We start from the raw sequence: 57671 nt of genomic DNA, 5'->3' as shown, positions 1-57671 counted from the left end.
TTGAGTTCTTTTAATTTATTTAAAATATATGGGATCTTGGTAGCTCCCTGGCTACTGCCTTTTATACCTATACGATTAAGCGGGATAGTTGATTTTTCTGAAAACCGCGTAATAGCATTAATATCATCTGAAGCAAGTTCTTCTATACTGGCCTTTGGCCAGTTACCTTCAGAGATTCCTGTTCCCCGTTTGTCATAAATAAAAGTGGTGAAACCTCGTTTGGCAAAAAGTTGAGCCTCTGCTCGCGAAGCACTTCTGTCTGAATTGCCTGAAGAAGTGACTATAATTAGACCCATATTATTGTCTTTCCGGGGTGCAGGATAATAGATAGTGCCATTCAACTTCAGACCATTAGAATCATAATTAATGTCCTCAGTTGACAATACTTTTTCATTGGCCATAGTTTTAAAAAGTGCGTATTGAATTTCAACTGTATCCACGGCCAGTGTTCCTCGTAATTCAGTATTATTGTTTTCAAATTTATTTTTAAACGAATACGTGTAAAAATCACTCTGGAGTTTAAAATTTATTGAATCTCCATTTACCTCAACCTCCCTAAAAGGGATGCGATTTGCGTTTTGTTGAAGGCTCGAAAAAAATACTTTCCAGTTTGTAGAATCCCGCTCTATATCAATTGCAATTGAATCTTCAAAATTTCCTTTTTTGAAGAGACCACTATATTTCCCGGTAGGTTCAGGTAATTCAGTTTTGGATTTATTTGTACATGATACAATGGCCAGAACCAAGAGTACATAAAAGTATTTAGTCATGAGTTAACTATGTTAAATTTATTTTTCCGATTACCTTTTTTTGCCTTCTAAAGAATATACCATGGGTAGTGTGTTTCCAAGATGCTTAATCCTGTACTTACCCGGTTCCGATTCAATAGTGAATTTAAAGCAGTCATATGGTGAATAATCATATTCCTCCAGGGAGGTCACTTCAATACCATTGTTAACCAGACTGGTTAAAACTTCTCCCAGGCCATGATTCCACATTACGTATTCCAGATTAATATTAGCGTCCCTGTTAGCGTATGTCCCCGTCTCGGATTCTACTATGGGTCCCGAATTGAAATAGCGATAGGCAATCTTACTAAATTCATCATCGAACATCCATACAACTGGATGAAACTCAACGAAAATTAGTCTGCCGCCCGGTTTTAAAAACCTGGAAACAACCGCCCCCCATTTGTCCAGATCAGGAAGCCACCCTATAGTGCCATAAGTAGTGTAAACTATATCAAATTCATCATTTAAATGATTGGGTAGGTCATAAAGATCGCAGTTGATGAATTTGGCATCAAGATTTGTTTTCTGTGCTAATTCTCTGGCCCTTTGTATAGCCTGGTCAGAGAGATCTACTCCTGTGACATCTGCACCCATCCTTGCCAGCGAAAGGGTATCCAGTCCGAAATGACATTGCAAATGCAATATACTTTTACCTTTTAGATCACCAAGGAGATCTATTTCTATATTTTTAAGAGAGGTTTTTTCCTTGAGAAATCCTTTGACATCATAAAAATCAGATTCCATATGCGTATCCGTCTTGCGGTTCCAGGAGGCCTTGTTTATGTTAAGGTAATCGGAGTCCGAATCCATAAGTTATAAGCTGGTTTTTAAATTCTTAAGATACTGTTCTTTAGATATTTTATAATACAAGGAGTTCTCTATACCCTTGCAGCTATCGTTTTTCCAATATTCCATAGCGAGTTTTACCAGAACTTTTATAGAAGCCGTATTTTTCATTGCAACTCTCCCAATGATCTCTTTTATATTAAGGTCCATAAACCCATATTCAAGACAAGCTTTGGCAGCTTCTGTGGCATAGCCTTTGTTCCATTCTCCCCTAAAGAAACGAAATCCTATATCGATTAAATTCTGCTCATTTAATTTTAGTCCGCACCATCCTATAAAGGCGTTGGAATCTTTCTTGATTACTGCCCATCTCCCAAAGCCGTTGTTTTCATAATCCTTGTAGTTATTAAGAAAATCTCTCGCCTGTTCAACAGTTTCAAAAGGTGGGTCGCCTGTATATCTGATAACCTCAGGGTCCGCGTTTAGTTTGTAGATGTCAAATGCATTGTCAAGTTCGAACTCCCTTAGTATTAATCTGGGAGTTTCTATTAAGGGTTTTGCCGGATGACTCATTCCTTTAACAATTTTATCACCAGTCCAATTTGTCCTAAATGGTAGATGTCATGGTGTAACATGCCTTCAAGTACAAAGGAATACGGATAATTGCCTTTGAACTCAGGGTCATAGTATAATTCATTCAGGAATGTATCATCCTTATCCTGCAAAAGCTGAAATAACTCACGGAGTGTATTATTATCCTCTTCCCGAAGCTTCTCCCAGCCACTGGACTTCAAATCGTCATTTGATCTCCAGTTGTTTGGATTGGAGTCTGTAAGTTCACCTCGGCCTGTTTTTATTTTTAAGATGGTATCCTTCCGCCAGGAAATGATATGTGCAATAATTTCCGCAATACTATGTACAGAAGGCAGCGGACGTACAAATAGCTCATTTTCATTTAGTTCAGATAATCTTTTATTATAGGATGTTCCGGCCCAAATTAAACCATCATGGACTTCACGCATTTGCCTTATTATAGAATTTATTTGTTTATTCATAAACAAAAAAAATTACCTTCCCATTCTTGAGACGAATGATATCAAAAGTTGTTTGGAAAACCCTAAAATTAAGCTATGATATCCAAGGGTTTCGTTTCTTTCCAATTGCCCCGGGTAAAATCGGGGAATGCCTGCGGGGCACCGTCATCGGCTACTGAACGTTCACTTAAAGGAGAAACCGCACTCCAGAAACATCCTTCGTAAACGTTTTGATCCAATGGGAGTCCATTTCTGAGACACTCAATTATGCGGTAAACCATCATCCCATCCATACCACCATGACCACTTTCACTGGTGGTTGAGGAGAGTCGCTTGTATAAAGGATGATCATATTTTTCATAAAGAATCGCTAATTCTTCTCCCTGTGCCCATTGATGATGACTCTCTGTAATTCCTTCAACACCACCTTCCAAAGCCACCCTCGTAGGAAAACCGGCCAAAATACCTTTAGTGCCCTGTATTAAGTTAAGCCTGGAATAAGGCCTCGGACTTGTTTCATCCCATTGAACCAAAATAGTTCTGCCCAGAGCGGTCTTGATTATGGAGGTATTCATATCGCCACCCTTATAATCCATTTGATTCCACTTATGATCGGGTGGATAATTTTCCTTCGCATATAAAGCCCTGCCCATAGCCGGGGTTGAATAAGACACAAGACTTTTAAAAGTATCCTCAGTACGACCCAGGTTCATATATTGCGCTACCGGGCCCAGCCCATGAGTGGGGTAGATGTTTCCGTTTCTTCTGGCATAATGATAAGTACGCCAGGATCCGGTGCCACGTTCAACCTCATTCATCTGTGTTCTCAGGTCATGAATATAGGCAGCCTCCCCGTGTAATAGTTCGCCAACGACCCCTAGCCTGCACATATTCAGGAATAGTAACTCGTCGCGACCATAATTTACATTTTCCATCATCATGCAATGTTTTTGGGTCTTCTCCGAGGTGTCTACAATCTTCCAGAGCTCGTCAATGCTAATGGCTAAAGGTACTTCCACAAAAGCATGGGCGCCTTTGTTCATTACTTCGATGGCCATTGGTGCGTGGTTAACCCAGTTCGTTGCAATAAAAACCATATCAGGTTTTACTTCTTCAAGCATCAATTTCCATTTATCTTCGCCACCATAATAGGTAGCAATATTTTGATGTCTTTCGCCTTTGCCCATTTCTTTAACCACACCTGCCCATTTTGTGGCAAGATCTTCATATAAATCGCAAACAGCCACAATTTCAGTTCCAGGTAAAGAAGCAGAAAATTTTAAATGTTGAGGTCCCCGCGCACCTACACCAATTACGGCAATCCTTATTGTCTCTAGTTTGGCAGCTGCAAAACCACCCATATACATCGCATTTGTCTCACGGGCATTTTGGACTTGACCAGATACTGGTATGATAGATGCAGCTGCAATACCGGCGGCAGATAGGGATGTCTTTTTTATAAAGTTTCGTCTGTTAATGTTTTTCATCTGAAAGCTTTTGGAAACACAGAGGTAATTTACAGTTTTTTGATGAAAAAGGCGGGATGGTTTATAGCATTATTTTGCAGGTCTTATATTGCCATGCCTAATGCAGAGCGCATAAAACGAATAGCCTTTTTTATAGCGGATCAAACAAAAAAACCAGGGCGCCGTAAAATTAGATGTGTAATACGTTAAAAGTACACTTCACAATCCTGAAGCCTATCAATTGGACCGGTTGAATGGGAGACCTACACTGAAAGTCAATCTGATCTTATTAATGTCATTTACCCAGGACACATCAAAATTAACCGGGCCCAGAAGTGAATTATAGGAGAAAGTTGCCCCTGCCGAGAGCAATAAGCTAGTCTCGAAATTTTCCTGCCAGTTCCCATCGGGTGAAAATGCATCTTTGATGTATTCATTGAAATCATTAAAACCAACGGAGGCGATATTCAAGTGCGGTGTAATAAAACATTTTTTTATGGGATTTATCTGAAGTCCAAGATCTAGTTTGATGAATTGATTAACATTTAATTCATCCTGACGCAATCCCGGAAACAAAGAGTTTTCTTTATTTGGGGTGACTGTATTTCCGCCTAAAAAGTATTTTGCGGCATATCCGTAATCTGTGAAGGAGAGATCATTAGATTGCAATTCATCTTCAAGAATAAAACCAAAAGACCCACCAACAATTCCGGTAATTTTTGTTTGAAAAGGAATTCGTTTCTCCAGCCCCACTTTTAGTTTTGTATAGCCGTTTGTCTTTCCATTAACATCCATAATAGTATTATCACTATAAGAAAGATTAAAATCATTTAGTAAAGACCTTCCAAGTTTCACTTTAAAATATGAACCTCTACTGGAGAAGAAAACATTATTGAGTGTATTTCGTGTATAATGGGCATAAATTTCAGTATTGTTATAAAAATAATCCTTGAGAAAAAGTATACCATCGTTAATGTCCGGGTTAATTACGGGTTTTATTTCAGAATAATTATAGTTGATCCCAATGCCGATAAAACTGTGTAGTGAATTAATATTTTTATTGATCTCATTATCAAATAGGAAGTAATTATATTTTATATTATCCGCAACTTCACCATTCAAATAAATTTTTTGTTTTAATTGCTCCCCAAAAAATTCGGATCGCCACCACCATTCTTTATATGTTCCAAAATTTTTCTGATACTGTATTCTAAAGCCGGGTTGTTCTGCAACATCGAGGGTGATGAGGAATCTGGAGGCATCACCAATAATATTTCTGCCTGTGTAATTTAAAATTAAGCCAACCCCTCTGTAACCATCATAATGCAAGGATCCTTTTAGCTGATGCCTGGACTTCTCCAAGCCAGTAATTTCTATTCCTCGTTTTTTATCCAGAATAACCGGAGCATAGGTAATCTGACTAAAAAGATTGGTTCCCATTGCCCGGTCTATGCCTGCTACAAATTCTTTGGGCGTGTATTTTATGCCCGTTTCAACATTGGTTCTTGCCTTCACAAGATCCATATTGGCCTTGCTGATATCTTTAAAGATTATCGTATCTAAAATAAATTCAGGTTCTATATAGGGAAGTTCATGATTTCTTTGGGGATATTTTTTCAACTTTTCAGCTAAGGCGACTAAGGCATCCGTGTTCTGAAGTGTTGCAATTTTGCCCTCTTCGTAGATCTCATTGCTTTTTGAAAAATCTCCTGTAGAATAACTTAAATTTGGGATATGATCTATGAGTACATCACATAGTTTTCGGTTCTCCGGATTCTTAAGATTACTGGTCAACATTCCTGTTTGAAACAAAATAGTGGCAATATTATCCAATTTTTCAATAGGTGCCATGCCGCCACCAACATCACTTCCTATAATAATATCGGCACCCATTTCTTTGGCAATATCCGTTGGAAAATTATCGAGTATGCCTCCATCAACTAAAAGCGTATTGTTATAAGGTACAGGTTTAAAAATACTGGGAATAGACATGCTTGCCCTCATGGCGAGCATAATAGATCCCCCGCTTATGACTACTTCCCTGCCATTCACAATATCTGTGGCTATAGCTCTGAAGGGGATAGATAAACTGTCAAAGTCATTAATGTAATAAACAGGATAGGCAAGCGTAGATAAAAATTCTCTTAGCTTATGATCATTTATTAGTGAACTATTTATTTTTGGTTTTCCTTTTTGTAAATCTAAATTTACCAGGTACCTGTTAAATTCGCTTTTTTCTTCTACGCTAACATCAGACAGACTAATATCGCCACCTAACAGATCATCCCAGTTGGCATTCCTGGCAATATTGGCAATACTGTCACCACTATAACCCATGGCGTACAAACCACCAACGATACTGCCCATGCTGGTTCCCAATACGAGGTCAGGGACAATTCCTAAAGAATCAAGGGTTTGAATCAATGGAATATGAGCTATTCCTTTAGCCCCGCCACCACTCAATACCACAACAACTTTTGGTTTTTTTTCCTGTGCTGAAAGTGTTGGAATGATCCCCAATAAAAGCGCAAGGAAGATAATTCTAAAGTGTTTTCTTATCATGGAATACCTTTTATTTTTAAATTTATAGTAGTAGGGTTTTAAAATTGTGATATTCCGGGGGTCCATATTCTCATAAAACTATTCTTTTATAGTTCCCAAAAGGTAAAGAATAATTCCGGGACCTGATTTGATCCTGTTTATTTCCCAATCAAAACTTTCTTTATTATCCAGGTCTTCAACCAATTTCTGCATTTCCCTTACAGAATAGGTGCGCAGGGAAGAAACAATTCCGTCCCACCAAACAAATAGCGGAACAATGGGGATAAGATAAGTAAAAAGTATTCTTCCAAATTTAAAAGGGCGAATGAAAGGTGTTGTTAAAAGGACTGTTATTGGCGATAAAAACATAGCCAGCAAACTGGGAAAGCTCCGTTCCGAGGCTTCAAATATTCCTATAGAAGAATTAGTGTCCACAGCATTTTGTAAAATTTGTTGGGCGTCTTTTGGTTTGAAGTGATGCAAAGACAAAAACATGGTTCGGAATCCCTTTAATTCTTTTGGTACATTTCTGGCATCTATGGATTTTGTTATAAATTCAAAATTATCAGCTTGCCTCTGTGTATATTCAAATGCAGAAATATTGGGATAATAATCTGTCAGTATGATTTTTAAATTGGGGGTTGTCTTTTTAAGTTCTGAGTTTAACCATAGCAGGCCACCACCACCCCCTGATCCAAGATCGAGTATGCGGTTTTGACCAGACTTTTTAAGGCCTTTTTCAAGTATTGGAATAACAGGCTTGTACATTTTGGTTTTATTTGACAGGAATTGCAGGAAATCTGTCCCATAATTTCTTAGGAAAGCCGGGAGCCAGCTTTGATCTTCAAGTTCAAATAAATGTACTCTACCCATTTTCCTGTCTTATCAGCTCATCTATTTTTTCGCTACAGCAATTACCCCGGCAGACCAATTAAACTTTGCCAGATTAATTTCATCCCTGTTCTCAAGATTTTCCATACCATCTATCATCCACGATAAGGAGAAGCCTATTTTCGTGCCCAGTTCAAGCAGTTTTGCATTGGGTTTTGATGCAATAATTGTTTTTAACAAGCTGCCAATATAAAGATCTGATGGCATTGAGAATTCGATTTCCCTGCACCTCGCAACTATCCGGGGATGTAGCTCAGGGATATTATTTACGTTCCATTTATTTGTCACCGAAAGTTTTTTATTTTCTGCAAGCCATTAGAAAACGGCTTTTTTCAACTAATATCGAATCTCAGAATTCAATAGAATACACCCTAAGCAGGAAAGTTGTATTAATTTTCAGTTTCCCGAATATCATTAAATCCCTTTGGTAAATGAACCACGCGTTGTGGGAATGGGATTTCAATATTTAGTTCTTTAAATTTGTTATAAATACCTAAAGTTACATCACTTTTAGTTTGCAGGCCCTTTTCAAAATGAACCCAGAAAAGAAGCCTGAAGTCTAATGAACTCTCACCAAATTGGCTAAATAGAGCTTTAGGTTGCGGCGTTTCCAGAACATCCTCATGCCCAATGGCGATCTCAACCAGTAGTTTAAGAATCCGGTTGGGGTCTGAATCGTAACTGGTTCCAACTACAATCTCAATTCTTTTGATATTGTCAGATAGGGTCCAATTGATCAGATCATTCGAAATTAAATTATTATTGGGAACCACAACCTCTGCACCTTCATACGTACTAATCTTGGATGACCGCACACCGATTTTTTTAACTGTACCCAGTAATTTGTTTACTTCTACGCTGTCTCCGGGCAAAATGGGTCTTTCAAATACTAATATGATGCCCGAAATAAAGTTTGAAACAATATTTTGCAGGCCAAAACCGATTCCTAAGCCAAGGGCACCGGCCATTAAATTAAATTTACTTAAATCTATTCCAAGAACGGAAAGGGCTAAAATAAAGCCAAAAGCCAGTATAAAATAACGGATTACCAATGAAATAGCTGCCGGAATCCCTTTTGGTAATTTTACTATTTTTAAATTAATCTCTTTGCCATCTAACAGAAAAGAAATAAAACTTGTAATAATAAAAGAAGCGGCAAGAATACCAATAAATAACAACAATGTGTCCAGGGTAAAAGTAATGCCTCCCACTTTGTAAGGTTCAGTAAGGATACCATTTAATAATTCTGTCAGCGGCCTTAGCAGATCTATCATCTTAAGAAAATAGATAGCCCAAAATATGCCTATCAGGATTCTTAAAGACTGCAATACTTTTAACTCAATTGTACTTTTTTTTATCGGATCATAATCATTTTTTCTACAATAACTATTGTGTATAATCCCGATTGAAAGGGCATCTGCGGTTTTTAGAATTGCATAGAAGACGATAAATAATACACTACTTTGGATGCAAATTTTTATGGCTAAATCGGTCAGGTTAGTGTATCCTAAAACATTGGAGATAACGGAGATAATTATGAAAAAATATACTACAGGCGTTAGTCTAATCAGGAAAGCACCCTTTCCCTTTTTATATAACTCCTTTGTTCTTAAAAACGGATAGGTGAAATAGAACAAAATAGAGGCAATCAGCAGTGCCTGAAACAAGATGTATAGCCTGTAATGTGGTGATGAAAACCAAAAATAAGTTTTACTAACATCAAGAACGAAAATCAGAATTATAAAGTAAATGATATTTTTAAATCGCCTATCCAAATATGGTTGCAACAATGGTAAGGTAGAAATAAGAAGTAATAAGGCCAGAATATCATCAAAAAGCTGAGGGGTATTTATAAAGAAAAATATGGCGCATAAAATCGTAATAAAGACGATACACCATGCTGTTCGTTTTGTTATAAGATCTTTGGCATTTTGCAAATCTTCGCGCGGTTCTTTAAAATCGTATTTAAGAAAAATCCTTTTCAAGTAAACAATCACTGTTGAGAAAAGAGCAATGATTAATATAAATAAGTAAATATCATTTTCACTTGACTTTATAAAACTGAAAATATTTGAAATATTTCCCGTAATTGATTCTACTCCCGCTTTTTCTGCAGTATCTTTTTTAACTATTTTAAAAGAGGTTTTCCATAAGGGTGGATGTCTTAAATAAAATAATTGGTACACCTTGGAATTTTTTAGAGCAATCAATTCTTCAATGACTTCTTCAATAATAAAAACCTGATCACTTATTCTGGATTCCAGTCTCAGGTAATAATTATTTTCATCTTTAATTTTCTTGTAAATGGCTTTTACTTCCTGCTGGACATTTTTTATATCAGACAGCAGGGGAGAAGGAACATTTTCCAACTCAGCATTTTGATAGGTTAACTCCCAGGTTTTGTCACTAAAATATATTTCTTCGGCTAATATTGAATTTCGCTCTTCGTAGTCATTTATTGTAGATTCCCAATCTCTTAAATAGTCTAGAAACCCATTCCATTTTTTGATTTGATTATCTACTTTTTGTCTGTTTGGATTCGCTATCATGAATCTTTGCACATCTTTCCGGCTTCCACTAATAAAATCAACATAAAGTGGCAGCATGGAATCAATTTTCATGACACTTTTCCTAGGCTCAATTTTCTTCTCAATCTGATTTAGCTGCTTTATTGTACGTTCTATCTCCTCCATTATGTTAAACACAGGTACAGGCTTGGGTTGATTGCCCAAAGTTGTATCAGCCTCTTTTGTGTTGGGAGTTGCCTGCGATTGTATAACTACAGGAATAGTAAAGAAAACCGCAATGAGAAATGATCCCAGGTGTGAATTAAATTTTCGTAACATAGGAAATGCTTTTAGACCTCATACGAAGATAGCATTTTTCTTTAGGCATGAATAAGCTGGCAAAGAAGTTTGCTTTCAGCTACAAACCCGATGTGTGTTTATGCGTAGCACTTATATTTTTTTATAGGAATATTCACTATAAAAGCATGATCAGTTAGATTTCAAACTGTTCAACTTGCAAATTCCTTAAGTTTCAGTACAACAGATCACACAAATAAAAATGGGGAGGAACATAATACGCGCTATTATATGTTTTTTGAATCGTTCGGGTACTTTCGGTCTGGTGCATCCAAACATGATTCTTATCATTTCCGGAATTGTAATACCGGCTTATCTTCGATAAAATAAATGAATCTAAAAATAATCGAGCATGATAAAAAAAAGAATCCTTATCATGGGAGCTGCCGGCCGTGATTTTCACAACTTCAATACAGTTTACAGAGATAATGAAAGCTACGAGGTAGTAGCTTTTACCGCAGCACAGATACCAAATATCTTAAATCGTAAATACCCGGCTTCACTTGCAGGAGAATTATATCCTGCTGGCATTCCGATTTATGATGAAAAAGACCTGCAAAACTTAATTGTTGAACATAAAATTGACGATGTTATTTTTTCTTACTCGGATATCTCGTATGAAGAACTTATGCATAAAAGTGCTTTGGTAAATACTGTAGGGGCAAATTTTGTGTTGTTGGGCAGGGAAGACACCTCCATTAAAAGTACAAAACCCATAATAAGTATAGGAGCTACCCGAACAGGTTGTGGAAAAAGCCAGACTGCCAGACGAATAATTGAGATTCTTATTGACAAAGGATTTAAAGTTGTTGCCATACGGCACCCGATGCCCTATGGAGACCTTGAGGCGCAACGAGTTCAACGATATGCCCGCCTGGAAGACCTTGAGAAATATGATTGCACCATTGAGGAAATGGAAGAATACGAACCTCATATTGTACGGGGAAATGTTATTTATGCGGGCGTGGATTATGAAGATATCATAAGGGCGGCTGAGAATGATCCGGATGGTTGCGACATTATTGTCTGGGACGGAGGTAACAATGATTTTCCATTTTATGAATCTGATTTACATATTACCGTTACGGATCCGCACAGGGCAGGCCATGGTATAAAATATTATCCTGGAGAGGTGACTTTAAAGATGTCTGATGTTGTGATTATAAACAAAATAGACAGTGCTCGTCCAAAAGATGTTCATAAACTTAGAAAACTAATTTCACAGGTGGTACCGGGAGCAATTGTGATTGATGCTGCTTCACCAATACGAGTAGCGGATTCTTCAGTTATAAAAAATAAAAGGGTTCTGGTGGTAGAAGACGGGCCTACATTAACACATGGGGGCATGAAGCTCGGAGCCGGTACATTGGCTGCACAAAAATTTGGAGCATCGGAGGTAGTAGACCCAAGGCCTTATTTGGTTGGGCAATTGGAGGATACCTTTGAGACGTATCCGGGAATTGGCAAATTATTGCCTGCCATGGGGTATGGGGCTAATCAACTCAGGGATTTAGAAGTTACTATAAATAGCTGTGATTGTGAAGCAGTAGTCATTGGCACACCCATTGATTTAAACAGGGTGATAACTATAAGAAAACCAAGCACAAGAGTTTTTTATGACCTTCAATCTATCGGGAAACCGAGTCTCGAAGAGGTTCTTGAAGAATTTTTAACAAAGAAAAATATAAATAAAGCAATTGAAGAGCTGATAGAATAGTTGCATAAGGTTAGAATTGTAAGCCGGCAATGGCAAAAATAGGTTTAACATTTAAATTCCAAATTAAAGTAAGGGGCGCATTGGCGCTCTTTACTTTTTTTGGGAGTTAGGTTCAAATGATAAAGTCAGTTGCTGTAATTTCGCTTCTTTTTCCGGAGTAAGGGTAAAAAAGACATTGATGAATCCTTTCTCCGTGCTAATTTTAAATCTGCCCCGCAGCTGATTATAGGGCACAATTTCTTCGATTTCCAGAACTGTACCCGCCTTATCAAAAATTCCCTTAGCTTCTGCCATACGGTGCTCACGCGATTTATCCATGTAAAAATTCTCAGCCAGGAGTTCCTGTTCCAATTCAGGATTCCATCCTTTAATTAATTGTTTAACCTGTTGTTTTCGCTCCCTTAGAATATCTGATATAGGAAGTTTACGGGGTTCTAATTCCAAGGTCTCGAATAGTAATTTTTCAATTTTTTTAAGTGGCCATGGCGCTGTATAAGTAAGGTTGCCAAAGGCCATTATCCCAATTCCATAGTCGGGATAGAAGACATAATTACTTCCAAAACCCGGTAAGGCGCCTCCATGCCTTACCAATTTCAGGCCTTTGCAATTGGTATGGATCCCTAATCCGTAGCCATATCCGGATACAGTTGCACATGGTTTATTGTTAAAATCTGTTGCTCCAGTATTTAAAGTGGGAAATTGAGGTGTATGCATTTCTCTAAGCGTACTACGTTTAACGGGACCGCTTTCCGGATCACTTCTGGGTGGCCAGGCAGATAGGTGAAAACTCACATATTTACTAAAATCTTCTATGGATGTAATTAAGCCCCCCATTGCTCCATAAGATCCATCATGAAGCATTGGTTCCAGTTTCCATTGGTCGTCTTCCCATCGGTATCCTATAGCTAATTGTTCTTTTGGGATATTGGCATATTCCCAATAGGTATGTTTCATGCCAAGTGGCATTAAAATATTCTCTTTGATATATCGCTGGTAGGGCATTCCGGAAACACGACTGATTATATTGCCCAACAGGGCATATCCGGTATTGCTGTATTCAAATGTATAGGAGGGCGGGTTGGAAAAGGCAATACCATCCGCAAGAAGGTCCAGGAGCATTTGATCTGTTTCATCCAATTGGCGGTCTCCCCACGGGTTATCCTCAGGAAAACCAGCGGTCATTGTCATAAGGTTTTCTATTGTTATGTCAGGGGAGTCTGCAGTGAGGTATTCTAATCCTCCCATTTCGGGGATATAATTCACCGCAGGATCAGTAAGTGATAGCTTGCCTTCATCGCGTAATTTCATAATTGCCATCGCAGTAAAACTTTTACTCATAGATGCAATTCTGAATGCAGAACTGGTCTTTGCAGGCAGTTCCTTGCTTATATCCAACATCCCTGTCGCCGAGGCAACTACCAGATTGGTGTCAACAACAATCCCATAGGTCACTCCGGGGATGTGACGCTCTTTGGCATGCTCTTCGATCAATGCATGCATTTGTGGAGCAATGTCCTTTATCTTCTCTAAACGAATGTCTGTTGTAAAAACAGGTTTTTTATAGGATTTTGAGATGGACCTGGAATCCGATTCAACTTTTATCCCTGCTATTTGAGGTGAGTTACATGAAATTAGCAGTGAAAGTAAAAAGAAGGGGATTAAATGCTTTTTTGTGATTATAATAGCCATTCTAGGTTATGTCTTTTTCGTTAATATTTACTGTTGGAATTCGGACAATTTCTACGGTTGAAGAAGCCAGAACTACTTTACCTTTTGTTTCTTCAAACCCTTTGCTTATCAATTCGCTTAAAATATGTTTTGTAACCCGCCTTTTTTTATAATCCACTATGTATCTTAGATTAAACTGAATCCAATTATCTGTCATGGTTATGGCCAGAGTAGGTTCTACCTTGGCATCTTCAATATAATATCGCTCAACAACATCCTTCCATTTGGCAATCGAATCTACCACATATTCAGATAAAGTATCGGTTGCTACTTTAATAATTATATCCTTCGCCAATTCAATATCTGATCCATATCTAATTGGCAAATTAAACTCGTCCCATATAAAAGGAAAATCCATTGAATAATTATAGATGGGACCTTTAAAAACAAATGCATTACTTAATTTAATTATTCTTCCGCTATAATTGTCACTACTAACCCATTCCCCAATTTCCATCATCGTGGTATAGATACTGTCTACATCTATAACATCGCCTTTAATTCCATTTATTTCTATTCTATCACCGGGTTTGTAAACTTTTATAAAGAAAATATAAAGAGACCCGGCAATACTTAAGATCAGCTCCTGCAGGGTAATTGCCACACCTGCCGATAATAAACCGATAGCTAGTGTAAAGTCCTTAATGTTTCCCGTAAAATAGGAGAGCGTTAAAATAATCAGGATTAAATAACCAATTACTTCTATTCCTTTTTGTGACCTGTATTTAACCTTGGAGTTTGGTAAATTTTTACGGATGAACCTTCTCAGTAATTGAATAAACCCAATTACCATCACCACAAGGACAATATATTTTATAAAAACTGCCCATGAAGGATGAGCTTCCAGCCATTGTTTTATAAGCTCCAAAGATTCCATAATTTTAAAATTGATTTATTAATACCCGAATAATATTACCTTTCTTATAGAATTAATACATTCTTAAAAATCGCTTTCGTACAAACGCAACCTGTCATGCAGCTTATTCACTTCATTCTGCAAAATATCTATTTTTTGAAGCAGGTTGAAAACTGCATCAATACCTTCTGTATTTATATTTAATTCCTGGTGGATCCGTATCATTTTCTCCACATCACGAATTTTATCCTGATGGAGATAGGAAGTCTGTTCAAAGGTGGTAATACTAATTAAACCCTCTTCATGGAGTTTATCAAAAAATGAGGTTTTAACACTGTAATGCTCACACAGGTGCATAATTGGAATAAGATCTTTTAGTTCCATATTTATCTTAGTTTTGCCAATTCCTTGAATAATTCCTTTTCCTGATTGCTCAGATTTGTTGGTAGTTTTATCCGATAAGTAATATACAGATCACCAAACTGCCCCTCTTTTTTATAAACGGGGAAACCTTTTCCCTTTAATTTTACTTTAGTCAGGTTTTTGGTTTCCGGCTTTACATTTAATTTTACTTTGCCGTCAAAGGTGTCAATGATTACTTCTCCTCCTAAAAGTGCTTTATACAAATCCAAATCAACCGTTGTATACAAATTGTCTTTATCACGCTTAAACCTCGAATGATTCAGGATTGAAAATTTTATATGCAAATCGCCTTTTGGTCCATCGTTAATTCCTTCACCTCCATAGCCCTTTATTTTTATTACCTGGCCATTCTTTACCCCGGCAGGAATAGTTAACCTTATATTTTTGCCATTAACTGTAAGTGTACGTTTGTGAGTTTTATAGACATCTTCCAATTCGAGCTGTAATTCTGCATTGTAATCCTGCCCCCTGAATTTTACCTCACTTCTTCTTGTTCTTTGATAACCTCCACCAAACATTGAACTGAAAAAGTCTGAAAAGTCCTCTTCTGAAAACTGGCCGGTGGTCCTTTGGCCGCCACCCCTTTGATATTGCCGCTGTTGCTGTGCTTTTTCAAATTCTTCAGCATGTTTCCAGTCTTTTCCGTATTTGTCATACTTTTTCCGATTTTCCGGGTTACTTAACACCTCATTAGCTTCATTCACTTCCTTAAACTTGCGTTCGGCTTCCTTATCATTAGGATTCAGATCGGGATGATATTTACGGGCCATTTTCCGATAGGCTTTTTTTATTTCATTTTCGGTGGCCTTTTTATTTATACCCAGAACTTTATAATAATCAATATAGGTCATTTATTTACAGACTTTTATTTTCCTCAAAAATCAATAGGTTGGTTATTAAATCCTATGACTATTATCAGGATTAAGGTAGTTGTTATTTGTATGGTTATGCGTGTAATGCATAGTATTAGTTTTTACCGGAACGTTTCAATTTTAAACTCCTTATTCCAATAAGGATGATAACAACTATCAATGTTATAAAAAACAGTGTGGTTGACAGGCTCTTTATAAGACTAAAAAAATTCGTTGTACTGATCTGTTCATGTGATAAATCCGGATAATCATTTAACATGGTGATTATTCCAATATTTTCCAGATAATCGGCTATTCCACCGATTATTGGCAGAAGGCATAAATAGAAAAAAGAAGTACTTAATTTATCCAATTTTTTAAGAAAATAGGCAATTAAAAGCGAATAGGTTATCGCAAAAAGTAAGGGATAGACCATATCAACAGGAATCTGATTAAATAAATAAACATCCCGGCCTTCCGTGCCAAGCTTTTTGAAAAGTTCATTTACATATTCCGAATTATACCCCTGTGGCATCATATCCAGCAATTTCATTCCACCGGAATAGGCAACCGTTTTTGGAATGGTTACGAGAAGCATAAAGGCGTAAATTAGATTTGTAAGGATGAATAGTAAAGCTACTTTTTTGCCGGAGCTATTTACAGCTATGATTTCTCTTAGTTTATTCATTAGATATTGCAAATGATTTATTTTTTTTTTGATTAGTACATCGAATTGTTATTTGCAGAAGTAGCAGGAATTTGTTGAATGGCATCCCAGTGTTCCACAATTTTCCCGTTGTCGTCAAACCTAAAGAAATCCATAGTAACATATTGATCGTTTCCCGGCCAAATCTGGTGTGTATGAAGGGCAACCAAATTATCTTCGGCCACAGCCCTTACAAATTCAATGGATTTGCCGGGATATTCCCTTGCCATTTTATTGAAATAATCAATAAATGGTTGTGTTCCATCGCCAACCAATGGATTGTGCTGTATATACATTTCGCCGACATACAATTCCACGGCTTTTTGTGGGTTGCCGTTATAGGCCATTTCGTAAAATGCAATAGCATTTTCCTTGTTTTGTATTAAAGTTTCTCTCATTGCACCGGGCTTAAATAATTATTATTTAAACTTTGAATTTGAATAAAATAATCCGTAGTTCTTTAACAATCCTGATTAGACTTTAATCTAAAATTACTCTATTTCCGGCTGGAACGGGCCGTCTATGCGCAATAAAATTATGGATTTAAGAATTTGCTAACTGGGAAAGGTTATGCTGATATCAGAGCAAATAGTTCCTTAGCAGAAAGATCGTAAGCATGCCCCAAAATGTTCCGGTGGCCATGCTCAGAATTGCCAGTATAATTGCATGAGGCATCCATTTTGGTTCATAAGCAGCAGTAACTGCCGGTGCAGTGGCAATGCCCCCAACATTGGCCATGCTGGCTATGGGAACCCAGGCTGTATTGACGTTTAGAAGCTTTGCGACCAAAAGTAAGATGACAAAATGACTAAGTAACCACACAATCATAAATCCTAAAAAACCCAACTCAAATTCAACCAGACTAAATTTCAGTTTCAGCCCAAGAACTGCCATTACCACAAGGATAAGGATACCCCCAAATTTTAACACAAAAGCGAAATTCCATGTTTTAACCATACTACTTAGGAGTAAACCTATAACAGACAAAACAATAATTTTTATTACAAAACTGTCGACTAAGGCATTTGTGATAATTACAAAAGCGGTTAAAATTAAAAAACTGAACAGGGGGTTTAAGTTTTTTCCTTCCGACTTCTTTATGGTTTCGGGCATGGACAAATTTGTAATTTTTAGTTTCCTGTTTAATAAATCACTCTCTTTGATTCCCTGAAACATTAATATAGTCCAGATGTTAACAAGAATATTGTCCATTACCAAAACCGTTAGGAAAATATTTTCCGGACATTCCACTAACTCCTTCAGTACCAACTGGCTTGTACTCCCGCCAATCCATCCCCCTACGATGGGGGGAACCCCTTTCCAATACTCCTGTTTAATAAACAATTCCGAAATTAACTCACCATCAACTAAAAAAAGTGCAAGAATTACCGGGAATACGGCTATCCAAAATGAGCCTGCGACAAAAACCGCAATGGGCTTCCATCCAATAGACTTCAGTTGAAGAAAAGACAAACTGCTCATTACGGCAATTATGGCTAGTGGTATGAAATAGAGTTTGCTATATTCGTGAATGTCGTCCTGCGAAAAATCCATTCCCAGCAGTGCACTTATACCGGCGGGAATCAGGTAAGCAAATAAGATGGCCGGAAACCAATCGAACAGCGATTTTATATGCCTGTTCTCCCAACGATCTAAAAAGTATACTGCTATTACGGCAAAACCGCTGATTAACCATGGAATCATTTGTCCTCGTTTTGAAGGATCCCCAGATGTATAATTCTTCCGCCACTCATATTAACAGGATTACTGCTTCTTCCTATTACAATCCCGTCTTCAGGGCAGAAATATTCCCTGACAAGATCTCCGAACGGATTTCGTAAAATGGCGATTCGTTCATTTTTTTTCACTTTTTGATTTAGATCTGCAATAACCTCAAGGTATCCTCCCTGATCGATGTATAACCAATAAGATTTTTTACAAATAACAGCAGGTTGTGTTGTAACAATGGGATCTTGATTCATACCTAACCAGCTCATAATATTCTGAATTCCTGTTTTACCTCTTGAAATCAGTTCTGGTTGAAAGACCTGAGGGTTGCCATATTCTATAGTAATGGTTGGAATTCCTTTTAGCACAGCCTCTGCTCTCATGGTTCTTGTTGCTGAAATTTGTTCATTGGCACTTGGCACCCCTTTATTATTTAAAACAATGTCGGCATTCTGAAGTAATGCCATTTTTGCCATTGTGGTATCACTTAGATCGGAACGCACATAAAATGTGTTCTCTCTGCCAAAACTTGCAGTATGCATATCAACTAAATAATCTACCTTCGAAAGGATCTTTTGTCCAATTTGCCATACATATTGTTGTGATCTGTTTCCTTTTTCTTTCCCCGGAAAGTTTCTGTTCAGATCTTCTTTATCAAAATATCTTCGTTGATGGAGGGGGATGCTGATAGCATTCAGACCGGGAATGGCAATTATTGTGCCATGCAGAGATTTAAGGTCCAACTCAGCCATAACCTGATGAATTACTGAAATACCGTTTAATTCATTTCCATGGAGGGCCGCGGTCATCCCCAAAACAGGTCCGGGATCTGCACCCCTGGCAACAATGACCGGAATTGTGACTGGTTGGGACATACCGTTATCAATTATCCTGAGCCAGTAATATTGCAGACTTTCCGGTTTTAATTTTTCAAGTTGTATTTCATCAACAAACTGAGGCGTTGGTTGCCCGTAAATTGCTATTTGAAATACAAAGAGTAAAAAAAAGCACAATGATCTCATGGCATCGGTTTTATTTGTGGTATGGTCAGGTTTGAATTTCTCAGTAATTTATCCAAAACTTATTTGAAAGAATGGAATCATTACTGTTAAAGATAAATCGGGTTTTTTAATTAAATCTAAATGTAGTAAAAAGCACCAATGACAGGTGCTTATCCTGAAAGAAAAATTATTCGTCTTACAGCTCCGGAAAATCGATGCTGTTTTTAATAACAAAGAGTCGGGAAGCTTCCCCATCCTCTAATTTGTATTCAATTTGCCTGATACCGCCAGTGGGATTTGCATTGTTGTCTCCATCCTTATAAATCGGGAATCGTCTTACTAAACTTGTTTCAATAATAGAAAACTCATCGTGGCCCATATAACCCTTACTCAATTTTTGATCCTGGGTGATAGGGGGCATGTAAACAGGACTGATGGATTTTCCATTATTCACAGAGTAACCAATTACTTCGCCATAACTACCACTGCCATCTGAGGACATGTATACCAGGAGCTCCGGAAAACCATCAGAATTCAAATCTTCCACTTCCACTTCCACAATGGAACCTTCAATAGCAAGTTTTATGGCACTATTGTCTATTTCAAGTCCATAGGGAAGAATTTCAAGTACTTTTTCATTGTTCCCGGCCTTAGATGAAACCAAAAAACCAATTCCCTGTAATTCCAGTGTTTTTGTAAAAAGGGTAGGATCTATTTGGGAGCGGTCTAGATCTCCCTCAATTCTTTCATAATCACCTGTGAAATTACCACCTCCTGAACAATAAAACTGCAGGGCAGCTTCCTGCTCCGGTCTTTCAGTACTAATATTGAGTATGCCTTTGTGAAAAGTAAACATTACGGCTACCCCATTCACAACAGAACTAAAGAGGGAATCATTAACCTTATAGGCTTTTGTATCCAGGGTGCAGGTAGGTCTTTTTTTATCAGCGCGCGATCTTACGGAGATACCAATTGTATTAGGACCCTTCTCTCTTACAGCTATGGCTATCCAATCATATCCTTCATTTCTTTGGTGGTACTCTTTTGTTACGTAATTACCAGGGAAATCTTTTTGAGTTTTGGAAATAGTTGTTTCAGAGATTTTATTTTGAGGCACCTTATCAGTCTCTTTGCATGTAACAAGACTACCAAGTATAAGAACCGCAAGGCTAACTTTCTTAAAGGTTGACATATTTATCGTGGTCTCATATTGATTAATAAATAATAAGTCTTATCCTGACCTTATTCATGTTTATGGAAATCATCCGACAAAGGAATAAAAACTGCCTTCAGATCAGGATCTGGCATATCCTTATCGAGCGGATACATTGGCCTTAAAATATTCTTGTAGCCAAGGCGTTCCAAATCCTGGTCTACACCCCCCGGCGTTAATGCCATGATCCAATCTCCTCGCATATCATATAATTCGGGGACCAAATACCCAATCTTGACTACAACTATATCTGTATTGCGGGGATTGAGGCCTAAATTTGTAAAATCGGCTTCTTTATGATAGGGTTTGCGTTTTTTGGTAACGATTACATGTACACTCCCTACTTTTACCACAACCTCGGTTTCGGCATGAGTATCTCCATGTACAATTGCTTCAATAGTTCCTGATAATAGCAAAGGTGGTGCAAATCTATCGTCAATTTCTGCACCTACAAAGGCTTCAACTTCAGCTCCTATACCTGCTTTAACTGCTTCTTCAACCAACTTTGGGCCCGGAATGGAGGCATAAATAAGTGAGGGTCCTTTTTCGGATTTAAATTCACTCCGTTCTAATATTTCTTTTAAAGTCCAGCTTACATCACCAGCCCCTCCGGCAGTAGGATTATCACCCATATCACTTATTATAAAAGGCACTTTTTTACTCGCGATGGCCATATCCAGGCTTTCCTCCAGGGTGGCTGTAGGAGCTACAAATTCAAACTCAGAACGAACTTCCCAAAAATGGCTTGCCAGGTCTTCCGCAGTCTGGCCAACTTTATGCTTGTCGTCTCCTGTAACCATTACCACAGCGTGATTTCTTGGTTCATCTGCCCAGGCATATCCAATCCAAATGGCTGCATCCACTATACCTTTATCCAAGGTAGCCGGTGCTACTTTGGCATATAAACTTTTTCCTGGTTCTATCCTTGTGCTGGTTTTTTCACCGGGTAACAAAATTGGAACAGGAATCCATGCCTTATAGGCTGGTTTTCCCTTGCCATTTTCTAACCTATCCAAGAGGTTGTTTACAGCTCGTTTCTTAGATTCAAGAGCATCTTCATGTGGCGCCATGCGATAGCACGTAATAAGATCGGAATTTTGTGCCAGGCGCCGGGAGACATTGCCGTGTAAATCCATTGAAGTGGAAATCAGGGTTTCCTTACCCACAATTTCGCGAACACGAAGTATGAAATCTCCTTCGGGATCTTGAAGCCCCTCCACACTCATTGCCCCATGGATATCGAAAAATAAACCGTCATATGGTTTATTCTTTGCTAACCTATCCAGGGTCTTGGAGACTAAAGACTCATAAGCCTCCCTGGTAACCATTCCACCCGGCAGGGCATGTGCCCTTAAAGTAGGAATCCATAAAGCCCGCTTTCTATTCAAAGAGTCTTTATCAAGGAAGGGATAGAATGAGAAGACGTCTTCTGCAACCCTGGCATGGAACGCCTCTTCATGCGTCCGTGCAGGTGAAAATGTACTCGATTCAATAGCTAATCCTGCAATTGCGATACGGGGTAACTTTATTTCCGCCACCTCTTTTCCTTCATTTTCCCTGCAACTACCTGCAAGTATTAAAAGCAGAACGCATGATATTAGATTTTTTAGAACACTCATTTTTATATTGCGGTTACTTCATTTTCTTTTGTTGTTCCAGCTGATCTTTTCTTAAGGTTGGATAAGAAATACCTAATTGTTCCATATAAGAATCATATTTGGATTCATCGTAATAAAATGGAACAAGTAGCGGGGTGTATTGTTTCATGATTTCCTTATTTAGATAGATTGCAGGTTCATCTGTTTCCGATACCATTGGAACGTATTTTTGCTTACTTAACTGTTCTTCATTATAATATTTCCATGCCCGCTCTACCAATTCTGGTTTTAAAAGTAAATCCAGTAGTGTCATGGCTTCTACTTTAGCTCCGGCCACCACTCCTTTGTGTGCAATTGGGGTTGCCATAGCGATGGCATTAGACCAATGATGCCCTTGCAGGCCGGGAATATTTGAAGGATACCTAAGTGTTACTGTGGGAACTTTCCAGGAAATATCACCTATATCATCAGATCCACCGCTAACCGGTTCTATTGCCGGAAGTCCTATAGTATCTAATTTTATTGCCAATCCGGTTGTGTCCTTCGGGGAGTTTACTTCTCGTTGCACGGCCTTAGCAAGCATTTGATCTGCTTCACTCCAATCTGGTAATCCCACCTCCAGAATATTGGCGTACATTTCTTCTGCAATTGGTTTATTAAAATGTCTTGGCCAGGCTGTCCCCAATATCTTACTAGACATAGTTGTCCTTGTCATCATGGCGGCACCTTTGGCGATATCATTTGCTCTTTCATAGACTTCCATGATTTTCGGGTAGGTAATTTCTCGAAAATAATACCATATAGAAGCTTTTGAGGGCACCACATTGGGTTGATCACCACCATTATTTATAACGGAGTGCGATCTGCCCAGCGGGTGCAGATGCTCTCGATTATATTGCCAGCCTATATTCATTAATTCAACAGCATCCGCAGCACTTCTGGCCCTCCACGGCGACCCGGCTGAATGAGCAGATTCCCCTTCAAATGTATACTCAACAGAGATCATACCCGTACCACGGGCAGGTCCGTAGGAGACGTTCATATTATTAGAAACATGTGTAAAAATGCATAGATCTACTTTATCAAAATAACCGTCTCTCGTATAGAAAGCTTTAGTTCCCAACTGTTCTTCAGCCACTCCGGGCCAAATAGTGAGGGTTCCCGGTATTTTTTCTTTTTCCATTATTTCTTTTACAGACAGTACGGCCACTACATTAAGCGGGGTTCCCGAATTGTGTCCTTCGCCATGACCCGGAGCACCCTCCACAATAGGATCATGATAGGCTACTCCTGGTTTTTGAGATGCTTTAGGGATACAATCCAGATCACTTCCAATGGCAATAACGGGTTTTCCTGACCCCCATGTTGCCCACCAGGCAGTCGGAACCCCTGATATCCCATATTCTATTTTGAAGCCGTTCTTCTTTAAAATATCAGTAATGTATTTTGAAGTTTGCTCTTCCTGAAATCCCAATTCAGAAAAACTAAATACTTTATCTACCATTACCTGGGCCATTTTCGCCCTACCCTCTACTTTTTCCTGAACCTCATCTTTTAATAAGGATAAGCGGTCTTCCTGAATTTGGGCATTAGAGATATAAAAACAGAAGGAAAAAGTCAGAAATGCAAAGTTTTTTATGTTCATGGCTGGATATAAATAGGGTTTGCCTAAATGTACAAAAGGATTTTAAAAACAGAGGATATTTTTAATATTCAATACAATGTTATATCGAATTTTAAAGAAAATAATTCCTTCTTAAAATCAGCTTGATAGAACCAGCTTTATTTAACGTCATTTTGAATATTTTTCTGCACGGAAATCATGGATTGTTGCCCAACCTTAAACAAACCTTTTTGAGGGCGGTTAAGATCTACAATAAGTGTCGTAAGGGCGGCAAATGCTAATATCATGGGAATTACTGCTATTAAACCCCTTGGTTTGGTGAAACCTGCTTTAATGCCAATTGTAATCATGGTCATAAATGAAATGGCCAATAGTGTTATCCAGATGCTAATGGGAATACGATTTCGCAAACCCGCAGTGACTCGTTTTTCATGCAGATCAATTATATTGTTAATGGATTGAATCATTAAGGAAGAATTCTCATCGGGTTTGGCCAAAGCCGCTGCCGAAACTTCACGCCATAAAAGGCGATGTAATTCAACAGATTTAATAAGTTCATTATTGATATTTGTACTACTCACAGCCTTTAAACGAGTGTCAACATATTCTCGTAACAATTGCTTCACTTCATTTTTGTGTAAGGAGTCAATGAGGTCTGTCCTGAGGTAAGCGGTTCCAATTTCGTTGGCTTCTTCCAGGACATATTGTTTTCGCTGGCTGAATTGTTCGGTGGCTATGGAAAATGTAAAAGCCAGAAGAAACCCCAGTACGCCAATTAAACCACCAATCATCGGCGAGAGCGTAGCGGGTTCTATCTTATCCTTCAGTCCAATATAACGCCGGTTAATCTGATATCCAATTTCAAAAGCAATAAGCATCATAAGACAAAGACCAATATAGATAATGGATATGGATAAGGTATCAAAAATTGAAGGAGTCATATTTTCTTTCCAGGTTATATATTAATAAAAGTCCTGATATAGTTAGATTGCTGTTGGGCATTTTCACTAAAATCATAGGAGGTTAAAAGTAAAAATATTAAATAATTGTAATGGTAAAATAGGTGTTGGATGAAATTTAACTTGCTGCAGTATGGTATTACCTGTCAGATAAATACAACTAGAAAGATGATTTGTCGATTTTTCCATTGACAATATTCTTTGCGTCCATGCCGAATTTTTTATAAATTTTCATAGCACTCAGTTCTGGCAGATCCAATTTTTTAAGTCGATCATTTTTAACAAAAAAAACATCCCCTGACATAGGGTTTGGGGCACCAGGAATATATACGGCACTTAATTTATCATCGATTTTATCCATTAAAAAACCAATTTGCCATACTTCCTCTATATCTACAAGAACAACATCTTTTAAATCCTTAGAATCCAGTCCTATGGCAGACTCAGTCATACCTTTTAACAAAGAATATCCGGGAATATGGGATAGAATATTATTTTCAATCCAGTTTTTTATGGCATTGGCTTTTTTTGTTTTAGCGAATAGTCCGGCAACAAAACAGATCAGCAATAACAAAAACAAGGCTATAATTCTTGCCATCGCTATTCCTCCAATGGTTTCCAGAGGAATATTAGCAGCAATTGGGGCTACTAGTTTTCGTAATATCTCCAAGGCCTTTCCAATTAGGACGATAACTAAAACAACAGGGATAACAAAAAAAAGACCTCCAATAAAGGTTGTTTTAATAAAGGATGTTATGCTTTTCATAGAACTGATATTTTTAATTGTACTAAATATGAAAATAATAATTTAAACTCACTCAAAATTTCACCTAAAGGTAACTAAGCCACCATTTATCCCGGTTACTGCTTTTATAATTATTAAACCAGTTACATGCAGGATAGAGCCCAATGATTAGTAATACCCAAATAAGATAAACGACCCAAAGACTAAAACCATAGCCCTGCAATTCCGGTTCATCATTTACCCAGAAGTCTATAACCATGTCAGAAGCATTAAATCCTGTAAGTACCGCGGCTATTAATGCCAGCAGATGTATGATGTAAATATGAATGATATAAAAGAACATTGGTACCCTACCAATAGTTATCAGTTTATCAAAAAAGGAACCCTTCCAGTTCTCTGCCAAAGCCAGAAAGATTATTGAAGGTCCGAGGGTGATCAATAAATATAAAAGGGAGGGAGGGTATTTGGTTAAGTTGAAAAATGACATCACTGAAAATTCAAATGAATTTTGAGTAGACCAGGGGTATGGATCGCCATAAATATTTACAAAACGGATTATAAAAAATGCCAGGGTAATACTTATTCCCAATTGCCATAATTTCTTTACTCTGAATTCAGGGCTTACCGAAGGCTTATAAAGTTCGCCAAAGTAGTAACCCAGGGGCATTACAAACACCCATGGAAGAATGGGGTAGGCAATAAAAAGCTGTATATTTCCCAAAGGAACTTCATTATACACATGCAGAAAACTCCAGAGTCCGGACATAAAAGAACCTCCGGGCATCATTCCATCCAGGGCGTTGTGACCTAAAATGACCAAAACGGAAAGTGCTATCATAAGTTTTTTGGGAAGATGGATAAAACCTGCAAGGAATATCATGCTAACTCCAAGAATCCAGATTACCATAAAAAGAAGGACAGAAAAATCCAGTTTAAAAAACCAGGCCAGTTTTATAATGGTAAATTCTACAACTACCAGCCATAAACCTCTTTTTAATAGCCAAACCGAAAGGGATTTTTTATCTCTTCGCTGCGCCACAAAAAAAGCAGAGGTCCCTGCCAAAAAAACAAATACAGTGGCACAAAAGTGTGTCAAAAACCTGGTCAGGAAAAGAGCGCCATTGGTTTTGGTTAAATCTGTTGGTGCAAAGAAAAATGCATCATAATGAAAATAATCACGGATGTGGTCCAGTGCCATTAGTATCATGACAAGACCCCTCAGCATATCAATGGATGTTATTCTTTTGCGGCTAGCGGTGTTCATTGGGTAGTGGTTGGTTTTTTTGAATAAGGTCAGAAAGATACCAAATGCGATTGAATTAAAAAGGATATGCAAAACAACTTAACCTTAGTTTGGGTAGGGGATTATAATTGTTTTTGGTGTGGAGGGTTTTGAAACCAGGTGCATTAACTTCATTTGGATTCCTGATCCCCTCCTATAGTAATGGAAACATTACCTGTTTTTTGTCCTTTTTCCACATAGCGGAAGGCATCAGCAACTTTTTCAAGTGGATAAGATCTGTCAATTACGGATTTAAACTTACCCTCTTCGATCAAGTTTTTAACCAGGAGCACACTTCGTCTTATATTTGGCGGATAGGGAAATTTAACTTTTTTTCCTTCCATGCCTGGTATTCTTCCAAAAATAGCCGAAATAAGAGAGTAAAAAATATTCTGAGACCAGGGCCCCAGTTCAGAAGAGATATAAACTCCCGCGGGTTTTAATAAAGGGCGGCATTTACCAAAGGTACTTTTTCCAACACAGTCAAATACATAGTCGTATTTTTCCAAATCTTTGGTAAAATCTACCTTGGTATAATCAATAATTTTATTTGCGCCCAATGATTTTACCAGACCTATATTCTTTGTATTGCAGACTGCAGTAATGTCTGCACCAAAATGCTTTAACAATTGAACGGCAGCAGTGCCTATGCTTCCAGAGGCGCCATTGACCAATACTTTTTGACCTTTTCTGAGTTCAACTTTATTTATAAAATTATATGCATAATGCGCACCTTCTATACAAGCCCCGGCTTGTTGATAGTTAAAACCTCGGGGCATAGTTGCAATACCTTTGTTAGCCGGAAATACCAGATATTCAGCATAAGAGCTCAAAACACTGTCGTCAAATCCAAATACCTTATCTCCTACCTTAAATGTGTCTACAGCCTGCCCTACTTTAACAACATCACCAGCAAATTCTGTTCCCGGAATCTTTTTTTTAGGCTTAAAAAGACCCATAGTAAAACGCATGATAAATGGCTTCGCCCTCAGGTTGGCACAGTCTGTTCTGTTTACAGAGGCTGCCCGTACCCTAACCAGGATTTCATTCTCTTTGGGTTCTGGTTTTTCAACCTCTTTTAGCCGCAAAACATCCGGGGAGCCGTAACTGGTGTATACAATTGCCTTCATTTATCAATTCTATTGTTGCCCGGCCGGGAGCATATTCCGTATTGCGCTTATTTTCCACTCATCTTCAATAGCTACCACTATAAAAGTGCTCCACATCTTTCTGGAAACTCCTTCGGGGTTTGTGATTTCATAACGGGCATCCACTATACCGCACAGCGGATTTAACAACCGTATAGATTCAATTTTCAAGGTTCGGGTACCAGGATTGTTTTTGGAGCTTCGCAACATTCCTTTCATAGATTCCTGTTTACCCTTTCTCCATGTACCGGAAGAAACTAATTGATCTATATCTGTGGTTAAAATTTTTTTTAGAAGCAAGGTGTCTTTTTTGGCCCTTGCCATGGAATAATTATCAATTAGGGAATGAATGTCTCTTGATTGTTTTTTACTCGGAATATTCTCTTGCGCATTCAGATTGGCAAGAATTAAATTGGATATTAGAATGAGCAGCCAGATGTTTTTCATAAAATATTTTTTTCGATGGCTTCAAACTTATTTTGCAAATCTACAAGTCTGTCTGATGCATCTTTCCCAATCTCCTGATCGGCCTTGTTCATCATATTGTACAAATAATTGATTTGGCTTGTTAACATAGGTTGCTCATAAATTCCTTCACGGGTTCTTAGTTCATTAAGGATTGTTTCTATCTGTGACAATCTGGATTTATCTGCCCTGGTAATTTTCTCTTTGTTTTCCAAAGTTTCCTGTTCTGATTCTAATTTGTTTACTAGCATCAGGGCCTTATTTAACAAGTCGCGCACCTTTATTTGAAAATCAAACTGCTCGCTGATTATTTTTTCTGAGATTCCTGTAGCTTTTACCTTCGGATCTATTTCTATCTGAAAAGATTTAACCAATACCAATTCATCAATTGTCAGTTTGGCCATGTATATCCCTGGTTTTACAAGCGGACCATTTTTATATGCGTCCTCGGCCTTTTTATTCCATGGTCCGGTCGCGGTCATATCCCAATGGAACCTATTAAATCCTTCCTTTGTCCCTAATTGGTCAGACAGCGTATAGTTAAGGAATTCTGTACTCATATCACGTACGATGCTATCTTTTGAAATCCCTGTGCTATCACTAACATAGGTCTTAATTACTGTCATTCCTTCGTCCATAATTTCCAGCTTTAAAGGAGAGTTTATCTTCTCCATAAGAAAATAATCAATAGTCACGCCCGGTTTGGGATATTCAGGTGTCTTGCTTAATCTGGCCCCGGATGGAACTCTGTACCGAATCGCAGAATTGGGTTTAAACAACATATGATTTTTAATATTCTCGATATTTTCTTGCCTTAAAAGGTTGATATCGTCCAAAATCCAGAATCCCCGGCCCATAGTTGCTAAAACCAAATCGCTTCGGTGAATTTTTAAATCGGTAATTGGAGTTACAGGCAAATTTTGTTGAAATTTCTTCCAGTTTGCCCCATCATCAAATGAAATAAAAAGACCATACTCAGTTCCGGCATATAAAAGACCTTCTTTTTCAGGATCTTCACGAAGTACTCTAACAGGATAATCCCCGGGTATCCCATTAGAGCCTGAACTTAATAACTCCCAGGATTCTCCATAATTACTGGTCTTGTATATATAAGGTTTTCGATCCCCCAATTGATATCTTAAAACGCAAATATAGGCCTTGGCCGGATTATGTGATGAGGGTTCAACGGCATCTACCCTGCCACCCGGAGGCAAGTTTTTTGGGGTAACGTCTTTCCATGTTTTACCGCCATTTTGTGTTACATGAACCGGACCGTCATTAGCGCCTACCCAAAGCAAACCTTCTTCCAAAGGCGATTCCTGGATGGCGTAGATCGTGCTATAGAATTCTTCCCCTGTGATGTCTCTTGTAATAGGACTTCCGGAAATTACCTGTTTGTCTGCTTCAAAAGCGGTAAGGTCCGGGGAAATTATTTTCCATGTTTTACCTTCATCGGTAGTTTTATGAACGTATTGTGAGGTATGATAAATTACTTTTGGATTATGCGGTGAAACCAGAATAGGGGAGACCCTCTGGAATCTGTATTGCAGGTCTTTTGGGTTATGCCCATACATATTGGAAGCCCCTACATAGTAGGATTGTTCCGTACCGGTTTTTTTATTGAAAACTGTAAAACGGCCTTTGCAATTTGAGTAAACAATATCAGGATTTGTGGGATGAGGCACTGCAGGCCCTGTTTCACAACCACCTGTATTTATAATATAACCAATTCCGGGAGTCTGAATGCCATAAGGAGGCATGCTCGGTACGGCTACGGTAGAATAGTTGTCTTGCTGACCACCATATAGCCAGTAAGGGTATTGGTTGTCTACCTCTACCTGGTATATTTCTGTGGTAGGTTGGTTGAATTGGGTAGACCAGCTTTTACCTCCATTATGTGTTACGTTGGCTCCACCATCATTACTTTGGATGAAAAGATCAGGTTTTTCAGGATTGATCCACATATCGTGATTATCACCGTGTGGCGAGGTAATTTCTGTCCAGGTTTTACCTCGGTCTGCAGATTTCATGTAGTCCGTGGCCATACTATAAATGATATCGGGGTTTTGCGGGTCTGCTTTTATGTTGGTGTAATAAAAAGGTCTTGTGCGGATTTTTTTTTCATCAGAGATATGTTCAAAAGTTTCACCCTGATCATCTGAAATATAAAGCCCGCCTTCATCTTCAGGGGCTTCTACCAATGCATAGAGCAGCTTAGTATCTGCCGGACATACTTCGAGGTCTATTTTACCTATTAGTTTAGACGGAAGGCCACTCTCTAATTTGGTCCAGTTTTTCCCGGCGTCAATAGATTTATAAATCCCTCCTTCTTTAGGTGTACCACCACTTAAAATAGTCCAGGGTTTCCGTTCTGCTTTCCATGCGGCCGCATAGAGTATAGCAGGATTGGAGGGCATCATTTCTATATCGGAAATTCCTGTTTTGTCTGAAACAAACAAAATTTGGTTCCAGGTGTTACCACCATCTGTGGTTTTGTACAGACCCCTATCATTATTTGAATTAAAGGCACGGCCGATTGCAGCAACATATACAATATTAGGATCTGCAGGATGTATACGGATAGCTCCTATCTGCCCAACATTGGCTAGCCCCGTTTCTGACCAGGTTTTGCCTCCGTCTATAGACTTATACATCCCTTTACCTTCTATCAGGTTACTTCGCAATCCATCAGACCCGGTTCCCACATAGACAATGTCAGGATTGTTTTGGGCAACGGCAATTGCCCCAATGGATGGAGTCTTAAAAAAGCCATCAGAAATATTGGACCAGGAGGTGCCGTAATCTTCTGTTTTCCAGAGACCACCACCGGTGGCACCCATATAGAAGGTGGAAGGCTGCGATGTAATACCTGCGACAGCAGTAACGCGTCCGCCGCGATATGGCCCTGCGTTCCGATATTCCAGCGAAGAAAAGTCCTGGGAATGAAGGAAGGAAAAATTAGCGCTCAGCAGAGAAAAAACAAGGGCAATGTAACAAGTACGAAGAATAATCATTTAAGATAATAGTGTTAAAATGAAGAAATTAAGAATTTAGGCTTGAAAGATAAATGCCTTTACGCAGTTTTCCTATTTCTCGGGATTGATAATAAAAAGAAAATTCATTTTTCTTTTTACCCTTACGAACTTATCAAAACCTTGCCTATTTAATTATGACTACAGCAATCTTGACTAATCTATATTTTTTTATGAAGGGAGTCTTTTTTTTATGAATTTAATTTGTCCGTTATGATTGGATTCGTGTTCGCAAACATGAAACCATTTGCAATAATTATTGGTGGGTTGTTCCTCAAAAAAGGGTTCTGTTTTATTAAGCCAATCATCCCCTCTTTTTGCAAATTCTTTTTTTGTAATTTCTCTTACCTCCTCCAATTTGGAAAGGTAATAACCTATCTCATGACCTTTTATCTGTTCCCTTCCTTTTTTACCCAAATTCATTGGTAAATCCCATTCCTTTTTTATTTCCTCATTCCAGGTACCCCATTTAAGTTCATCAAAGGTGTTTAACTGATAATATCTTTCTGTTGCAGCCAGGTGCAACAACATGCCACCAATAGAATTAGATTGTTCATCTATTTGGAAATCCAACTCTTCTGCCGTCAAATCTTTTACATTGCGAATCACCCATTCCCGCATCATAGTCATCGTGGATAATAGGGTGCCTATTTCTGGTGTATAACCCTCTTTGGGACCTATGATATATAAACCATCTGCGCCAGACTTTGATCTGGTATTGGCCAGGCTTTCCAACGGCACAGTGAACAGTCCCGCACCTAATAAAGTTGATTCTTTAATAAACTTTCTTCTGTTGGTTTTACTTGAATTAGTTGATTTCATAATGCTATATTTAGTTTATCTGAGTTGAATTAATGGTTATTTGGAATTGGGATTCTTTTTATTTTTTTCTTATTTATTCCTGCAACAGAGGTAATGACTGCCCCTGCATAATTTGTCGTTACATAGGCCAAGAGCCTGGATTTAATGTAACAAATAGTCGGCTAAAAAGATAGTAATTTATTTACGATCATGGCTTTATAAAAGTCATAAATCCTGAAGTCTAAGAAATTTTCTCATTTAGTTTTCCCCTGTACTTTTTTAAAGCCAATAGTGAGAAATAGCGCTTATAATTCCTGTAAGAGATCATCGTTGTTTTATAAAACAATCCACTCATTGGTTGCACAGGCCAATCCCCATCTTCAAGCTGCTGGTCAATAAGCCAGTTTACGGCTTTGATTAAGCGGGGATCCTCAGCATAACCCCCATTTAACAGTGCTATTATTGACCATGCAGTTTGATCTACCACACTATTTTCGGCCTGAATATATTCTCTGGCCAGGGCTGATTCCTGTGCTTCTCCCCAACCGCCATCGTCTTTTTGTTTGGACCATAGGTAAGTACATGCACGCTGTATTGCCTCATGGTCTTTATTCATACCATACATGCTTAGACCTTCCAGGACAAAGCAAGTCCCGTAAGTGAAACACAGGCCCCATAGAGCCTCCCAGCTCCCATCTTCATATTGTGATTTTAAGAGGTACTTAACTGCCCGTTCCATGGCACTTTCCATTTCAGAAGTAAACAAATGGGGTCTGCTTCGTTTTATTTGCGCAAAACATTGAATTATGCTTGCGGTACATTCCACATAGGAGTGGTCAACCATAATATCAACAAATACATTTGCGGCATTAAACCATTCCAGTTTTGGGCTCCCTATAGCTTTGTCCACGCTGGTCCATCCACCATCCTTGCCCTGAAGGAGCATTATAAAAGAAATGGCTTTGTTAATTCTTTCGTCAGATAATGGTTCATCGCCCAATCCTTCCGTTTCAAGAAGTGCTTTGATGGCTTCAGCTGTGCAGTCCGAAACCACCCATCCATTATCCTGAAAACTAAACGTCCAACCACCAGCCCTTGGTAGCCGATGGTATTTAAATGGATTTTTGAGTTCCTTAGTTACCTGATTTTCCAAAAGAAATTTTCTCGTTTTTATGGCCAAAGGTTTTAAAGCAGGTTCTGTGGCGTCCTTGCCGATAGCTTGTAAATAAAACCCACAATCCCAGGTATAGGTATTGGTAAACCCCTGCATTAATATTTGGTCATCATTTTCCCATAAGTATAAGGGTAATTTTGCCCATGACTTTTCCAGTTTTTCCTTCTCACCCTTAAAATGATATACAAGGGTATTATAAACTGCATTGACTGGGGCTTGCCTTATAAAATTAGAATTTTCATCCTCGTATTCTATGTGTTCGTAAACTAATGCTAAAGCTTTCTTTTTGATAAACCGTGGGATTAAAGGATCAATTCTTTTAAGCCACCACATTGAAATTTTAAAGATTGTTGTTTCAGGAAAGATATTATCCGTATCAGCAAAAGTACCTCTGTGCTTTGCAAAATTAATTTGGTCATAGGGCTGCCGGTACAATTCCTTTCGCAATTCTAAAATTAGTTCATCTGTCTCGATAGACAATCGTTTCCGATAGAAGTAACACATCGGTAAATAAATAATCCTTACATAACCGGAAATTTTTCGGGGATGAAATGGAAACCAGCCGGGGAGCATATAAAGTTCCGGTGGTACCGGGGCAACTCCTTTATAAGAATATAAATTCAGAAAGGACAAAATAAATTTGCACCAACTTGCTGAGTATAAGGGTCCTCCTTTGGTATGTATCCAATTCAAAGCTTTTTTCAATTCTGGTTCTGAAGCAGAATGATCCAAAAAGCGTAAAGCCACATAATTAATTACACTGGTAAAAACAGTACCACTTTTAGATTCCTGATGAATACCAAAACTACCATTATCCAATTGATGTCTCAGAATATAACGGCTCATCTTTGTTTTGGTTTCCACGGACATATGCCTTCCGCATATTCTCATGGCAAAAATGTACAATGGTAAAAGAAAAAAAGGACCATCATAAGGCACGGGCCAGGTTCCTTCTTCGGTTTGGTTTGCGGACATCCAGGCGTAAATATTTTGGATGGCCTGTTCAATATTTTGCATGGGATTGACCATTATCGGATAACAAACTTTACTTTAAGGCAAATGAATCCAGGGTATCTGTAATAGGATACTTAATTAACGGTTAAAAGACTCAAATTCATTTGTAAATATAAATTAATTTAGTTTTGAATAATTTAATTTCCAAAGAGATCTGCTACATTGATGTGATTGAAAACAAATGAAATTTTAAGATTCATATTGAATGCAATACATTTGTAATGAAAGGGCAAATATCCTCCTGTCAGATTTCTTTAATTAACTTAATGATCAAAGTAAAAGGTTTAACCAGTTTTTAAGATATTTAGTAAATACAAATGTCAAATAACGGTGTAAATAATAAAATTGATGTCCTGATCGTAGGTGCCGGTATTGCCGGTGCTACTCTGGCGGCCAACCTGGCCAAAACGGGAAAAAATATTGTCGTTATTGAAAGGGACCTTAGTGAAAGAGATGTTATTATAGGCGAGTTGTTGCAACCCGGAGGTGTTCAAAAGCTTGGGGAAATGGGTTTCACTTCTTTTATTGACCATATAGATGCGCAGCCTGTTTATGGTTATGATATCCTATTTGAAGATCGCGATTATCTTATTCCATATCCAAATAAAAATGGTGAACCTTGTGGTTTTGGTTTCAGAAACGGAGCTTTTTTACAAAATATCAGAAAACATATTTTAACGCAGCGCAATATAAGGGTTATTGAAGGAACCGTTACCCGTTTAATTGAAGATGGAGATACTATAACCGGCGTAAGTTATAAGCGAAAGTTGGCAGCAGATGAGGAATCTTTAAATGCGCATCTTACTGTTGTTACAGACGGACCATTGTCTAAATTCAGGGAGAAACTATCCAAACCGGCAAATAAAATAAATGGTTATTTCCTGGGTTTGTTATTGAAAAATTGCAAAATGCCTTTTCCCAATCATGGGCATCTTGTAATGGGAGATCATCCTCCCATGGTCATATATCCTGTAACTTCCACGTCCTGGCGAGTATTGATAGATTTTAAAGGAGAGAAGCCGCCAAGGCTGGGCAGGGATTTTAGGAAATTTCTGATGGACGAGTTTGAACAGGCAATACCTGAATCTGCAAGGCCGGCTTTTATAGCTGCCGTTGAAGAAGGGAAGTTTAAGACTTTCCCCAATCACAGATTACCCGCAAGCCCCATTAAGAAGGAGCGAGCTGTTCTTTTGGGAGATGCGTTGAATATGAGACATCCTTTAACGGGAGGAGGAATGACTGCCGCCTTTAATGATGTACTCAGGTTGAGCAATAACCTTAAAAGCGTAAGCGATTTCAGCAATATCAGACAGCTTGGAAAAGCGATACAAAAATTCTATGAAACGCGTCACCTTGGAACTCAGACTACTAATATTTTGGCAGATGGCCTTTATGGGGTTGTCTACAATCCGGATTTAAGAAAAGCGTTTTTTGAATATGTCAGCAGGGGCGATAAGTATGCCGAAGAAACCTGCTCCCTTCTAGCCGGACTTAACAAAGACAAGAAATTGTTATTGAATCATTTTATTGCAATGGCACGATATGGTGCTCAATTAAAGATAAATGCGGAAAAACCGGGAGTTGTTGTTGCCGAATCTATTACCATGGTTAAAGATGCTGTGGGCATTATAACTCCTTTGCTTCTCTCCGAAAAGCCGGATCCGGGAAATAAATTAATGCTGGAAGCATTGAATCGGATAGTATAAACAAGGTTTTATTTAATTTTATAAAAGGATTATAAATATATTTGGGTATCTATTATTGTCAATCTCAGATACCCGTACAATTACTAAAACTAATAATTGATAGATCCTATCAAAACCCTAAAAATGACCTATGAAATCAGTTTATAATTTTATAATTATAGTTATCCGGACTTTTCTAAAATGGTCAAAATATAAACCTCTAAGCAAATATCCTTTGGGACATTTTTATTCCCCGATTGTATCCAAAACCGAACTCATTGAATTTGAAAACAAGATTTGGGAAGAAGTTGACAAGGATACTATCCCTGGAATAAATCTGAATCTTGACAAACAACTTTTATTATTAAAGGAATTTTCGAAATATTATCAGGAAATGCCTTTTAAGGATGAGAAGACGGGTAGTCAAAGATATTGTTTCAACAATGGGGCCTATGCATATACGGATGGAATAGTACTTTATTCATTTATCAGACATTTTAAGCCTAAAAGAATTGTTGAAATTGGTTCCGGGCATTCTTCGGCGGTAATGCTAGATACCAGAGAGGTATTTGTAAATGACATCAATCTTACATTTATTGAACCTTATCCAAAATACCTTAATAAAATTATTAAAGACAATGACAGAGCTATTTGCGAAGTTTTAGAAAGAAAAGTTCAAAATGTTCCATTGAGTAAGTTTCAGAAATTAGAGCGTGATGACATTCTTTTTATTGATAGCAGCCATGTATCAAAAACAGGAAGTGATGTTAATTTCGAGATATTTAAAATATTGCCGACTTTAAATCCGGGGGTAATTATTCATTTTCATGACGTATTCTACCCTTTTGAATACCCTAAAAGCTGGGTTTCTGAAGGGCGAAACTGGAATGAGGACTATTTACTCAGAGCATTTTTGAGTTATAATGATCAATTTGAGATAATACTCTTTTCTCATTATATTCATCAACATCACAAGGAGGCCTTCAAAGAAATGCCGCTTACCTATAAGAATACCGGAGGTAATCTATGGATTAGGAAGAAGTAATTCATAATTCCTAAAACATGAGGCTCAATTATTTAGTGTTGAATGCCATTATTAAATTAGTTCCAAGCTAATTGTCAGGACTCTGATTCAGGAAGATTAACTCCTTTTAATAAAATGAAAATACCCATTAAAGCAAGCCAGATAACTTTCACATGAAAAACAGGTTTGTAGATTTCATAATTATCAGGAATCCCCATTATAATGCCCATTGCTGCGAATCCTAATAGCAATGTAAACCACCCCATTACTTGATGGACAATTTTCCATTTTATAAACCCAAATCCCAGTAATACCAGACCAACACCCGAGAATACACGTCCGAATCGGACAAAACAAGTAACATACTGGTTGGTAAAAAGTACATTATTCATAAATTCTTCAATTTCAGCAGCTGATAGCCCCATTGTCTTGCCAACTCCCCAGGCTCCGAAATTATAATAAAAGGCAGATGCAATAGCCAGGGTCATTGTTCCAATCACCACCATTCCTGCACCCGGAACGAGAACAACCCTGTAGGGCTTTTTCGCTGTAATTGAGGCAAGGGCAAATATGGATATCGCCATGGTAACCCAGCCAAAGATATGAAACCGAAACATCCATATCCAGAACCATAGATCTTCGCTAACTGCCTTAAAATCTGAGGCAACAATATACTCGCCTATATGGTGCGGTGAAAGGACCCAGCCACCCCATAATAAAACTGCTGCAAAAATAAATGCCCATCCCGTGAACTTGGTTTCAAAATCTTTTTTCATGATTAAATATTTTAATAAGTATTTCAGCTTTGCAATTTACGAAAATTCATAATTTTAGTTTAATTATAATTCAAATAAATTCTTAAATCGTGCAATATTATACCCTTTTGAAATTACCAGTTTGGATTGTTCACTTTCAGGATTTAGCATTGGATTTGTGTGGTTCATATGTATAAACCATACTTTAGTTTTCTCTTTTAAAGGCAATTCAGCAAAAAGTTCCATGCTCTCCTGTACCGTCGGGTGTGGTATCTCCGAGATATCCCTGTTGTCTATTTCTTCCTCACTAAAAAATCCGGCATCTAAAAAAGCATAGTCCACCTGTTTTATTTCATCAGCAATATTGGTTTCCCATTTGTGCCACTTGTCAATATCCGGGATAAACAGTGCCGTTTTATTGGGGCCAACTATCTTATACCCCACGGTTTCGGAATATTCATCCCGATGTGGCACCAAAAACGGGATTACGCTTAAATTTGAGGTTAGGGAAATTTCCAGTTTATTTTTTAAGGCCTGCAAAGAAATATTCTGATTACCAATAAGCTGACTCCAGGGGCCATTATTCCTTAAATAGGAATCCATTACCGGCATTGCAAACACATTGACATTGGAAGCTCCCATTGCTTCTGTTCCAAGATACATAAGACCTGTATAGTGCCCTATATGCGCATGGGTAAGGAAGATTCCATCAACCGTCTCATTTACATTTTTTGGCAGGTAATTCTTTAATATTTTAAGCTGTTCCGGCATATCCGGAGTAGCATCAAACAGATACTTCCTGTTATTCTCAGGATCAACAACACCCAGTGAAACTACTTTTCTAGTGTCATCAGGATTTTGGAATAATTCAAGGCAACATTCTTTTTTACAGGCAATATGTGGTGAACCTGCATCCTGTACATTACCCAAAACTATCACCGAAGTATGGGAAGGAACATTTTGAACTTTTACAGGTGTAGTTATGGCCTTATCTACATCTTTACACCCAAGCAGGCAGGCAAAAATTACAGGAATTAGTTTTTTCATTCAAATGAATTAATTGTAGGAGGGAATAAACTCTTCAAGCACGGCTTTTTTTATTAATCGCGGAGGCAAAAGTCCCTGTCCCAATACAAAATCATGAAATGCGTGCTGATCAAATTTTTCTCCCAGAATCAGTTCGGTTTCTGCCCTTAGTTCCATTAATCTTAAATAGCCGTTGAAATAGGAGGTAGCCTGGCCCGGAGCCCTGAACTGGTAACGTTCCAGTTCTGACCTTACCAGTGCTTCGGAAAGTCCTATCTCCTGACTTAGGATATATCTTGCGTCCTCTTGGGTAATTGTTCCCAAATTCAAACCAGGATCCAGAAAAGCTCGGCCGGAACGGACCAACCTGCTCCATAGGGTCATAAACTGCCCTTCAATGGGAAGAAACGGTTGTATTATCTCTTCGGCATATAAGGCCCAGCCCTCAATATTGACACTATTAGCGGCAAAGATGACCCGTGCCTGCGAAACTCCCCGTTCTACCATCGCTGTAAACTGTAACTCGTGCCCGGGACGACCTTCATGCGCAGTGAGCGGCCAGGAAGCTGCAAGGTGTGTAAAGTCATCAATTTTTAAACTTGTTCCGTCTGAACCTCCGGTTGCTTTTAAAGGCAATACAAACTCCCCGTATTCGCCCGTATTCCCAATTAGTCGGGGCGGACTCATAAATGGGGCAGGGGCGGCAGCGCTTTCAGCCGGGGAAGCCAAACGAATTGTCATTTCCCTGTCGGGCAAAGTTAATAACTGCCGGTCTTTTATAATACCTTCAATTTCCTTGATCTGTTTCCTGTATACCGTTAAAATGTTCGCGCTATCGAGTTGTTCTTTTTTCATTGCGCGCAGAACATCGCGGTAATCATCAGACGGATAACCGTTTTTAGTTGCGATTAGTTTACCCAGGACCTGCAATTGGGTCTGTAATTCTTTAAAGGCTACCATAGCTCTTCGCTGCAATTCCTCTATAGGCATATCCACCCCATATTCCTTTAAATTAAATGAGTAAATAACCAGGGGGAGTTTGAAATCTGTTCTGGTATTTGGCAAAATCTCCTCTTTGATATAACTGTGATAATTTTCCAATTGCGCTACCAACTTTTTATAATCTTTTTCAAATCCCTTGATCTCATATTTTTTAAACAGGCCTTCAATTTCTTTGATATACTCGATGCTTGTTTTTAGGTCACGCTCTACTTCATCCCTATACGGTGCTATCCTATCACTGTTTTTATTCCACTCCCGTTCCATTTCTTCCCGAGCCAGTATGGTAAGAGGGGTATAGCCCTTTTCATTTCCTGCATATCTTTTTAAACGCACAAGCGCATCCAGTCTTCGCTCCTGAGGAATACGATCTTCCAGTAAGCCTCTGATCCCATTATAGATCATGCTTGTGGCATTGTAATAAGGTAATAGATTAGTGTCCTCTAAATTTATTTCTTCAATATTGTTTTCTGTGCTTTCGATTAGAATCAGGAGATCTTGCCTGACCAATTCGTTTTCAGTTTCCGCCAACGAGGTTTTTAAATACTCTTTTACACGGTTCAAATCCAAAACTGCCCTTTCATTAAATCCTTCCGACAAATCCGTAATTTCATGGTCTAAACCTTCAACCCCCAATCGGGCAGCAGATTCCGGGCTATGTTTAGCAATAACATCTAGCAGCTTCTCCGTATATCCATTACTTTCGGCAATCCATTCAGGCGTATCCTGGGCATAAATGCCGGAAGAAAAAATTGAGCAAAATAAAAGTAGTATCGCAAGAATTGATCCTTGCTGATTTTTTAGGGAATTAATCATGGGGTTTATTTAAAAATTTTAATTGAGGTTTTTAATCACTTTTATAAGCTTTTCTTTTACTTCAGTTGCGAGACCCCCCAGGGCTTCATTTTCAACAGAGCTCATAGATGCAATGGGGTCAACGGCAGAAACTTCAACTTCGCCATTTTCATGTTCTTCAACAATTACATTGCAAGGAAGGAAAACACCTATTTTATCTTCGCTTTGCAGTGCCTTGTGAGCGAAATGGGGGTTACAGGCACCCAGAATCTTGTATTTCTTGAAATCAACATCGATTTTATTTTTCAATGTTTCTTTTACATCAATTTCGGTGAGTACTCCAAAACCTTCTTTTTTAAGTTCTGCAGTAACCAGTTCAATCGCTTCTTCAAAGCTTTTTCCTTTTAAAGTGGTGTTAAAATAATAGCTCATACTTCATAAAATTTTAGTTTCGGATAATTCCTGAGATGACCTCAATTGCAGGAAATACTTCCTGTAATTTATAGAGGAGAAATATACTTAATTAATACGAACTAACATATGAGGGTGGTCATTTGAAGTAATATTCTTCTGATTTAAGCTGCAATTCAAAAAGGAAAATACAAGCCTAAAATGCTTCCATTACCCCAAAATATAACCCTTGATTTCCATCAACCCCCAGGGCGTAATCAAGGCGAATATTAATTTTCTTGGCTTTAGAGACCATATAACGTAAACCCATACCTGCACTGGGCAACCAATCGCGTTCAAACTCTTCTTCGCCATTGTTTTCATTGCCCCAGATACTGCCGGTTCCCGCAAAAAATACGCCCCCCCATTTTCTGTAGAAACTCCATCTGTATTCGGCCTGCAGTGCAATCATATGCCGACCTTTATATTTTCCTGTTTGATATCCTCTTAAGCTATTGCGCACACCGTAGTTTTGATACCCATCAAAAGTTACATCGCCAAATGCAAAACCACCGGAAAGATCTATAGCCAGTATTTTATTTTCTTTAATGGAATAGAAATAGTTAAAGGAAAAGTCAGTATCAACATAATCATTGTCGCTTCCAAGCCAGCCGGCATTGAGTTTTGGACGAACACTGAAACTTAATCCTCTGGTAGGATAGTACGGGTAGTCTCTGTTATCAAAAGAAATATTAAGCCCTATACTGGAAACAAAATTGTCCGTAATGCCATTTTGTTCAAAAAAATCTTTGGTGAACTCATTTTCTTCATCCGAGCCCTGATCAAATTTATAACTCGTTTTAGTACCCAGATATAGCACGCCCAAATAAAAATCTCCAATGACTTTCCGACTGTATTCGGCAGACATAAAATTCCGAATTTCAGAGTAAACCAGACGTAGATCATTTCCCTGTTCATCATATAAAAAATCGTTATTTATTCTCAAAGCACCAATTGCAAAAGTTGCTCTGTTTTTGTCTTCATTCCAAAAAAACCGTCCAAAAGGCGTAAAAACATAACTTTTATTTGAGCTGTAAATGGCATAAAGAGAAACCATCGAGGGTGGTGATCCTTCATCGTCTTTCCTGAGTTTGAAAAAATACATTCCAAGACCGCCAAATCCTGTGCCCATAGCTGGATTATTTGTAATTAAAGGGACTGCTACAAAAGTTTTGGTGTTTTTATCGAATTCTGAATCAATAGAAATAGAATCCTGGCTAAATGAGGTATAGGCACATAGGAATATTAAACAAAGGAAAATAGTATTTTGGAAGATAGATTTAAAGCGTTTAATTTTCATTTAGCTTGTATTGTTTATTCCCGGGGCACTTCAATTTCTTCACTCCAAATGTATTTCCCAAACCATTTCCAGTTATGCCAGGTAGCAGCAAGTCTCTCTTTTGGTTTATTTATACCGTGTCCAAAGCCTTTATAAATAATTAATTCCGTTTCAATCCCTTTGTCCTGAAGACCCTGAAACAATTCATATGCATTTGCCACAGGAACTCGTTTGTCAAATTCCCCATGTTGGATTAGCGTTGGTGTGGAAGCATTATTTATGTTAGTCATAGGAGAGGTTTTCTCATATACCTCTTTATCACTCCATGGTGTTGCTTTCAGATATTGTCTGGTAAATGGATGTATGTCCGTATTTACGTAATAAGTCATCCAGTTTGAAATCCCCGCACCCACCGAAATAGCACTGAATTTAGTCGAATTTGTGGTTAAAAAAGCAGAAATATAACCGCCCTGACTCCAGCCCATGGCGCCTACTTTTTTGCCATCTACCATACCTTTATCTTCCAGGGCTGCAATTCCGGATAACACATCCCAGGCATCTCCAACCCCCAGATTTTTTACGTTCAAAGATCTGAAATTTTCCCCGTAACCTGCAGAGCCTCTGTAATTGGGACGCAAAATCAATGCTCCTTTATTTAGCCATTGCACCATAGGATAGACATATGATGGGGTAGGGCCGGGGGTGGAAATCCCGGTTGGCCCACCGTGAATGATTACAAGGAGTGGGTATTTTTTAGAAGGATCATAATCCTGAGGCTTATGGAGGATACCTTCTATGAGTGCACCGTCTTTGCTTTTCCAGGAAACAACCTCGCTAGTTGCCACAGACCAATTGTTTAGCTGATTTGTGGATTCGGTAATTTTTTTTGAATCTTTAACTGGATAAAAACCATGGTAGATTTCAGGAAGATCATTGTCATTCGAGGCTGTGTACACCATTTTTTTAGCATCTTTTGAAAACGAGTAATTCCAGATTCTTTCCGCGTTGACGGCAAGTACTTTTGTCTTCCCATTTACAGGATTTATTCTTATGACAGGGCGCAGCGTTTTCTGCCAGGCCATGCCAAATATGCCGTTTTGGGTCCACTTTATTCCGTAGATGTTCTCATCAAAATCTGATGCCAACTGTTTGTTCTGTGAACCGTCTGTATTAATTCTGAATAGTTTCCTGTTTAAATAGTAATTGGAAGTGCTATCGTTGAGGTTGGATTGATAGAGAATTGCATCTCCATCGGGTGACCAATCCACAAGACCGTCATAACTTGGGTTATTCACCAATGTTTTATATGTTTTTGAAGCCATATCGTAAATAGAAATATCAGCTTTGAAGAAGCTGTTTATTAAAGGATCCGGCTGGTGCTCAAATGCAATTTTTTTCCCATCCGGAGACCATTTGAAACTATTTACGGAAAATGATACACTATCCATTATTATTTTGGCTTCAAGGGTTTTGGTATACAAAGTATCTTTTAACTGCTCTGGTTTTAAGCTGTTGCCTAATTGAGAGGGGTTAAAATCTGCAAGCCAGATCTGATTTAACTGGTATTCCCCGTCTTCTATTTCAAACCCTCCGAATTTTTCCCTGCGTTTTTTTTCTTCCTCTGTCTTGTCTTCAGATTGAAGAAAAGCAATTTTCTGACCATCGGGTGACCAATCAAAGCCTTGAATATTATTTTTAGTATGTGTTAGCTGAAAAGCCTCTCCGCCTTCAAAACGAATTGCATGTATTTGAGTTTTCTCACCTCGTTTGGATAAAAAAGCGATCCATTTGCCATCTGGTGACCACTTAGGATCACTACTACTTCCCTTAAGGTTATTAGTTAGCTGAATTGGTTTATCTCCGTTTTTTGAAAGCCACAATTCCCGGTCATACCTGTTTTCCTTCCAATCTGTAGTGCTGGATTCAAAAACAAGATTGTTGCCGTCTGGTGAAATAACAGCATTGGAGACCGAACGCAAAGAAATAATATCTTCAAAAGATGGAGATATGGGTTTCTGAGCATTTAAAAAACTTTGAGAAATGATAACACTAATTAAAAGGAAAATTTTTTTCATATAAAAGGATTATAATGTATATAAGGTTGATCGTAGTTTTGAAGACATATTTTATTTCAGGACTTTCCAGTCTTCCCATGAAATTTCTCGACCCGGATAGGCAACTTTCTGGAAAGGCCAGTCTTTTTCAATCCACTCGCGTACAGAATTGAATAGAATGGCATCCAATCCTTTGTCCAGCATGCTGGTTCGAATCCACATCGTTATTTGGGCATCATAATCGCCTTTTGTGGTGGGATTGATATAAAGGCAACCAATAACCTCACTTTCATCTGGCAAAACCACTGTATAGGCAAAAGAACTTCTAATTTGAAATTCTTTCTGATGCCATCCCAGATCAATCAGATCCTGCTCAAAGCTCAGGTCCCTGGATGGCCAGCTCGATAATGGGAACATTTTTTGTAAATTTTCAATGCTGGTCATTACCGCATCATAGTCCTTTACCACGTCATTTACCGTTAGCATCCTTATACGGAAGTGCTGGTTTTCCAATGTGTCGGGGATTTTAAAATCTGAAGGAACAAAGGGCTGGTTTTGTGAAAACATAGTTGTGGAAAAAAGGAGTATCAAGGTACTACTTAATAATAAATATTTCTTCATCATGATTTTGTGGTCGTTCAATTATTTTAATTATCCATTGAATTTTTAAGTTGCAACTTAATGTATTTTGGATAATAAAAATAACAGGCAAAATAAAAAGGTGATCAAAAAATGACCACCTTAAGTTCTATAGCCATAAAATCTTACTCTTCTGCTGCTATCTGTACGGCAAGACCGTTTACGTCAAAATAGTCGGAAGATTGCACAATTTTCCCATTTTCATTAACCGAGGAAAGATTGAAAAATTTAACGCCAATCTCTTTTCCACTTTCTGTGTGCGTAGCGGTCCAGGTGCCGTATACACGCAAAACACCTGCACTGGTATTTGCATTTTGCATCGGAAAGACGGAGCCAGACCAGAAGCCATTAGCAGTAGAATCGGGCATAACGATACCTTCTGCATATTTTATGTTTTCAAAGCCATCATGGTAGTTTTTAAGTGCTGCCAGGAGATCTTCCTTGCCCAGCCACTGGTTTCCGTTATAATGCGGCGGGCTCCATTTCATGTCATCTGCAAGCATGGAACTCAGTGCATCCAAATCCTCGTCACAGTGCGCCTGAAAAAAGGCACGAACGACAGCGACTTTTTTGTCATACTCAGAAGAATCAGGGGCCACAGTTTCCTCCGTAACCATTTCTGATTCTTTTTCTTTGCAGGCAAAGAGCGTTAAAACGGCCAACATTAGAAGTCCAAAAATTTTTGTTTTCATTGTTATGATTTTTAAAGGTTAGTATTGCCGGGGGAGTAACTATCAAGATACGAATTTTTCCTTTAATATTTCGTTTAGTCGTAATCCGGGAAAATAGAATATTTCGATCTGCCTGCAACAAAAATTTTAATTATAAAATTGGGGAGCAGGTATTTAGGTATTATCCGTGTAAAAAGGAATTCAGTCTATAGTCTGGCTGTGCCTTATCTGTTCTTCCTTATTTTTGCGCAAATCGAAATTGCCATAAAAAAACAGTCGGAAAGTATGGTTGAGGTTATAATCTGTTCCACTGAGTAATTGTTGATAAACCAGCATATAGCCGCAGTCAAAACTCCATCTCTTGTTTATTTTTTGTTTGATTCCTATTGTCAGTCGGTTTTGATCAAAAGTGTTGAATACAACCTCTTTCCCAAAATTAAGGTGGATTTCATCAGCTACTAAAAAGGATGTTTTACCTCCTTTTTTAAATGGTATATTAATACTAAACAGAAATCGTATACGGTTAATGAAGTAATCGTCCTGCAAAGATATCCCATCCTGCACATTGTTAAAAAAGCGCTGTTCTGTGCGTATTCTAAACAGGCCGCTAAACTTAGGGTATGTATCTGCCAGTATTAATTCCTGGTATATTCTGTTTTCGTTTAGAAAGAGTGTCCAGTTCTCGTCTTTTGCCAGCCAGAGATGTGCATAACCCGCTGAGATCTTAAGGTTGTTATTAAAGCCGTATCGGGCCCCAAAGCGTATAAAATTAAAACTCGGGTTAGTTATATAATCGCTGCGCCGAATATGCAGGTCAGCTAAACCGGACCAATGTTGTGACAATTGAAAAACACTATTTAGTGAAATCCAGGTCTGAAATTGTTCATTTATATTTTTGGCAGGTGTTTGTTCTTCAGTTTGTGCATAACTCCAAACAGGCAGTAGTAAGAACAAAAAACAAAGGGTTTTTAGCCTGCTTCGGATCACAAATTCAATTTTGTGCAAATATATCTGATCAGAAGTAGCCTAAAAAAGAAAAAGAAATTTTATTGCTCTTTTTACCAGGGGGCCGGTCCTATATTCAAAATTGCGAATACTGCGATTCTTCCCGCTTACCATTCTATAAGCCAAATATTTTCAATGGCTTAAAGGACCGTTATTTTGTTCTTATCATTTTAATCGAAAACCATCCAATCACCAGAATAAGTAAGGACATAATAGCCCACAGCCAATTTTTGTTTTTGAACAACGGTTGATTTGTAAAAACCTTATCTTTTACTACCAGTTGTTCATTTCCCAAGCTCAGGGCCACGAGCTTATCCGGAATTTTTGATGTGAAGCGATTAATATCGTAGTTGGGTCTTGCCGCTTGTTTGTTTCCATAGGATAGGAAATAGGTTGCAGGTTCCGTAAATCTGGCAATTAATTCATGAACATAACCTTTTAGGGTTATGCCTGCAACGGTCAATGGAGTATTGTCCTGATTTTGAATGACTATTTTCAGTTTATGGAGTATTGTACTTTCAAACACAAATTCATTTTTATCTATGGAACTAAGCGTTCCGGATTTTAAGTGCTGATACCTGTATTTCCACCCTTGCTCAGTTTTTATGCTATCCGCCAGATAGGATATGGTTACGGGCCGGTAATAGTCGTAAGTATTTTTAATATCAATATTTATAGAACTTACAGAAACTGGTGATTTTAAACTGACTTCCACTGTTGTAAGTTTCTGTGCTTTGTTTTCAAAGCTTTCCATTTTGTTGATTGTGTGCTGATTGAAACTGCCATTTGTAACCTTATTAAGGGCGATTTTTGCGGACGACAAATCTGGTTTTTCTTTACTTTTTATCTGAAATCTAAAAAAACGATACTTTGTATTTGGAAAAGTTACTTTCGTAAATTGATAATTGGTTTCAGAGTTTTTAATCGATAAAATTCTATAATCATCCACTATACTAAACCACTCCTGCTGATTTTGACTTCCTTCAAGTGACAACAGCCAATCGAAATTATCCTGTTTGAAGTTAAGGTTTAGTTCATTTACAGGTTCTTCCGTTGGAACTTCCATCGTAAAATAGTACCCTTGATCATTGTTAGTTGTGTTTAATAGCTTAAAATCTACTTCAGTCCTGACAACTTTTTCTTTTTTAAGTTGTAACATATATGAGGCTTCTATAGTATCATTAGAATCCGTTAACCCTAAAATTCTGATATCATTGAAACCAGAGGAAACTTTTCCAAAGATCTCCTCGGGCAATACAATTTTATGCCAAGTATTCGTAATTCCCTGCAGTTCTCTTTTAAAAATATGCTGCTCAGGTTGTGCGTATGAATAGGAACATATTAAGAATAATATCGAGGCACTGATTTTGATTTTCAATTTATTCGGCAATTTTGTGTTTGAATTTGTTATATAAAAATGAAATGATTAAAAGTAATATTCCCAGTGAAAGAAAAACTATGGTTTTAGAAATAGTATTAAGATGTGAGATGTCATAAAAGAAAAGCTTAATCAAAGTGATGGAAAATAAGGTGATTGCACCAATTCGCAGATACTTTTTATTCTTCCAGATACCTAAAGCGATTAACAATAATGAATATATGCCCCAAAGTATGCTGATGCCAAGTTTATAGTTTTGAGGAGATCCTGAAAGATCCAATAAATTTATTAGTTCACTGGTTGCTGTCCACAAAATAACTATATGCAATAACAGATAAAATTTCATTTGCAGGCTAACTTTCATAAATTCCTGTCGAATATAGGTATAACTCGAAACCATTATCAGGGCAAAAAATACGAATGAAATGTATCTTATAGCAATGTTATAGGCGCCGATTTGATAGTATTCTGAAAATGACTGATTTATAAAGCTTACGCGCAACTCACTGAGTACATATAATCCTTGGACTAAAAAAACTGAAATAGCAAGTATATTTAAAGCAAGATTAAATAATCCCAACGACCTGTTTTTTATTTTTCTGATGTTTACAAAAGACAGCACAGTCAGAAAGAACAGAGAATAATTGATGATCCAAATTGTTTTAAAGTCTTTTATGTCATAATTATGGAATTCTTCATAGTCACTAATTGTTAATTTAGAACTTGCAAAAAGCTGGTTAAAATAATTTTCTATCTCTAGCCTGAAAGCCATGTAAATTGTACTCAGGAGTACCGTAACGATCAAAAAAGAAACGATTTGTTGTAATTCTTTCCTGGTGCTTAAAGAACCGGGATATTTTTTGTTGAAATTTAAGTAAGTAATGGCACTAAACGCAGCAACGAAAAGTAACGAACTCAGAAAGTTGACATTAAATAAGGGGGTTGCCTGTTCGAGGCTCATGTCGAAGGTTCTAAAGTAATAGGCACTTAACCAATCCTGATAGATACTGGTCACTGCCAAAAGCATTAATGCGTAAGAAATGTTTTCATAAATACTAATTTGTTTTGTTCTCCCTATCCAAAACAATAACGCTGCTTCTCCAACCCATAAAAGTGTAACCCAATTTCCATCTAACTGCACAGGAATAGCGAGGGTGATAAAAACCAAAACCATTCCGGAAATAAGATAGAACAGGTTTTTATCACCTGGTTTTTGCTTATATATAAAGGCGCTGACCAGAAAGTGCAGGATACCATTAAAAATTGTAAATAAACCAAGGAACTGTGAACCTATATCGTGACGTGCAAATATGCTGTAACCAATACCGTAAAAAATGAATGAATTGGCCAGTATCAATAAAATGTCGGTGAATTCAAATTTTTCTTTTTGCTTGAGTTTGAAGGCAAGGAAAGTGCCATAAAAAATAAAGAAAAACAACGAGAGAAAGCCTAAAGCCAATCCGAAATGTTCCCCGGTTTTGTATTCTGACACATACCATGAGGCAAAAATGAGCCATGTAAGTGCGAAAGATGAAAAGTAAAGTCCTTTCCAGTATTTTTTGAATGCCAGGACAAGTATTCCACCATTGATAATTGACATATAGCTTAAAAGGATCGCAATTTTTCCCGAATCATCGCCCAATAGAAATGGAACCGCATAAGCACCTACCAAACCTATATGTGCAATTATTTGCTTGTTATAGTTTAAAGCAGCAATAATTATAAAAACCGTAAACAATACCATCAAAAGGAAGGTAGCTATTTGAGGGAACAGCCCATATAGACTATAAGAAACATAAGTAATGAAATATAGTATGGCCATAGCCCCGCTAACTAATACCGCGCTAAAATTAGCGTACTTGGCCTTTAACTTCATGCCAATTCCTAAAAGCCCCAATCCAATTAAATACCCGAGAATTACTCTGGTTAACGGGCTTATTAAGTCGTTATCAATAGAGTACTTTGCGCCAATACCTACTCCAATGATCAGGATGGCAATACCAATTTTATTAATCAGATTTTCGCCAATAAATTTTTCCCAGTTGAAAACCGCCTTGGCTTGTTTATGTTTAACCGGAGGTTCAGATAAAATGGCCTTTTCCGTCAACACCGGTTTTGCCGTGGTTTCCGGTTGCCGCTTTTGCAAAGCTTGGGTTGTTTTCCTTTTGGGAATTGCGATCCAGAGTATTATGTAGATGAAAAAGCCTATGCCAAAAAATAAGGTAAAAAGAAACCAGAGAATGCGTATCAGAATTTTACTTATCCCCAGGTATTCAGCGAGTCCGGAACAAACGCCACCCAAAATTCTATGATTGACATCCCGATACAATTTTTTAGGTGCTGGGGCTGCTTTTTGTAACGGAGCAGTTTCTTTTACCGTTGATGATTTTTCTATAGGTGTGTCCTCAATTATTTCTTTTTTTACCTCAACCTGTTTTACTTCAGCTTTTTTTGTTTCAGCATGTTTTAATTGATTTATTTCTGCTTTCAGCCCATTTATTTCTGCTAAAAAGTTCTCCTGCCTTTGTAAAAGTGTTTCAAGTTTATTTAAAAGATTATCTAAATTATCCTGATTTTCGGTCATATGGTTTTAATTTTAGCTTAGAAAGCATTCTAAGTTAAACGCAATGCTTATAAATAGATTGCATTGTATTTTCTGAGAATTGTCGACGTGGAGTTATCAGCGTTGCACGTCTTTCTAATTTTGGATAGTTATCAATTGAATTATTCTTTGGAATTGGGCTCCTCTATAATTGAAAGCATATCTATGGTCTTTTCGCTATCGTTTGCATCACCAATAATTTGAATTGAATGGTTCCCATAATTCAGGTCGAGCTTTTCAAAAACCTTAACGTAGTATTGCCCATGAATACTGGCGTGATTCTCCAGGTTAAATTCACCATAGGATTTGCCATCAATGAGAATTTCAACTGTCCCACCCCCGGCACTCCTGTGGGCGTAATACTGAACGGCAGTACCTTTAAAATTAAACTCTGCAGTACAATAGGAATAACCTTTCGCAATGGTAGAACCGGAGGCATTCCAATTCTCGCTATGAGACTCAAAGCCATCAAATTTCCATCCGGGGTCGTTATCTTCAATCGTTAACCATGGGACAACTGTTTCCTTAACGGCTGGGGCTGCAATTTCTGAATCCATTGCAGGGATTATCCATGTATCTCCTTTTATATTTCCCCCCATAGCTTTAATTACAATATTATCTATAATATCAATTCCCCGTTCAGCCATATCTGTAAAATTATCCAATGGAATTGGCATATTAAACCTGGTACGTGCTATATCATATGTGTCGGCAAAATCTGTCTTATTAAATTGTATTTCAAGTTCCTGATACCCATAGAGCAAACCCAGCAATCCGCCCCAAGTTGCCGTTGGGTTATCTGAGTCCCAGCCACACATTGCACCAATGCGAATCGTTTTCTTATAATCACCTTCACCGTAAAACAGGCTTACCATAGATGCCGCAAAGTTGATTCCCGAATCCCATGGGTATTTATATTGATATCCGGCTGTTACATTATGTTGATAGCGCATTGCGATTTCATCACGCGTTTTTTCCCAGTTGCCTTTATCGGGATTCGTATCGTAGGCGGTTTTAGTAAAGTCATACATGTCAGCAATATAAGACCAATCCGGGATTCTCTTCCTGGCTTGTTCTGCCAACCATAGAATTTGATCTTTTCTCGAAATTGAACTGTCAACAACTGATGTAAGTGAATACATGATAATATAAAATTCTGCGGCCCATTCCGAATGCAGGTATGCAGTGGTTCTAACCGGTAACCGGCCCATTTCTAAAGCAATATCCGGCCTGCCCGGAGCAAATGCTCCGAAAATCTCTGTGGTAAGTTGCGCATCTATCATGTCCCACATGGGATTGTTTTCAGGTAATGAGGTATCGGGCGGGATGGTACCGTTTTGCATTTGCCCTAAAGCAGCTAAATTAGAAACCCAAAGTTTGGGTAAGCCAATATGTTTTTGCCATTCGGCACTAATTTGTTCTCCTGTGAGCATAAAATTATTATACTTTTCAATGGCATGCTGATAGATATATTCAATATCCGTATCATCGTCAGCCCCCCAAGGGCTTTGGTTCAAAACGTAATCGTATTTGCCGGGTCCAAAATCTGAATCTGTGAAAAAGGGAAAATCAGTGCGCCTGTTTTCCGTGGGCAAACCTGTCCAGTTAGCGATACAGCTACCCAGCCAGAAGCCCCTAAGCTTTTCTTTGTATTCGGTTCTGTTTATTTGGTAATTTAATATCTCCCTATGTTCCAGAGTATCACTGATCTGCCCGAGGGATATATTTGTAATTAGAGCAACAAATAAAAGGGGTTTTATTGCTAACATTTACAATAGTGTATTATTTACAATTACTACTTTTCCCCGGTGCCTTCCCTCACCAAAATACTGTATGGCCTTTGCTGCCTCACTTAAGTTAAAGGGACCATCTATTACGGGCCTTAATTTTCCGGCTACAAAAAGTTCACTAATATAGTCCAGGTCTTTGTTAGGTTTCAGAGCAAGGATATGGATGCGCTTTTTACTAAAAACAGAAATGCAGGGTTTTAGCAGAAGCATAGGGAAAAGACGGTTCAGGTAACCTCCAACAGTGACATACTTGCCGCTGGGATTCAGTGCCCTCAAGTAATCGAAGGTTGAGCGTGTGGTTTTAGCGTCAAGGATCAGGTCGTAATTTTGTCCGTTTTTGGTAAAATCTTCCTGCTTATAATCAATGATATGATCAAAACCTATTTCCTTCATCATTTTTAGCTTGTCCCCGGTATCAACTCCGGTTACTTCTGCATTATATAACTTCGCAATTTGTAAGCCAAAAGTGCCCATGCCGCCACCTGCACCATTTATAAGGATCTTCTGGCCTTTCTGGATATCCCCGGAATCAACCAAGCCCTGTAAGGCCAAAGTGGCAGCATGTGGCATTGCTGTGGCTTCTTCAAAACTCATTTTATCGGGCTTAAGAGTGAGGGCCTTTTCATTGATGCTCATGTATTCCGCAAAACTGCCAAAACCATATGCAGAAATATCCCCGTATACCGCGTCCCCAACTTTAAATAGCTTTGCATTTGTGCCAACAGCTTCAATGGTACCAGACATTTCCATGCCCGGTATCTGATGTTTTGGTTTCAAAAGACCAAATAGCAGGCGATACAGATAGGGTTTGCCTCGTATCATGCTCCAGTCGTAATCATTTACTGCTGTGGCATGAATTTTTACCAAAACTTCATTCTCCATAGGAATGGGTTTTGCGATTTCCCTTAGCTGAAGAACCTCAGGGGAACCATATTTTGTAAATACTAATGCTTTCATAATTCATTTAAGTTATTACCCCTGGTTTCTCTCTTCGTATTAATGAGAATGAGATGCTTATATGCGCCAGGTAGTAGGTTGGTAAAATCAGAAAATCCAGGGTACCGTATCCCAAAAATTCAGTAAGAGCAATTATAGTATCCGAAAAGACAATCAGGAAAATCCCGAAAATATAAGCTCGTCTAAAAGTGTTGTCTCCCTCAATTCCTGCGGAGGTGCCAAAGGTCAGGCAAGAAATCAGTAAATAGACAAGGGCAGCATACAGCAGTATCTTATCCTCAATGGAGGGATATAGCCATAAAAAGAAAAACAATAAATAGGCAATTAGAATCAGGAGAGTAAACCTCCATTTTATTTTTCCATTGCGCAGAGCAAATCCCAGATAACCCAGATGTGCTAAGAAAAATAAAGCGATACCCTTACTAAACATCATATTATCTCCCAGCTTATTAGACATAAACCAGTCACCGGCTATGGAGAATAAAAAAGCCCCGATAATCATCCAGCTGTCATTGGGTTGTTTGGCTTTTTTGAAGTTGAGAATTAGTAAGATTAGTATACCTATTCCGGCCGATCCCGATTTATAAAAAAATTCAGAGGTATTCAATGCTATAACTGCAGATAAAACCGAAAATAATAACAGGCTGTAAATCCAGTTCTCTTTAAGTCGCAAATATTTCATATTAAATGTATTGAATAAAGAATGTGGCTGTTTGGCTATGTAGGGGTACGGCTTTTAATGACTAAAAATACTGATTTTCATCTAAGGAGAGAAGCAGAAATGATCCTGTCTCTTACAGGGCAGATTTAGGTCGTCCAAAAACCGGATTTCCCATTTGATGTTCGCTAATTTTTTGAAAATACCTTACTTTTAAGAAAAGGTACTAATAGTTAAATAATAAGAACTGCCCAATGGTAGTTAAACAATTTTAATATATGATTACTTACTCATTGCGAATAGCACTACTTAAGAGGATTATGTTGGTCCTTTTGTTAGTATGCCAGGTCTCCATTGCTCAGAAAAAGAAAAAAAAGAGCTCAGTGACGCCGTCTGGTGAAAGCATTGAAATATCATCCCTTGAATTGAGGTTGACCATGGATGATTTCTTTTACAGATTTGCCCGTACAATTACAGAGTCAGCTGATAGTATCATAATTTCATCCAGGGATTATAAAATCGGTAATGAGGCTTTATTTTGGAAAATGAATGCCATTCCTGTAGCCCAGGGTTCTATTTATAGTCATGATCCTTTTGCAGCTTTAATAGATATGGCTGTTTTCACTTATCAGATGAAATTATACTTTGAGAAAGGAAGGGGAAAAGATCTGTTTGGTGAATTTCAGGGCGTTGCAGTTCAGGCTTCTGATACCCTCTATAAGGATTTGATTGGTATAGGCAGAAACTTAACACCTGGTCGTGATATCTCCGAAGGGATTAAGCTGATAGAGGATTTTGCAGAACAGAATCCGATAAATAGTTCATATTTTATAAGAAAATCTACTATACCGCTTATGTATAATATACAAAACATTACAAAAGTTAGTTTTAAAAGCCTTGCAGAAGGGATGGCGCAAAGTCTTGATGAACTGAGTACCCGGTTAAACGCATATACCGAGATCTTACCAAAACAAGTTCGCTGGCAGGCGGAATATTTATTAAACAATGCATTAACCAACCCGCAATTAACCGGCCGCTTAGACTCACTTACCTATTTGCTGGAGCGATCTGTACTTGTGGTAGAATCTACCCCGGAATTAATAGACGATCAACGCTCAACCTTAATGCAGGAGCTTAGGGGAGAGCGGATTGCCGTATTACAGGCTATAAGGCAGGAACGTATGGCGGTTTTGGATGAAATTCGTAAGGAAAGGGCAATCGTTATGCAACTATTAAGCGATGAAATTACACTGCAGAGGGAAGCTAGTTTTCAGGAATTAAATACACTGACCAGCCAAGGCATTGATCTGAGCTTTAATAATTTAGAAAATATTGTAGATACTATCTTTTGGAGAACTGTTGTATTACTATTCATTTTCTTGGTTGTCATAGTTATTGGAATAGTAATCTACAAAAGGATTTAAAGTTTACTAGTCATTTTGGCGGAAACATAATGAAATATATTATGAGTAGGCGTACTTTTTAAATACAATCCTGGCGATCAACACATTCAAATGATTACTTTTTCACCAGCGCCTGGCATTGTTTTCCAAAAATGCCGGCAATGCCCCCGGCAAAACCTCCTACAATCCCGGTTACCAATATTAATAAGTATGGGTTACCATCCAGGGGCAATAGGATTGCTATTTTTTTGGCTAATGTAAACTCATTACCGTTTGCCAGTGCAAAAGCATAGCCTGTCCAAAACAAGAAAACTGCCAAAAAAGGAATTAGAAATACCTTCAGTCCTTTTAAAGAAAAAAGGATTGCCGAAACAAATGCCGCTAACATTACAGACCACCAGGGCAGGAAAACAGAAAATATGAAGGCCAAAAACAATGTGACGATAAAATTGAGAATGTTGGTGTTCATGTTAATCAGATATTAAGGTTTGCGTACCGATTATGCCATCCTCATTGCTATCGGTTTGCATGAAGTTTAACGTACGATACTTGCCAGCGGCCCAGTCGTCTATGAAATTATCGTAATACCTACTGCCCGGATTGCCCGATTGTCCTCCGGGATATATTCCTAATGCGGTAGGAGGGGAGCTCATCTCCACAATCATCCGCCAGGAAGCGCCGTGATTTTTTTTAGTTGCATTCACAATATTTCTACCCCCGCCAATAGGTAGGTTAAACCTCGAAAATGCAGGTAACCCCTGCAGTAAATGACCTACATAAGTAGCTTTGTAAGCATTCCAGTTATAGGTACCGTTTTGTGCTTTCCAGTCCATTAAAGATTTCGCGGCTTTTTTAAAACTGATTAAAAATAAATCGCCGGCAGTCTCGGTTTCCGGGGTTTCTATGATATCCATAAAGGCATCGTTACCTTTTGTTTTTAGCAAATGTATGGTCTGGTAGTCATAAGGGGTCTTTAATGCCACATCATCCACCTTGTATTCATCCCACAGCAAACTGTGGAGTGCGCTCCACCAGGCACTCCAAATACTTGGCCCAAGTTCGTCTATATCGTTGTAAAAGTTCCATGATTTAATTTCGTTGAAAATTTGCAGCTCTTCTTTAGTTAGAGAAGATGTGTTCATGGTGTTGAAAATGTGCGGCAGGAGTTCTGCTGCTTTGAGATTGTAATTATTATTTTGTAAATCCCTGAAATCCTGAATATTGAAAGTGTCCTTTGAATTAAAAAAGTCATTAATTACCCGGTTTCTATAGGTTTCATAACCATCATTAAATACATAAAACGGATAGGATTCATCAACAGGATGCTGATTGGCTGAACTAACAAAACCACGCTCCGGATTTTTGGTATGTGCATTAAATTGTTGTGGAATAAAACTTTGCCAGTCGTGCCCTGGATTGCTGCCATCCATTAAATATTTTCCCTGGCCTTTCCATTTATTTGGTAGTTGACCCTGAATCCATATAGCGATATCACCTTCTGTTGAGGCAAAGACAAAGTTCTGAGCGGGGGCTGTATAATGTTTGAGGGCATTTACGTAATCATCATAATTTTTTCCTTTGTTGAGCTCTAAAAATGTTCTTGCATTGTTGCCCCCAATATGACCAGACCATTTCATGGCATACCCTGCAAGTTCATTGTCACCCATAAAATTTTTATCGTAGGTAACCGGGCCATGATGGGTGTACCTTACGGAATCCACAAAAGTTGCATTACCTTTTATTTTAATTTCTTCCACTCGCAGGTTTGCAGTTCTCCATGCACCATCATATTTGTATTGTTTGCGTGTGTTATCTTTAAATTCAATCTTGTACCAATCCTGTACATCTCTTGTGGCATTAGTTTCTCCCCAGGCAATGTGCTTGTTAAATCCTGAAATTATGCCCAAAGCTCCGGGCAATGTCGCCCCGAAAGTATTGTGGGTTGGGGTACTCAATTGCATGACAAACCATATGGAAGGCAGGTTGAGGCCTAAATGCGGGTCGTTTGCGAGGATGGGATTTCCAGAATAGGATTTTTGTCCGGAAATGGCCCAGTTGTTACT

The 57671-nt window shown here is 38.2% G+C and carries 48 protein-coding genes (2 of these 48 running past the window's edge); 4 read left to right on the top strand and 44 right to left on the bottom strand.

Features of this window, described 5'->3' with window-relative positions; translation table 11 throughout:
- From G504_RS0110785 to G504_RS0110745, 9 genes are all read right to left on the bottom strand, one after another.
- Window positions 1–770, bottom strand: partial view of an alpha/beta hydrolase family protein gene (locus G504_RS0110785; RefSeq protein ID WP_019670191.1) — the 5' portion only. 532 nt of this gene lie to the left of the window's left edge; the window shows 770 of its 1302 coding nt (coding positions 1–770); the start codon lies at window positions 768–770; its stop codon lies beyond the left edge, outside the window.
- A gap of 30 nt (window positions 771–800) precedes the next feature.
- Window positions 801–1601 (bottom strand): class I SAM-dependent methyltransferase, encoded by an 801-nt coding sequence (locus G504_RS0110780; RefSeq protein WP_019670190.1) that lies wholly within the window; start codon window positions 1599–1601, stop codon window positions 801–803.
- 3 nt (window positions 1602–1604) lie between these two features.
- Window positions 1605–2150: a GNAT family N-acetyltransferase gene (locus G504_RS0110775; RefSeq protein ID WP_019670189.1), complete on the bottom strand. Its 546-nt coding sequence runs from the start codon at window positions 2148–2150 to the stop codon at window positions 1605–1607.
- A complete protein-coding gene (locus G504_RS0110770) occupies window positions 2147–2632 on the bottom strand; it encodes a DinB family protein (protein WP_019670188.1) in 486 nt (161 codons plus the stop codon). Before G504_RS0110770 ends, G504_RS0110775 begins: the two co-directional genes overlap by 4 nt.
- 68 nt (window positions 2633–2700) lie before the next feature.
- On the bottom strand, window positions 2701–4098 hold the full coding sequence (locus tag G504_RS0110765; protein WP_019670187.1) for a Gfo/Idh/MocA family protein: 1398 nt from the start codon (window positions 4096–4098) through the stop codon (window positions 2701–2703).
- Between the two features lie 216 nt (window positions 4099–4314).
- A complete protein-coding gene (locus G504_RS0110760; protein ID WP_040444141.1) occupies window positions 4315–6639 on the bottom strand; it encodes a patatin-like phospholipase family protein in 2325 nt (774 codons plus the stop codon).
- A gap of 78 nt (window positions 6640–6717) precedes the next feature.
- Window positions 6718–7491, bottom strand: coding sequence for a methyltransferase domain-containing protein (locus G504_RS0110755; protein ID WP_019670185.1), 774 nt, complete (start codon window positions 7489–7491; stop codon window positions 6718–6720).
- A 21-nt stretch (window positions 7492–7512) separates the two neighbouring features.
- The gene (locus tag G504_RS19875; RefSeq protein ID WP_019670184.1) at window positions 7513–7716 is read right to left on the bottom strand and encodes an O-methyltransferase; all 204 of its coding nucleotides are present in this window, start codon (window positions 7714–7716) and stop codon (window positions 7513–7515) included.
- A gap of 182 nt (window positions 7717–7898) precedes the next feature.
- The gene (locus tag G504_RS0110745) at window positions 7899–10355 is read right to left on the bottom strand and encodes a mechanosensitive ion channel family protein (protein ID WP_019670183.1); all 2457 of its coding nucleotides are present in this window, start codon (window positions 10353–10355) and stop codon (window positions 7899–7901) included.
- 370 nt (window positions 10356–10725) lie between these two features.
- On the opposite strand from G504_RS0110745, the gene G504_RS0110740 reads away from it, so the two are divergent.
- Window positions 10726–12090 carry a cyclic 2,3-diphosphoglycerate synthase gene (locus G504_RS0110740; protein WP_019670182.1) on the top strand — a complete coding sequence of 455 codons (1365 nt, stop codon included), beginning with the start codon at window positions 10726–10728 and terminating at the stop codon, window positions 12088–12090.
- Between the two features lie 90 nt (window positions 12091–12180).
- On the opposite strand, the gene G504_RS0110735 is transcribed toward G504_RS0110740, so the two are convergent.
- From G504_RS0110735 to G504_RS0110645, 19 genes are all read right to left on the bottom strand, one after another.
- Window positions 12181–13779 (bottom strand): serine hydrolase domain-containing protein, encoded by a 1599-nt coding sequence (locus G504_RS0110735; protein WP_019670181.1) that lies wholly within the window; start codon window positions 13777–13779, stop codon window positions 12181–12183.
- Window position 13780: 1 nt separating this feature from the next.
- The gene (locus G504_RS0110730) at window positions 13781–14695 is read right to left on the bottom strand and encodes a mechanosensitive ion channel family protein (protein ID WP_019670180.1); all 915 of its coding nucleotides are present in this window, start codon (window positions 14693–14695) and stop codon (window positions 13781–13783) included.
- Between the two features lie 63 nt (window positions 14696–14758).
- Window positions 14759–15058, bottom strand: a complete 300-nt coding sequence (locus G504_RS0110725) for a chaperone modulator CbpM (RefSeq protein ID WP_019670179.1) — start codon at window positions 15056–15058, stop codon at window positions 14759–14761.
- 2 nt (window positions 15059–15060) lie between these two features.
- Window positions 15061–15948: a DnaJ C-terminal domain-containing protein gene (locus tag G504_RS0110720; protein ID WP_019670178.1), complete on the bottom strand. Its 888-nt coding sequence runs from the start codon at window positions 15946–15948 to the stop codon at window positions 15061–15063.
- A gap of 115 nt (window positions 15949–16063) precedes the next feature.
- Window positions 16064–16636 carry a hypothetical protein gene (locus tag G504_RS0110715; protein ID WP_019670177.1) on the bottom strand — a complete coding sequence of 191 codons (573 nt, stop codon included), beginning with the start codon at window positions 16634–16636 and terminating at the stop codon, window positions 16064–16066.
- A 32-nt stretch (window positions 16637–16668) separates the two neighbouring features.
- A complete protein-coding gene (locus tag G504_RS0110710; RefSeq protein WP_019670176.1) occupies window positions 16669–17052 on the bottom strand; it encodes a nuclear transport factor 2 family protein in 384 nt (127 codons plus the stop codon).
- Window positions 17053–17233: 181 nt separating this feature from the next.
- A complete protein-coding gene (locus G504_RS0110705) occupies window positions 17234–18358 on the bottom strand; it encodes a DUF819 family protein (RefSeq protein WP_019670175.1) in 1125 nt (374 codons plus the stop codon).
- Window positions 18355–19404 carry a succinylglutamate desuccinylase/aspartoacylase family protein gene (locus G504_RS0110700; protein ID WP_019670174.1) on the bottom strand — a complete coding sequence of 350 codons (1050 nt, stop codon included), beginning with the start codon at window positions 19402–19404 and terminating at the stop codon, window positions 18355–18357. Before G504_RS0110700 ends, G504_RS0110705 begins: the two co-directional genes overlap by 4 nt.
- A gap of 175 nt (window positions 19405–19579) precedes the next feature.
- The gene (locus G504_RS0110695; RefSeq protein WP_019670173.1) at window positions 19580–20575 is read right to left on the bottom strand and encodes a PliI family lysozyme inhibitor of I-type lysozyme; all 996 of its coding nucleotides are present in this window, start codon (window positions 20573–20575) and stop codon (window positions 19580–19582) included.
- A gap of 50 nt (window positions 20576–20625) precedes the next feature.
- A complete protein-coding gene (locus G504_RS0110690) occupies window positions 20626–22215 on the bottom strand; it encodes a M81 family metallopeptidase (RefSeq protein ID WP_019670172.1) in 1590 nt (529 codons plus the stop codon).
- A 13-nt stretch (window positions 22216–22228) separates the two neighbouring features.
- Window positions 22229–23839, bottom strand: coding sequence for a peptidase dimerization domain-containing protein (locus G504_RS0110685; protein WP_019670171.1), 1611 nt, complete (start codon window positions 23837–23839; stop codon window positions 22229–22231).
- A gap of 137 nt (window positions 23840–23976) precedes the next feature.
- A complete protein-coding gene (locus G504_RS18590) occupies window positions 23977–24759 on the bottom strand; it encodes a bestrophin-like domain (protein WP_019670170.1) in 783 nt (260 codons plus the stop codon).
- 178 nt (window positions 24760–24937) lie between these two features.
- Window positions 24938–25543: a DUF502 domain-containing protein gene (locus tag G504_RS0110675; RefSeq protein ID WP_019670169.1), complete on the bottom strand. Its 606-nt coding sequence runs from the start codon at window positions 25541–25543 to the stop codon at window positions 24938–24940.
- A 64-nt stretch (window positions 25544–25607) separates the two neighbouring features.
- Window positions 25608–26786, bottom strand: coding sequence for a DUF1624 domain-containing protein (locus tag G504_RS0110670; protein ID WP_026348512.1), 1179 nt, complete (start codon window positions 26784–26786; stop codon window positions 25608–25610).
- 149 nt (window positions 26787–26935) lie between these two features.
- Window positions 26936–27934 carry an NAD(P)-dependent alcohol dehydrogenase gene (locus tag G504_RS0110665; protein ID WP_019670167.1) on the bottom strand — a complete coding sequence of 333 codons (999 nt, stop codon included), beginning with the start codon at window positions 27932–27934 and terminating at the stop codon, window positions 26936–26938.
- Between the two features lie 9 nt (window positions 27935–27943).
- Entirely contained in the window at window positions 27944–28399 is a 456-nt protein-coding gene (locus G504_RS0110660) for a DUF4440 domain-containing protein (RefSeq protein WP_019670166.1), read from the bottom strand.
- A complete protein-coding gene (locus G504_RS0110655) occupies window positions 28396–31431 on the bottom strand; it encodes a WD40/YVTN/BNR-like repeat-containing protein (protein WP_019670165.1) in 3036 nt (1011 codons plus the stop codon). The genes G504_RS0110660 and G504_RS0110655 overlap by 4 nt, the downstream gene beginning before the upstream one ends.
- A 189-nt stretch (window positions 31432–31620) precedes the next feature.
- On the bottom strand, window positions 31621–32271 hold the full coding sequence (locus G504_RS0110650; protein WP_019670164.1) for a DinB family protein: 651 nt from the start codon (window positions 32269–32271) through the stop codon (window positions 31621–31623).
- Between the two features lie 220 nt (window positions 32272–32491).
- Window positions 32492–34441, bottom strand: coding sequence for a prenyltransferase/squalene oxidase repeat-containing protein (locus tag G504_RS0110645; protein WP_169336908.1), 1950 nt, complete (start codon window positions 34439–34441; stop codon window positions 32492–32494).
- A gap of 314 nt (window positions 34442–34755) precedes the next feature.
- Between G504_RS0110645 and G504_RS18585 the strand changes: the two genes are divergently transcribed.
- Together G504_RS18585 and G504_RS0110635 are read left to right on the top strand one after the other, a co-directional pair.
- Entirely contained in the window at window positions 34756–36144 is a 1389-nt protein-coding gene (locus tag G504_RS18585; protein ID WP_019670162.1) for an FAD-dependent oxidoreductase, read from the top strand.
- 130 nt (window positions 36145–36274) lie between these two features.
- Complete coding sequence (locus tag G504_RS0110635; protein ID WP_019670161.1) at window positions 36275–37168, top strand: class I SAM-dependent methyltransferase; 894 nt, start codon at window positions 36275–36277, stop codon at window positions 37166–37168.
- A gap of 74 nt (window positions 37169–37242) precedes the next feature.
- Here G504_RS0110635 and G504_RS0110630 read toward each other — a convergent pair whose 3' ends face one another.
- The 14 genes from G504_RS0110630 to G504_RS0110560 form a co-directional block, all read right to left on the bottom strand.
- Window positions 37243–37923, bottom strand: a complete 681-nt coding sequence (locus G504_RS0110630; protein WP_019670160.1) for a hypothetical protein — start codon at window positions 37921–37923, stop codon at window positions 37243–37245.
- A gap of 63 nt (window positions 37924–37986) precedes the next feature.
- Window positions 37987–38949 (bottom strand): MBL fold metallo-hydrolase, encoded by a 963-nt coding sequence (locus G504_RS0110625; RefSeq protein WP_019670159.1) that lies wholly within the window; start codon window positions 38947–38949, stop codon window positions 37987–37989.
- Window positions 38950–38958: 9 nt separating this feature from the next.
- Window positions 38959–40743: a DUF885 domain-containing protein gene (locus G504_RS0110620; RefSeq protein WP_019670158.1), complete on the bottom strand. Its 1785-nt coding sequence runs from the start codon at window positions 40741–40743 to the stop codon at window positions 38959–38961.
- An 18-nt stretch (window positions 40744–40761) separates the two neighbouring features.
- Window positions 40762–41154 (bottom strand): DUF302 domain-containing protein, encoded by a 393-nt coding sequence (locus tag G504_RS0110615; RefSeq protein ID WP_019670157.1) that lies wholly within the window; start codon window positions 41152–41154, stop codon window positions 40762–40764.
- A gap of 175 nt (window positions 41155–41329) precedes the next feature.
- Window positions 41330–42472, bottom strand: a complete 1143-nt coding sequence (locus G504_RS0110610) for a BamA/TamA family outer membrane protein (protein WP_019670156.1) — start codon at window positions 42470–42472, stop codon at window positions 41330–41332.
- Window positions 42473–42486: 14 nt separating this feature from the next.
- Window positions 42487–44526: a S9 family peptidase gene (locus G504_RS0110605; RefSeq protein ID WP_019670155.1), complete on the bottom strand. Its 2040-nt coding sequence runs from the start codon at window positions 44524–44526 to the stop codon at window positions 42487–42489.
- 51 nt (window positions 44527–44577) lie between these two features.
- Window positions 44578–45129 (bottom strand): GNAT family N-acetyltransferase, encoded by a 552-nt coding sequence (locus G504_RS0110600; RefSeq protein WP_205619665.1) that lies wholly within the window; start codon window positions 45127–45129, stop codon window positions 44578–44580.
- Between the two features lie 140 nt (window positions 45130–45269).
- Window positions 45270–45836, bottom strand: coding sequence for a nuclear transport factor 2 family protein (locus tag G504_RS0110595; protein ID WP_019670153.1), 567 nt, complete (start codon window positions 45834–45836; stop codon window positions 45270–45272).
- Window positions 45837–46016: 180 nt separating this feature from the next.
- Window positions 46017–46769, bottom strand: a complete 753-nt coding sequence (locus tag G504_RS0110590) for a DUF2490 domain-containing protein (RefSeq protein ID WP_169336907.1) — start codon at window positions 46767–46769, stop codon at window positions 46017–46019.
- A 202-nt stretch (window positions 46770–46971) separates the two neighbouring features.
- Window positions 46972–48198, bottom strand: a complete 1227-nt coding sequence (locus G504_RS0110580) for a DUF3999 family protein (protein WP_240473037.1) — start codon at window positions 48196–48198, stop codon at window positions 46972–46974.
- Between the two features lies 1 nt (window position 48199).
- Entirely contained in the window at window positions 48200–50782 is a 2583-nt protein-coding gene (locus tag G504_RS0110575; RefSeq protein WP_019670149.1) for a DUF2339 domain-containing protein, read from the bottom strand.
- Between the two features lie 140 nt (window positions 50783–50922).
- Window positions 50923–52569 (bottom strand): ADP-ribosylglycohydrolase family protein, encoded by a 1647-nt coding sequence (locus G504_RS18580; protein ID WP_019670148.1) that lies wholly within the window; start codon window positions 52567–52569, stop codon window positions 50923–50925.
- Window positions 52570–53547, bottom strand: a complete 978-nt coding sequence (locus tag G504_RS0110565) for an NAD(P)-dependent alcohol dehydrogenase (RefSeq protein WP_019670147.1) — start codon at window positions 53545–53547, stop codon at window positions 52570–52572. It abuts the gene before it with no gap.
- A 7-nt stretch (window positions 53548–53554) separates the two neighbouring features.
- Window positions 53555–54229 (bottom strand): lysoplasmalogenase, encoded by a 675-nt coding sequence (locus G504_RS0110560; RefSeq protein ID WP_019670146.1) that lies wholly within the window; start codon window positions 54227–54229, stop codon window positions 53555–53557.
- A gap of 254 nt (window positions 54230–54483) precedes the next feature.
- Here G504_RS0110560 and G504_RS0110555 point away from each other — a divergent pair, with 254 nt between their 5' ends.
- A complete protein-coding gene (locus G504_RS0110555; protein WP_157473249.1) occupies window positions 54484–55629 on the top strand; it encodes a hypothetical protein in 1146 nt (381 codons plus the stop codon).
- Between the two features lie 94 nt (window positions 55630–55723).
- Here G504_RS0110555 and G504_RS0110550 read toward each other — a convergent pair whose 3' ends face one another.
- Window positions 55724–56077 (bottom strand): hypothetical protein, encoded by a 354-nt coding sequence (locus tag G504_RS0110550; RefSeq protein ID WP_026348510.1) that lies wholly within the window; start codon window positions 56075–56077, stop codon window positions 55724–55726.
- Between the two features lies 1 nt (window position 56078).
- Window positions 56079–57671, bottom strand: partial view of a penicillin acylase family protein gene (locus G504_RS0110545; protein WP_019670143.1) — the 3' portion only. Its footprint extends 819 nt past the window's final position; 1593 of the gene's 2412 nt are visible here — the last part of the coding sequence; its start codon lies beyond the right edge, outside the window; it ends in the stop codon at window positions 56079–56081.

The sequence above is a fragment of the Eudoraea adriatica DSM 19308 genome, from assembly GCF_000382125.1.
GTDB classification, from domain to species: Bacteria; Bacteroidota; Bacteroidia; order Flavobacteriales; family Flavobacteriaceae; genus Eudoraea; species Eudoraea adriatica.
This window is presented reverse-complemented; position numbering and strand designations above follow the sequence as displayed.

Coding starts and splice junctions, on each gene's coding strand:
- G504_RS0110565 (WP_019670147.1), bottom strand. CDS start 53,547: ATGAAAGCATTAGTATTTACAAAATATGGTTCCCCTGAGGTTCTTCAG.
- G504_RS0110730 (WP_019670180.1), bottom strand. CDS start 14,695: ATGGAATCTTTGGAGCTTATAAAACAATGGCTGGAAGCTCATCCTTCA.
- G504_RS0110635 (WP_019670161.1), top strand. CDS start 36,275: ATGAAATCAGTTTATAATTTTATAATTATAGTTATCCGGACTTTTCTA.
- G504_RS18580 (WP_019670148.1), bottom strand. CDS start 52,569: ATGTTAGCAATAAAACCCCTTTTATTTGTTGCTCTAATTACAAATATA.
- G504_RS0110740 (WP_019670182.1), top strand. CDS start 10,726: ATGATAAAAAAAAGAATCCTTATCATGGGAGCTGCCGGCCGTGATTTT.
- G504_RS0110620 (WP_019670158.1), bottom strand. CDS start 40,743: ATGATTAATTCCCTAAAAAATCAGCAAGGATCAATTCTTGCGATACTA.
- G504_RS0110715 (WP_019670177.1), bottom strand. CDS start 16,636: ATGAATAAACTAAGAGAAATCATAGCTGTAAATAGCTCCGGCAAAAAA.
- G504_RS0110550 (WP_026348510.1), bottom strand. CDS start 56,077: ATGAACACCAACATTCTCAATTTTATCGTCACATTGTTTTTGGCCTTC.
- G504_RS0110605 (WP_019670155.1), bottom strand. CDS start 44,526: ATGAAAAAAATTTTCCTTTTAATTAGTGTTATCATTTCTCAAAGTTTT.
- G504_RS18585 (WP_019670162.1), top strand. CDS start 34,756: ATGTCAAATAACGGTGTAAATAATAAAATTGATGTCCTGATCGTAGGT.
- G504_RS0110650 (WP_019670164.1), bottom strand. CDS start 32,271: ATGAAATCAACTAATTCAAGTAAAACCAACAGAAGAAAGTTTATTAAA.
- G504_RS0110610 (WP_019670156.1), bottom strand. CDS start 42,472: ATGAAAATTAAACGCTTTAAATCTATCTTCCAAAATACTATTTTCCTT.
- G504_RS0110755 (WP_019670185.1), bottom strand. CDS start 7,491: ATGGGTAGAGTACATTTATTTGAACTTGAAGATCAAAGCTGGCTCCCG.
- G504_RS0110745 (WP_019670183.1), bottom strand. CDS start 10,355: ATGTTACGAAAATTTAATTCACACCTGGGATCATTTCTCATTGCGGTT.
- G504_RS0110625 (WP_019670159.1), bottom strand. CDS start 38,949: ATGAAAAAACTAATTCCTGTAATTTTTGCCTGCCTGCTTGGGTGTAAA.
- G504_RS0110700 (WP_019670174.1), bottom strand. CDS start 19,404: ATGAGATCATTGTGCTTTTTTTTACTCTTTGTATTTCAAATAGCAATT.
- G504_RS0110685 (WP_019670171.1), bottom strand. CDS start 23,839: ATGAACATAAAAAACTTTGCATTTCTGACTTTTTCCTTCTGTTTTTAT.
- G504_RS0110675 (WP_019670169.1), bottom strand. CDS start 25,543: ATGAAAAGCATAACATCCTTTATTAAAACAACCTTTATTGGAGGTCTT.
- G504_RS0110760 (WP_040444141.1), bottom strand. CDS start 6,639: ATGATAAGAAAACACTTTAGAATTATCTTCCTTGCGCTTTTATTGGGG.
- G504_RS19875 (WP_019670184.1), bottom strand. CDS start 7,716: ATGCCATCAGATCTTTATATTGGCAGCTTGTTAAAAACAATTATTGCA.
- G504_RS0110595 (WP_019670153.1), bottom strand. CDS start 45,836: ATGAAAACAAAAATTTTTGGACTTCTAATGTTGGCCGTTTTAACGCTC.
- G504_RS0110600 (WP_205619665.1), bottom strand. CDS start 45,129: ATGATGAAGAAATATTTATTATTAAGTAGTACCTTGATACTCCTTTTT.
- G504_RS0110615 (WP_019670157.1), bottom strand. CDS start 41,154: ATGAGCTATTATTTTAACACCACTTTAAAAGGAAAAAGCTTTGAAGAA.
- G504_RS0110695 (WP_019670173.1), bottom strand. CDS start 20,575: ATGTCAACCTTTAAGAAAGTTAGCCTTGCGGTTCTTATACTTGGTAGT.
- G504_RS0110575 (WP_019670149.1), bottom strand. CDS start 50,782: ATGACCGAAAATCAGGATAATTTAGATAATCTTTTAAATAAACTTGAA.
- G504_RS0110555 (WP_157473249.1), top strand. CDS start 54,484: ATGATTACTTACTCATTGCGAATAGCACTACTTAAGAGGATTATGTTG.
- G504_RS0110770 (WP_019670188.1), bottom strand. CDS start 2,632: ATGAATAAACAAATAAATTCTATAATAAGGCAAATGCGTGAAGTCCAT.
- G504_RS0110710 (WP_019670176.1), bottom strand. CDS start 17,052: ATGAGAGAAACTTTAATACAAAACAAGGAAAATGCTATTGCATTTTAC.
- G504_RS0110560 (WP_019670146.1), bottom strand. CDS start 54,229: ATGAAATATTTGCGACTTAAAGAGAACTGGATTTACAGCCTGTTATTA.
- G504_RS0110660 (WP_019670166.1), bottom strand. CDS start 28,399: ATGAAAAACATCTGGCTGCTCATTCTAATATCCAATTTAATTCTTGCC.
- G504_RS0110655 (WP_019670165.1), bottom strand. CDS start 31,431: ATGATTATTCTTCGTACTTGTTACATTGCCCTTGTTTTTTCTCTGCTG.
- G504_RS0110720 (WP_019670178.1), bottom strand. CDS start 15,948: ATGACCTATATTGATTATTATAAAGTTCTGGGTATAAATAAAAAGGCC.
- G504_RS0110690 (WP_019670172.1), bottom strand. CDS start 22,215: ATGAGTGTTCTAAAAAATCTAATATCATGCGTTCTGCTTTTAATACTT.
- G504_RS0110705 (WP_019670175.1), bottom strand. CDS start 18,358: ATGATTCCATGGTTAATCAGCGGTTTTGCCGTAATAGCAGTATACTTT.
- G504_RS0110630 (WP_019670160.1), bottom strand. CDS start 37,923: ATGAAAAAAGATTTTGAAACCAAGTTCACGGGATGGGCATTTATTTTT.
- G504_RS0110670 (WP_026348512.1), bottom strand. CDS start 26,786: ATGAACACCGCTAGCCGCAAAAGAATAACATCCATTGATATGCTGAGG.
- G504_RS0110665 (WP_019670167.1), bottom strand. CDS start 27,934: ATGAAGGCAATTGTATACACCAGTTACGGCTCCCCGGATGTTTTGCGG.
- G504_RS0110780 (WP_019670190.1), bottom strand. CDS start 1,601: ATGGATTCGGACTCCGATTACCTTAACATAAACAAGGCCTCCTGGAAC.
- G504_RS0110645 (WP_169336908.1), bottom strand. CDS start 34,441: ATGCAAAATATTGAACAGGCCATCCAAAATATTTACGCCTGGATGTCC.
- G504_RS0110735 (WP_019670181.1), bottom strand. CDS start 13,779: ATGGCTATTATAATCACAAAAAAGCATTTAATCCCCTTCTTTTTACTT.
- G504_RS0110775 (WP_019670189.1), bottom strand. CDS start 2,150: ATGAGTCATCCGGCAAAACCCTTAATAGAAACTCCCAGATTAATACTA.
- G504_RS0110725 (WP_019670179.1), bottom strand. CDS start 15,058: ATGGAACTAAAAGATCTTATTCCAATTATGCACCTGTGTGAGCATTAC.
- G504_RS0110765 (WP_019670187.1), bottom strand. CDS start 4,098: ATGAAAAACATTAACAGACGAAACTTTATAAAAAAGACATCCCTATCT.
- G504_RS18590 (WP_019670170.1), bottom strand. CDS start 24,759: ATGACTCCTTCAATTTTTGATACCTTATCCATATCCATTATCTATATT.